Origin of the sequence: Nocardia sp. NPDC004568 (assembly GCF_040609955.1) — a bacterium.
In the GTDB taxonomy this organism is placed as follows: Bacteria; Actinomycetota; Actinomycetes; order Mycobacteriales; family Mycobacteriaceae; genus Nocardia.
Genome location: NZ_JBEXLL010000025.1, coordinates 1 through 57,671, shown reverse-complemented (window position 1 = coordinate 57,671; position 57,671 = coordinate 1). Strand labels below are relative to the sequence as shown.

The window sequence follows — 57,671 nt, the reverse complement described above, 5'->3', positions numbered from 1 at the left end:
GCCGGACCGGCAGCAGCGGCTGGACGCGGTGGTCCGGCAGCTGAAGTCCGCCGCGCAGCGGGTCGACCGCTTCTACCACGGCGACCGCGCCGCGCTCGAGGAAGCTGTCGCGGTACAGCGGGCGGTGCCGGAACTGGTCGAGCGGGTCACCGCCGACGCGGCGCGGGTGCGCAGCCGGGCGGCCGAATCGGAGTACGCCGCGTATCCCTCGGTGCGTGCGGGTGCCGCGGCGGTGGATGAGGCAATGGTCACACTGACCGCCGTGCCGCCGGACGACCGCGGCCGGGCCCGGACGGCGGCCAACCGGCTGGCTTCCGTTACGGCCGATTTGTCGGAATCGTTGGCCCAGGCCCCCTCTCGGGCCCCGGCCGCGCGGAACGCCGTCTCCTCGGTCACCACCCGGCTCGCCGCGGTCCGTACCCGGGCCGAGCGGATCGGGCCCGCGTATTCGGCGCTGCTGCGGGAGTTCAATGCTGCGAGTTCGGCGGATCTGGCAGACAATGAGCGAACCAGCGAGCGTCATATCGCCGCCGCGGCACAAGCCCTGGCCGGGGCTCGCGCCGCCGCGGCCGAGAACACCCCGGAGCAGGCCCTTGAACTGACCACCACCGCGCGCGGCCATCTCGCCGACGCCGAACAACTGGTCGACGCCGTGACCAAACGGCTGGCCGAGTTGCGGGCGGTTCGCGAGGATCCGAGCCAACGCGCCGAAGCTGTACGGTTCCGCCTCCGCGACGCCCAGATGCTGGCTGTGTCACGCGGACTGGTGGCCGAATGGGGCTCGGTACTGGACGCTCAGGTCGAACGCCTCGACCGGGTCACCGCATCCCTCACCGGACGGCACCCCGACTATTGGGCGTATGTAAACGAACTCGACACCATCACCGAATTCATTGCCGGGGTCGTCGAGCGAATGCGGAAACAACCACCACCGGGACAACGACAAGGATGAGACGGGGGCTCGATGACCGCAGGCACGGCCGTCCGGCAGGAAATTTCCCTGTACAAGCAGGTACCGCGCCGACACTTCAGGTATTTGCAGGGGCCGGACGCCAGAGCGCTGTTCCACCGCCAACCGGAGCCGTTCGACGACTGTGCCGATCGGGAGATACTGGCGATGGCACTGGGCGCCACCCTCTATGTACCGGCCACCCGGGCGGATCTGACGGCGACGATCGTGCGCCGGGCCGAACGCGGAGTGTGCTCGATGGTGATCGATCTCGAGGACGCCGTCGCCGACCACGAGGTCGAGTTCGCGAAACAGCAGACCGTGCGCACGCTCGACGAACTCGCCGCCCGCCCGGACCCGAATCCGATGCTGTTCGTCCGCGTCCGCGACGCCGATACCGTGCCCGAACTGATCGACCGCCTGGGTGCGGGCGCGCAGGTGCTGACGGGTTTCGTATTCCCCAAGTTCGACAGCTCCTCGGCACCGAAGTACCTCGCCGCGCTGACGGCCGCCGCCGCGCGGACGGAACGGCCGCTCTACGGAATGCCGGTACTGGAATCCGCGGCGCTGGTACACCGGCAGACCAGGGATTCCGAGCTCACCCAGATCGCGGCCTGCCTGGCCGAGGTCCGGGAACGGATCCTGGCCGTGCGGATCGGTGCCACCGATATGTGCGCGACCTTCGGTATCCGCCGCGATCGTGACCTGACCATCTACGATGTGCGGGTCATCGCGGACGTGATCGCCGATATCGTGAACTACCTGGGCCGGGCCGACGATACGGGTTTCGTGATCACCGGGCCGGTCTGGGAGTACTTCGCCGATCACGAGCGGATGTTCCGGCCGCTGCTGCGCACCGCGCCGTTCGAGGAATCCGACGCGGTGCCGTTCCGCAGCTATCTGGTGAGCCGGGATCTGGACGGTCTGCTGCGTGAGATCACACTGGACCGCGCCAACGGTATCCAGGGCAAAACCGTCATCCATCCCTCCCATGTGGCGGCCGTGCACGCGCTGTCGGTGGTCACACACGAGGAATACTCCGATGCCCTCGACATTCTCCAGGTCGAGGTCGGCGGGGTCGCCGCGTCCGGCTACCGCAACAAGATGAACGAGATGCGGCCCCACCGCAATTGGGCGCGCACCACCCTGACCCGGGCCCGGGTCTTCGGGGTGGCGAAGAAAGGGGTGTCCTTCGTGGATCTGTTATCGGCGCTGGTCACAGTATGAGCGACCGGTCCGGCGACGCGTATTGGGCGACCCGTGCCCTCGGTATCGAACTGCGGCACCGGGAAGCGTTCCGGCACGGGAACGCTCCCGATACCCTGGCGGCCGAACCGGAGATCGCCGATCTGGTGCAGCCGGGATTGCGCAAGAATCCGCGGCGCGCGCACCTGCTGGTCTCCACGGTGCTGGGCAAACACCTGCCGACCGACCCCGTCCGGGTCCGGGACGCGGGCGACCGCCTCGGTGATCTGGTGCGCGCGGTACTCGGTGAACAGGATGCGGTGGTGCTCGGGTTCGCCGAGACCGCGACCGGGCTGGGTCACTGTGTGGCCGCGCGGATCGACGCGGCCTGTTACCTGCATTCGACCCGCCGGGTGGTGCCGGGCGCGGTGACACTCACCGGGTTCGAGGAGGGGCATTCGCACGCGACTTCGCACCTGTTGCAACCGATGCCGGGCGACGTGTTCGTCGCCGGCCTGCCGCTGGTGCTGGTGGACGACGAGATCTCCACCGGCGCCACCGCGCTCGATGCCATCGAGGCGCTGCACGAGTTCGCGCCGCGGACCCACTATGTGCTGGCCACGCTGGTCGATATGCGCAGCGATGCCGACCGCGACAGGTTCGCCGCGGCGGCCGCGGCGCTGGGCGCGCGGATCGATACGGTCTGCCTGGCGTCGGGTGCCACGGTGCTGCCCGAGGGTTTGGTGGCCACCGTCGCAGAACTGCCTGCGGCGGAAGCGAATCCGGTGGGGGCTCGGCGCGGTGTGCCGGCGCGGCTGGACCTGCCTTGGCCGCGGGATGTGCCCGAGGGCGGCCGGCACGGGTTCCTGCGCGCCGACCGGGCCGGGTTCGAGCAGGCCACCGCCGTCGCGGGGAAGATGTTGCGGGACCTGCTGGTCACCGAGTATCCCGGTCGCCCGGTGATCGTGCTCGCCCACGAAGAACTGATGTATCTGCCGCTGTGCCTGGCCGTGGGAATCGCCGAGTCCGGGGTGCCGGTGCGGTACCAGACCACCACCCGTTCCCCGGCGTATGTCCTGGACGAACCCGGTTATCCGCTGCGCCGTGGTTTCCGGTTCCCGGCCCCGGAAGCGGGCGAGGAAAAACCGCGCTACCTCTACAACGCGTGCTGGCCCGACGATCCGGGCGCGAACCCGGTGCTGGTGTTCGTGGCCGATTCACCTGCCGACAGTGAGCGGCTGCACGCCCCGGGAGGGTTGGTCGATGTCCTCACCGCCGCCGGTTCCGATGTGGTGGTGGCGATCATCCGGGAGGCCGATCCGCGCATGCTCGCCGCCGCGCGCGGGGGCGGTTTCGCCGGGCCCGCACCGCTGTTCGGCCCCGAATTCGGTTCCTACGACCGGGCCGATGTGGCGTGGCTGCTGAAGGATCTGTCCGCCGCCGACCTGGAGTCCGATACCGCCTCCCGGGAACAGCGGATCCAGTCCGGCATCGCGCACTACGCCGAATCACTGCCCATCGAGTACCAGCCCGACGCCGCCTACCGAGAGCTGTTCGACCGGGTCCTGGCCGACAGCGCCGAGCGGTTGGCCCTGGCAGTGGGAACGGTGGCCGAACTCGTGGCCGCCGAACGCGGCACCGATATCGTGCTGGCCTCGCTGGCCCGGGCAGGCACCCCCGTCGGTATCCTGATCCGCCGCTGGCTGGCCACCGGGCACGGGCAGCGGCCCGCGCTGGATATCCCGCACTACGCGGTGTCGATCGTGCGCGATCGCGGGATCGACACCGTGGCCCTGGACTATCTGGCCCACCATCACGACCCCGCGTCCGTGGTGTTCGTGGACGGATGGACCGGTAAGGGCGCGATCACCCGGGAACTGACCGCGGCGCTCGACGCGTACCACGCGGCGGGCGGCGCCCGCTTCGACGACGACCTCGCCGTCCTCGCCGACCCCGGGCACTGCGTGCGCACCTACGGCACCCGCGACGATTTCCTGATCGCCTCGGCCTGCCTGAACTCCACTGTGTCCGGTCTCGTCTCGCGCACCGTGCTCAACCGCGACCTCATCGGCCCGGGTGATTTCCACGGCGCCAAGTTCTATGCCGACCTGGCCGCCGACGATGTCTCCGGCCGGCTGATCGATACCGTCACCGGGGCGTTCGAGACGATCCGGCCGCAGGTGAGCGCACAGGTCGCGGCGGTGAGTTCCGGCGACCGCGCACCCACCTGGGCCGGTTGGGCGTCGGTGGAACGGGTGCGCGCCGAGTACGGGATCGACAGTGTGAACTTCGTGAAACCGGGCGTCGGGGAGACCACCCGGGTCCTGCTGCGGCGGGTGCCGTGGCGGGTGCTGGTCCGGGAACCGGACGCCCCCGAGCATGCCCATATCCGGCTGCTGGCGCAGGCCCGGGCGGTGCCGGTGGAGGTCGTGCCGGACCTGGCGTATTCGTGCATGGGCCTGATCAAGGATGTGCAGCGGTAGATGATGTCTCCGAAACCACTACTGGTCGCCACGGATCTGGATCGCACCATGATCTACTCCGCCGCGGCTGCCGGCACCGCCGCCGCGGCGACAGTATGTGTGGAACATCTCGACGGCTCTCCGCTGTCGTATATGACCGCGGCCGCCGCGGACCGGCTGCGGGAACTGGCCGTCGCCGCGATGGTCCTACCCACCACCACCCGGACCATCGAGCAGTTCGGCCGGATCCGGCTGCCCGGGGCGCCGTGGCCGTACGCCGTCACCAGCAACGGCGGGAACATCCTGGTCGACGGGGTACCGGATACGCGGTGGCGCCGGGGGATCGAGGCGGCGGTCCGGGCCGGCGGGGCCGGTCTCGCCGAGGTCGAGACCGCGCTGCGGGCACGGATCGACGATTCGTGGGTGCTCAAGTTCCGCGAGGCCGACGGCCTGTTCTGCTATCTGGTGGTGGACCTGGCCGCGACTCCTCCGGATTTCCTCACCGGCTGGGACGCCTGGTGCCGGGAGCGCGGCTGGACGGCGTCGCGGCAGGGCCGGAAGATCTACACGATGCCGACGGCGGTGTGCAAGAGCAGCGCGGTGGCCGAGGTCCGGGCCCGGCTCGTGGAGTCCGGTGCGTTGGACGCGGCGGCGCCGACGCTCGCCGCCGGCGACGGCGCTCTGGACGCCGAAATGCTCGCCGCGGCCGAGCACGCCATCCGGCCCCGGCACGGTGAACTCGAGGAACTCGGCTGGACCCGGCCGGGCCTCACCGTCACCACCGCCACCGGAATCGAGGCAGGGGAGGAAATACTCGGCTGGTTCGCCGCCGCGCTCACCGGGCCGGTGGCCGCCGGGGCGGCGGGTTAGAGCATGCGCCGCCGCGCCCGCGCCTCGGCGCGCGAGCGCCGCAACGAGACCCGCGACCACACGGCGTCCTGCAACGCCAGCGTCGCCCAGCCCGCGATCGCCATCCCGGCCAGGTTCACCACCAGCTGCAACGTGCTACCCCAGATGGCCGAACCGGCGCCGAAGGCCAGACCGAGCGCGATATTGCCCGCGGCCGGAACGGTGGTCACCGAGATGAACACACCCACCAGCGCACCCGATTTGGACGAGGTCAGCGACAGCACCCCGGCGGCCGCCGCGATCAACGCGACGATGAACGACCACTTGTCCGGTGTGTAGATGAACGAGGTCTGCGGACGGTCCCCGGTGACGACATCGACGGTTATCCAGCCGAACAACCGGCCGAGCAGGACGAGCGCGAAAGTGACCGCGATGGCGGCGCCGAACCCCATCGCCAGCGTGGCGACGGCGCGACCGAACAGTGCGGCCCGGCGCCGGACCAGCGCCACACCCAGTGCGGCGATGGCACCGAACTCCGGACCGAGCACCATCGCGCCGATCACCAGGATCTGTGAATCGACCACGATGGCGATACTGGCCAGTGCCGTCGCCAGCGTCATGAAACTCACATAGGTCCAGTTGAGTTCGGTCTCCTCGTAGGAACGCTGGGTGACATCGGCCCAGACCACCGAATCGGCGCTGTATCCCGGAGTTCGCAGTTCGGCCAGATATCCGGACAGCGACATCCAGGTGGATATCTGCTCCACCTCGATACTGCCGCGATGATGCAGGCCGGTCGCGCGGAGACGTTCGAGCACATCGTTGGCGGCTTCGCGGGCCAGATCCGCGAACACCACATCACCCGCGGGGCGTAGCGAACTTCCGCGCAGAACCGCCAGCCCGCTCACTGCGTCGTCGGACTCCAGGATCGATACCACTTCGTCGGTCAATTCGGCCGGTGACAGTATCCGCACATGCAGCATGCGCCAAGTCTGCCCGGGCGGCGTGGCGCCGCGCAGCCGGACGGGCCGGTTGCGGCCGGCCGGTCAGTAACCCTGTTGGCCGGCGAGCTGCTGGGCGATGACCCCCTGCAGCCGCTGCAGTCCCGGCACGGTGATCCCGCTCTGCAACTGACCCTCGATGGTGCGGATGAGGGCGGCGTCGCTGAGCACCTTCTCGCTCGACTGGATGAGAACCGTGCCGGCACCGGTGAAATCGAACTGGCGCTCCTCGCCGGAGGTCACCCCGAAGGCGGCCGCCCCGGCGGCCAGGAACCCCGAGACCCACCGCTGGTCGTAGTGATGGCTGGGTGACGGGCAATCCGCCCAGCCCACCAGCGATTCCGGGTCCACCCGCAACGGCGGTTCGGCGAAGATCACCGGGCCGTTCGAGGACGCCAAGAACTTCCCGGTGCCGATCAGCGTCAGGAAGCCCGGGACGATCGACTGATTCAGCGACAGCCCCGGCTCGAAGGCCAGCAGGTTCGCCGCGCGGATGGTGAGGTTGCCGTCGTCGAGATCGTAGGAGTTGATGTCGTAGCCGCGGTCGCCGATCAGCAGTTTGCCCTGTCCCTCGGCGACCACGTAGTCGCCGGTGAACAGCGGCGCCGAGAACTGGTTCGCCACCATGTGCATGAGGTGACCCTGCAGGCCGTGGGTGAGCGCCTGGAATTGCATCTGCCCGTAGTAGGCGATCATCGCGCCCTTGCGCATGAACCACGGCTTGTTCAGATCGATGCAGTACGCGTAGCTGTTGCCGGGGACGTTGTCGCTTTCCCCGAGATTCATCGGGTTGAGGATCTCGCTCACAGTTTCTCCTCGGATGCCTGCACGTACACCAGTCCCTGGCCCGCGCACTGCAGTTGCATGGCCTCGCCGGATCCGCGGCCCACCGCGTCCCGCCAGCTCACCGCGGCCTTCAGCTCGGTGTGCACGTTCCCGTAGGAGGCGATGAACGCCTGTGGGTCGACCACCACCGGATTCGGCCCGCCCACCTGCAGTTCGAGGAAACCACCGTGGGCCAGCAGGACGGCGCTGCCCTGCCCGGACAGCTGGGTGGTGAACATGCCCTGCCCGGTGAGCGCGCCCGAGGCGGCGCCGCGCAGGGCGCCCATCAGTCCACCGCCCCCACCGCCGCCGGAGCTCGCGACCGACACCACCGAGGTCTGCAGACCGGCGGTGTAGGCGAGCAGCCGGGACGCCTCCACCTGTAGTACCGCCCCCGGCTGTACGTGGACCACCTGAACTTCCAGGCCGGCGAATCCGTAATGGACGCTGCCGCTGCCCTGCGCGAGCATGGTTCGCTGGTGTTCGCCCGCCATCATCTGCCCGGCCATCCGGAGCAGCCCGCCGCCACCCATCCCGGCGCCGCCCGGTATCTCGTGCGGCGCGAAGGAGACATCGCCGGTGTAGAAGAGCATGCCGCCGGCCCGGGCGACCACGCCGCCCGCCGTGGCGATATCGACCGCGACGACCTTGGAATTGATCTGCTCGAACATGACCTACCGTTCCGCCGGTTGGATCGAGACCACGCCCTGGCCGTCCCAGCGCAGCGAGAACGCCTCGCCGCCACCCTGTCCCATCGCCGCGCGCCAGGAGATATCGGTGACGAAGGACTGGTTGAGGTTGCCGTGCGCGGCGACGAACGCGTCCGGGTCCACCACCAGCGGGAACTGCGGTGAGACCTCCAGGTGGATGAGCGGCCCGCCCGCCGACAGCAGGGCGACCTGCCCCTGGCCGCTGACCGTGGTGGTGAACAACCCCTGGCCGCTGGACGCCCCGCGCACCCCGGCGAATCGCACATCGGTGCGCAGATTCCCGGCGAAGGCCAGCAACTGCTGCGATTCGACCTGCAGGGTCTCGTTGTTCAGGTTCACCACCGAGACGTACTGGCCGTTCACCGCCAGGAAGACCCGCCCCTGCCCGCCACATTCCATCAGCGACAGCTTCTCGCCGGTGGCGCGGCGTTTCATGCCCGCCAGAACCCCGTCCCCGCCGCCGAACCCGGCCGATTTGAACTGCACGGCGCCCTCGTAGGCGACCATCGAGCCGGAGATGGCGCGGATACTGGTGTTCGTCAGGTGTACCTCGATCACCTTCTTCGACTGTTCGAAGAGTTGTGCCATGGAGAGTCGCCTGTTCTCGCCGCCCCGGAGCCCGGCCCGCTGCCGGTGCTCATCCGTCGCCGTCACCCTAACCGCCGCGAGCAGACCCAGTCCATGCGCGGCCGCACACCATTGGCCTGCTCCGGATGGCCGGCCTCCGCGGGTCGGGGCCCGCCCCCGGTTCTGGAGCGGCAGAGCGAAGGAGCGCGGCGACCGAGCGTGTGCAGTCGACCGTCCAGAGAATGGCGACCATTGAGCGCTGACAGTGACGTAGTCTCCCCGGGCCGGTCGAGGTGCACGACAGCCTGCACCTTCTGTGTATTTCGGATGGTCTACCTCCGTGGTCGGGGCCCGCCCGCGATTCTGGACCGACAGAGCGAAGGAGCGCAGCGACTGAGCGGCGGAGGGAAGAATCGGGGTCACAGGGCCCCGGCCCGCCCCGCCGGAGGCGGGGCAGATGAACACAGCTCCGGGTGTCAACGGCGGTCGTGGTCGCCACCTATCTCGTACAGTGGCATCCATACGCACCGACAAGCGAAGGGTCTGACTTGTCCGCAACACTCGCCAAGGGCCAGAACGGTCCACTGGCCACGAACGACGTGGTGGTTTCCATCCAGTTGGCGGCTCCGGCCGATCTGTCCGCCTTATTGGTGACCGAGCAGGGCAAAGTCCGGTCCGACGCGGATTTCGTCTTCTACAACCAGCCCAGCGGCCCGGGTGTGAACCTGCGGCCGGGGCCGGCCGGGCAACCCGCCTCACTGGCGGTGGATCTCGGCGCGGTCCCCGCCGATATCGCACAGGTTCGCGCGGTCATCACCCTCGATGACCCGAACAGCAATTTCGGGCAGTTCGCGGCCCCGGTGGCCTACGTATCGGATCAGTCCGGCGCGCCCCTGTTCGAGTACCGGATCGACGGGCTGGCCACCGAATCCATCGTGATCGCGCTCGAGCTCTACCGGCGTCAGGGCGCGTGGAAGGTGCGCGCGGTCGGACAGGGCTACGCGGGCGGCTTCGCCGCGCTGGTCACCGATCACGGTGTCACGGTCGACGATTCCCCCGCCGAAACACAGACCGCGGCCCCGGCCGCCGCGCCGCCGCCTCCGCCGCCTGTGCAGCAGACCGCGCCGGTACCGCCGCCGCCCACCCAGCAGGCCGCCTATCCGACGCAGCAGCAACCGCCGGCTCCGCCCTATCCGCCACAGGGCGGCGGATATCCACCGCAGGGTGGCGGTTACCCGCCGCCGCCCGGTCCCGGTTACCCCCAGCAGCCCGCCCCGGCGGCGCCTACCCAGCAGCATCCCGGCGAGATCAGCCTGAGCAAGACCGGCCCGGTGAGCCTGCAGAAGGGGCAGCGGGTCAGCCTCCGGAAGGAAGACGGTGCCGCGCTCACCTTCGTCAAGATGGGGCTGGGCTGGGACCCGGTGCAGCAGCGTGGTCTCTTCGGCAGCCGGACGGTGGATATCGACCTCGACGCCTCGGTGGTGATGTTCGCGGATATGAACCCGGTGGATGTCGCCTACTACGGACAGCTGACGTCCAAGGACGGTTCGATCCGGCACCAGGGCGACAACCTCACCGGTGAGGGTGCGGGCGACGACGAGGTGATCCTGGTCGACCTGACCCGGCTTCCGGCCCACGTCAACAACCTGATCTTCGTCGTGACCTCGTACAAGGGCCACACCTTCGGCCAGGTGCAGAATGCCTTCTGCCGGCTGATCGACGGCGCCAACAACGCGGAGCTGGCACGCTACTCGCTCACCGGCGGCACGCCCACCACGGCAATGGCCATGGCGAAACTCTTCCGGGCCGGCAACGACTGGAAGATGCAGGCCATCGGTGAGGGCTTCAACGCCAAACACCCGGGTGAGGCGATTCCGCAGTTGGGCCGGTTCCTGGCGGTATGAACGGCGTCGGGGGACAGGCGATGAAGCAGTTGCAAGCGGGGCAGAACATCCCGCTGGGCGGCGGGGTGGCCCGCTTCCAGGTGAACGCGGCGGTGCCGCTGACGGTTTCGGCGCTGGTCGTGGCCGCGGATCTGCGGGTTGGTTCGGCGGCCGATGTGCTGGTGGCGGAGCGTCCGGCCGGCCCCGGAGTCCGGGTCGAGGAGGCGGCTGTCGTCGTCACGCCGGACGCGGTACGCGCCGATGCCCAGGCGGTGCTGCTGGTGGCCGCCGCGCAGAGCGGGCTCGGCGTGGTGACCGCGTCGCTGTCGGAGAACGATGCCGCGGTGGCCGAGTTCGTGATCGCCCCGCAGGCCGGCGAGACCGCACTGATCTGCTTCGAACTGTATCGGCGCGGTGCGGGCTGGAAGCTGCGCGCGGTGGGACAGGGGTACGCCGGCGGTCTCGGTGAACTGCTCCGCGCCCACGGCGCGGACGGTTTCGCCGCACCGGTAGCGGCGGCGGCCCCCACCGTGCTGGACGCGGCGCCGGGCGCCCCCACCGGAGCGGCCGCCGTACCGGGGCCGCAGGCCGAGGTCACGCCCCTGGAGGTCGGGCACGGGCTGGAACGCCTGTGGATGATCTTCGAGGACGCCGCGCGTTCGGCCGCTGCCCTGGAATCTGCGCGCGGTTACGCGACCGAACGGCTGGACCAGGAACTGTCGGCCGCGGTTTCCGATCCGGCCACCCGCAACACCCCCGCCGCCGACGCCGCGCGCGCGGCCGCCCAGCGGCGGCACGACGAACTCACGGCGACCGCCGAGCAGAATCACCGGCGCGACAGCGCCCAGTTGCAGCGTGAACTGCACGAGGCGGACGCGGTGCTGCCCGCGGCACTGGCCTCGTGGAAATCCCCCGCCTGGGATCGTCCGGCCGCTCCGGCGGACGGTATCCGGCTCGGTGAGCTCTACGCGCTCGACCGTGGCGCACTGCGGATTCCCTACTGTGTGCCGGTTCCGCTGAATCGCCCGCTGTGGGTGGACACCGAATCCTCGGCGGCCGTCGCACCGGTGATCGGTGCCCTGCTCGCCCGGCTGATGCGGGCCGCGCCGGGGCGCCGGACCCTGGTCGACATCATCGACCTCACCGGCGCGTTCACCGGTTTCACCGGGATGCTGGCACCGGTGCTGGTGGGTCCGCCGATCACCGACCACTCCGATATCTCGCCCCGGCTACAGCGACTCGTGGACGCCGCCGAACTGGCGGAGATGGCCTACAACTCCGGACAGGCGACCCCGCCGGCCGAGCACCGCATCCTGCTCGCGGCGGATTTCCCGCACGGATACCAGTCGGCGGACGCGCAGCGGCTGGTGGCGTTGCTGGCGCGTGGGGATCTCATCGGATTGTCGACCATCATCGTCGGCGCCGATGAGTCCGAGGCCGGGGACGGCACGGTGGCCACGCTGTCGCGTGCCTGCCGTCATCTGCCGACCGTCACCGGAACCCCGCTCTTCGATCCGTGGACCGGTAACGCCTGGCAGCTGGACCTGGATCTGCTACCGCACGAACCCGAGCAGCGGGCGCGGATCCTGCGGGCGGGCTGAGCCGGGCCGGTCGGGAGATCCGTGCGCCGGTCGCGTAGCCGCCCGCGGTGTCGCGGAAAAGCGCTGCCCCCCGCGGTGGTCGGCGACGAGCTCGCCGACCATCGCGGGTGATCAGCTGGTCAGGTCGATCACGCAGGCGTCCACGGCGAGAACGGTCGGATCGCCCGGTGAGATTCCGAGCTCGTCACTCGCGCGAGGGAAGCTCGTCTGGTTGCGGGCACCGCCCGTCGAGGAGTACACCGCGCCGTCACGTACGACCCACACGTCCGAACGGGCGTCCATGTCGCCCATGGCATCCAGGGTGGTCGCGCCGAAATAGGTCGTACCGTTCTCGTCGATCACCGTGCCGTTGGTGAGCTGGTGCCCGTCCGTGGTGAGGCCGCCGGCGACCAGGGCGACGAGTTCGGCGCTCGCCGGGGCGCACCGCGGGTCCGAGTAGGCGGGCACGACGGTGGGCGGTGGTGATGCGGTGATGGAGACCTCCGAAGGCGCCGCGGGACTGCTGTTCGTCTCGGTGAGCGTCGGCGCCGCCGCCGGCGGCGCCGACGGCGGCGCGACCGCGGCGGTGGTTCGAACGGGCGCAGTTTCGTCGGCTGCCGTGTCCTCGTCGCCGATCAGGTAGCCGATGATGCCGAGTAGCACGAACGCGACGAGGCCGAGCCCGGCCACGATCAGTATGTTCCGCGTCGTTCGTCTCCGCCGAGCGACATCATCGTGCTGCTGTTGGTCTTCCACCCATATCCCCTGACTGATTGCGGTGGCGCGAGAAGGCGCCTCCGGTGATCCTGCACAGGAATCGCCGGGTAGGCGTCGCGCGTTTCATGGAAGTGCGACGCCCGCCGGGATTCGACGTCCGCGACGATCGCCGGGCTTGCGGCGAGCCCGGCGAGTTGGCCCGGGTCAGCCCAGTCGCACGGGTGGACGGTTCTCCCGGGCCGCTCTCACCGGGGCCGCAGCGGTCGAGGAGTCCCGTTTACCCGTTCGGGTGGCGGCCTCCGCACCGATCCAGTGGGTGTCGAGGGATATCCGGGGACGCAACACCTCCGGCAGCCACGGCAGCAGCGGGTCGGGCGCGCGGTCGACCACCCCGCCCACCGGGTCGTCCAGATAGTCCCGGCGCACCAGATCCTGTTCGGGGCGGTAGATCTGCCGGACGATCAGCACACACAGTCCGATCACCGCGAGGTCGCGCAGCAGCACCGTGGCGGTGAACCACTGCTCCGGCAGGCCCTTGCGGTCCGCGCCGAGGTAGTAGAACATGCGCGGTACCCAGACCAGTGCGTCGATCGTCATCCACGCCAGCAGGAGCCGCCGATGCGGGAGGGCCAGTACCGCGATCGGCACCAGCCACAGTGAGTACTGCGGGCTCCACACCTTGTTGGTCAGCAGGAACGCGGCGATCACCAGGAAACACAGTTGGGCCAGCCGGGGCCGGCGCGGGGCGGTCAGACCGATATAGGCGATACCGAGACAGGCGGCCACGAACAGCAGTAGCGAGATCAGGTTGAGGGCGGTGGGTGGTTCCCCGTGCCGCAACACACCGTCGAAACCGGACCAGTCGGTGAACGACATCACCACGTTGTAGAGCGAATCGGGATCAGCGTGCCGGGTGGTGTTGAGCCGGAAGAATTCTCGCCAGCCGTCCGGGTAGAGCAGCGCGATCGGCAGATTGACCAGGACCCAGGTGGCCACCGCGCCGCCGCCGGTCAGCGCGGCCCCGCCGAGCGGACGGGTACCCAGCAGGTGGATACGCGCGGGGACCTCCGCGAGCCAGGTGCGCAGCGCCGCGGCGCCGTCGATATCGCGCAACCGGGTCGCCTGGTGCGCGCGGGGGGTGCGCTGCATCGGATCGGCGCGCAGGCACAGCACCACGATCGGGCCCAGCAGCAGCAGGGGGTACAGCTTCGCCGCGCCACCCAGCCCCAGCAGGATACCGGCCAGCAGTGGCCGCCGGCGGGCCCATGCCAGCAGGCCGAGTGCGGCGAACGCGGTCGCCAGGAAATCGAAATTGGTGAAGGCGTGCACGATGACCAACGGTGAACACGCCACCAGGGCCGCGTCCCAGACCCGGCGCCCGGACAGGAGCGCGGTCGCCCAGATGGTGACGAGCCAGGCCACCGAGAGGCCCAGGGCCACCACATTGAAGTACAGGACCACCTGCAGCGCCCCGGGTAGCGGACTGGCGTCCCAGCTCTTGGCCACGAGCATGGAGACGTACTGGTACATGCCCGACAGCACCGGATACTCCATATGCCGGACCTCGGTGCCGCCGCCGGGTGTCTCCTCCACCCAGGACTTCTTGTACGGGAACGCTCCCTCGTTGAGGCGTTCGGCGCCGTACAACGGCACCGTGTCCGAATAGCACATCGCCGTGTACTGGCGGCCGTTGTTCCAGTCGAGGGTGAGCAGTCCGCCGGTGGTGGTGGTCTGCTGGATGCAGCCGGCCTTGGCGAACCAGCCGAAGGCCAGGAAGATCACCGTGAACGCGAGCAGCACACGCATCGGGGTCCAGAACCGGGCCCGCCCGATCAGCGCGTGATCGCCGACCGGACCGCCCACGACCGTGCACAGCTGCGCGGTCATCGAATCGTTGCGACTCGGCTTGTCACGCGCGTCGGCAGAACGCAGATCTCGGGCCAGCGGGGCGGGTGAGTCGTAACCGGCTGCGGTGGTCCGACCGGTTCGCCCGTTTCCGGGATCCACACCGTCGTCCGGCCCACCCACCAGTCGCTGCTCGCTCACGGCACCCGAGGTTACCTGTTACCGGGGTCCCGGCCCGGACCGAGCCGGGACCTCCGGACAGTGTTGCGGGTTATCCGCCCGAGTCCGGGCGGCTGTCGCCACCGCTGTCACCGCTGTCACCGCTGTCGCCGCCGGTGTCGGTACCACCGCCGGCGCCCGGCGCCTGGGTGACCGTCGGGGCCGTACTGGTCTGCCCGGCAGTGGGCTGCCCGGGTAGCGGGCCTTCCCCGTTGTTGCCCTGCGGCTGGTTCCGCGGTTGCTGCTGGCTACGCGGGTTGGGCTGCACCCCGGGCACCGGGATGGTGATACCGGGCAGGATCTCGACCTGGCTCGGCTGGATCACCACCGGAGGCTCGAAGGTCGGCATCGTGGTGGAGGGCGCGGTGTACGGGGCCGTCCACTTCGGCACACCGGCCTGGCCCTTGATCGGCGCGGGTTTCGGGAACTTCTCGTTGGGTGTGCCCTCGAGGGCGCCGTCCATCGTGGCCTTCCAGATATCCGAGGGCAGGCTGGAACCGTAGATCATCGCGCCGCCGTAGTTGCGCAGCGGGGAGTTGTCGGTGGTACCGACCCAGACGGCGGTGGACAACGACGGGGTGTATCCCACCATCCACGCGTCCTTGTTCTCACCGGTGTCGCCCAGCTGCGCGGTACCGGTCTTGGCGGCCGAGGCGCGGCCGCCGGCGAGGCCGTGGTTACGGGAGTAGCCCGCGATCGGTTCCATGGCCGCGGTGACATTGTCGGCGACGGCCTCGGAGACGCGCCGCTCCCCGGCCACGTCACCGCGATCGAGCAGCACCGTGCCGTCCGCCGACACGACCTTGCTCACGAAATGCGGCTTGTGATACATGCCCGAGGCGGCCAGGGTCGCGTACGCGGAGGCCATGTCCAGCGGGCGCGCCTGGTACTGGCCGAGGACTATACCGTTGTTCGGCCCGGCGCCGTCCGGTTCGGTCAGCGTGGGGCCGAGACCCGGGAGTTCCTCCGGGATACCCAGTTTGTGCCCCATATCGGCGATCTTCTGCGGGCCGTTCTGCATTTCCAGCTGCATCCGGTAGAAGCTGGTGTTCAACGAACGCTTGAGCGCCTCGGCGATGGTGCAGACACCGCACTGCTCACCCTCGACGTTGGTGATCTCGATCCCGTTCACCGTGATCGGCGAGCTGTCGTACATCTGCGACAGCGGGACGCCGTTCTCCAGGTTCTGCGCCAGGCCGATCACCTTGAACGAGGAACCGGTCTGCAGTGCGGCATTGGCGAAGTCGTAGCCGTAGCCGTCCTCGCCGCCGTAGTAGGCGCGCACCGCACCGGTTTTCGGATCGATCGAGGCCACCGCGGTGCGCAACTTGTCGGGTTCCCCCTCGAGGTTCTTGCGTGCCGCGTCGACGGCGGCCTGCTGCGCTCTGGCATCGATGGTCGTGGTGATCTGCAGGCCGGAGGTGTTCAGCTGCTGTTCGCTGATACCCGCCTCGGAGAGCTCGCGCAGCACCTGCGCTTTGACATGGCCCTCCGGCCCGGCGGCCTCGGTCGTCTCCCCGGCCTTGGCCGACGACACCACCTGCGGATAGGTCAGGCCGGTACGTTCCCCGCGGTCGAGGTTGCCGCCGGCGACCATACCGTCGAGGACGTAGTTCCAGCGGGTCTTGGCACCCTCCGGGTTCGATTCGGGATCCAGCAGCGACGGCAGCTGAATGGTCGCGGCCAGTACCGCGCCCTCGGCCACACTCAGATCCTGCACCGGCTTGTCGAAATACGCCTTGGCCGCGGCATTGATGCCGTAGGCACCGCGCCCGAAGTAGATGGTGTTCAGGTAGGCGGTGAGGATTTCGTCCTTGCTCCACTGCCGGGCCATCTTCGCCGAGATCACCAGCTCGTGCAGCTTGCGGGTGAGGCTGTGTTCGTCACCGACCAGCGCGTTCTTCACGTACTGCTGGGTGATCGTCGAACCCCCACCGGCGCTTTCGCGTCCGAGGACGTTGTCGCGGGCGGCGCGGGCGAAACCGGAGATCGAGAAACCGGGGTTGCTGTAGAAATCCCGGTCCTCGGCGGCGATCACCGCGTTGCGCACATGCGGCGGAATCTGATCGATCGTCACATCGGTGCGGTTGCCCTCCGGCGGCACCACTCGGGTGATCTCGGTTTCGCCGTCGGCCGCGAGAATCGTTGCGACCTGGTTGGTCTTGAGATCACCGGGCTCGGGCACCGACACCGTGGAATAGGCGATCAGGAAGACCGTGCTCGGCACCACGATGGCCAGCGCGACCAGGACGTAGGCGATCCGCCGCGCGATCTTCCACCGGTTCTTGCGTTTCTGGGCCGGTCCGCGGCCGTCGGGGCCGCCGGGACCACCCGAACGGCCACCGGGCCGCCGCGGCGGCGGACCGCCCGCGGCTCCGGAACGGGCCGGCCGGCCCTCGGGCGCGTCCGCCCGGCGCTCACCGGTGTTCGGGCCGGGACGGCCCGTCACCGGGCGCGGGCCGGTCGTGGTGCGTTCCCGGCGGGTGGTTTCGGCGGGCGCGCCGGGTTGCGCCATCTTCGCGGTGCCCTGCTCACCGCGCGGCGCGCCCGGTTCTCCGGGGCGGCCCATGCGCTGGGTGGGCTGGTTCGGCGGCTGGCCCTGAGGCGGGCGGCCGGGCGGGGTCCCGGGGCGCTGCGGCGGCTGCGGGCCGCGCGCGGCCCCGGGCATGCCACCGGTGTTCGGTCCCGGCCGGCGGCCGTCGGGCCCGGGGCGGGGTCCGGGCGCCGGCGGCCGGCCCGTGCCGCCCGGCCCGGGCCGCGGCCCGTTCGGTGCCGGACGGGGTCCGCCGGCGGCGGGCCGGGGACCCGTCACCGGACCCGGTCGCGGTCCGCCGGGTCCGGGGCGCGGTCCACCCGGCGCGGGCGGTCGCCCGCCCGGTCCGGGGCGCGGCGCGTTCGCGTTCGGCGCGGGACCACGGTTGGGCGCACTCGGTCGCTGCTGCGGCTCCCGACCCGGAAGCGGTCCGCGCTGGGTGCGACCACCGCGCGGGTCATCGCCGGATGGGGGGTCGTAGGGCGAAGTCACTGACAAGGTCTCCAAAGCTCGTATCGGTCGGATGGGCTCGCTCCGCGGCGCCCCTGGGGGCTCGGCGCGGGCACCATCGTCGGGCCGGGCGGTCTCATTCCGCGGCGGTGCGCCGGTTCACCCGGGAACCGGAACGCCGGCCCTGCGGCGTCTTCCCGAGCACATAGGACTGCACCAGGTGATTCCAGCTGCATGTCCGGCACACCTCGACCACATGAACCGAGAATTCCTCTCGGGCCTCGGCCAGGCGTACCAGCTCTTCCGGGCTGCGCGCGGAACCCGCGACCGGCCCCAGGCCGTCGCCGTAGACCCAGGATACGAGGGTGAGTTGTTCCTTCCGGCAGATAGGGCATGTGACCTCGCTCCCCCGGCCGTGAAATTTGGCCGCACGCAGGAGGTAGGGATTGGCGTCACATACCTCGGCGACATCGACACGGCCCGCATAGACGTCAGCCAGCAGCGACTTGCGCCGGAGCGCATAGTCGACCACTTGCCGCTGTATTCGCACGCTCCCAGAGTAGCGGTGATGTATTGGCGCCGCCCACGGCCGCATTGGATTCGTACCTCCGCCGGACGGGCGCGGTTCGGATGTCCGCGAGCCGGCCCGGTGCTCCGCGGATTCCCGGAGTGCGCGTTCGTGGCGGGTCGACGGTGGCGGGTCGCGCGCCGGATGGGCGGGCGAGTTGGCGCATGTGTGCCATCTGTCCCGGCCGATGCCCTCCCGGTTACCGCCGTAGGAAGGGTGATCCGTGCGAACCCACGGGAAGCCGCTCTCACCGTACGATTCGGGGGTGTCCACGGTCATACCCGGTCGTCTGCGCGCGCGTGATATCGACCGCGCCGAAACCGCGACTGTGCTCGACGCCGCCTATGCCGAGGGGCAGCTCGGCGCCGGCGAGTACCACGACCGCCTCGCCGCGGCCCGGGCCGCGAAAACGCTGGGCGAACTGTCCGAGCTGGTCGCGGATCTGCAGACGCCGGCCGCCCGGCGCGTCCGCCGCGAGCGCGCCGCGGGTTCCGGGCCGGCCTCCGGGTACTCGCCCGGTACCCGCGCCCGCACCGCCGACCGCGATGCCGCCGGCGAGGTGCTGAGTCGGGCTTTCGGCGAGGGCCAGCTCGCGGAGGACGAGTACCGTGCCCGCGCCGAACTGCTCGCCGCCGCCGTCACTCTGGGGGATCTCGCCGAACTCACCGCCGATCTCCAAGGTGCGCGGCCCACCCCCGCCGCGCGCCCGCCGGCTCGCTCCGGTGGGCAGGGAAAGTACTTCGCGGTGCTGAGTGCGGCGGCGCTCGCGGTGGCGTTCGGCGCCTTTGCGCTCGTCCACCGCGAGGCCGAGCCGGCCCCCGCGCCACCTCCGGGGGCCGCCGCGCCCGCCGCGCCCGTGCCGTATGCCGCCCTGAACGATGTCGAACCGCTGGTCATCCCCACCCCGGACCTGGTGACCGGCGACGGCCTGGCGCATTTCATCGACCGCTACCGGACCGAATTCGGTGATACGGTCGCCGACGAGATCACGCTCTACCCGGCCCACGCCCGGGTGACCCGCGCGCTGCCGGGACAGCCGAACCGGAAGGTGACCTACACCTATCGCGGCGGTTTCCATCAGGACAGCGATCCGACCACCCGTCCGGCCGATACCCCCACCGTCGACCTGGCCGCGGTCGACACCGCCGCGATCGCCGCGGCCGCCGGTACCGCCGCGGTCACCACCCGGGTGCCCGACGGGGTCGTCTCGATGATCGAGTTGGAGGTCTTCTCCTTCGATCCGCTCGCGGGCCGCCCGGCGGTGAGCATCCATGTGAACAACACCTTCGACGAATCCGGGTGGTTCGTCCTCAGCCCCGCCGGTGAGGTGCTGAGGGTGTGGCCTTTCGATGGTTAGAGGAAGCGACCGTGGCGAGAAGAGAACAGGTCCGGGCACGTGACAGCGACCGGGTCGAGGTGTGCGCGCTGCTGGACGCGGCCGCGGCGGACGGGCAGCTCTCCTCCGGCGAGCACAGCGCGCGCACGCGGTCGGCGATGCGGGCGAAGTACACCGCCGAACTGGACGCCCTCATCGCGGACCTGCAGATCCCCGGTGAGCTGGCCGGTGCCGCGATCCTGAATCGGGACCGCCCGGCCCGCCCCTGGTGGTTGCCTGTCGCGCTGCTGACGGCGGCCGCGGCCCTCGGCGCGGTGGTGGGCCTGGCCCGGTCCGAGGATGCCGGGGGCGCGGAGGCCGCCGCCACCGAAGCGGCCGTGGAGGAGGCCGCCGCGGATCTGACCACCGGCAGCGGCCTGGCTCTTTTCGTCGACAGCTACCGGCGGGAGTTCGGTGACACGATCATCGACGCGGCGACGGTCTTCCCCGACCGGATCCTCTTCCAGCGCTTGGACCGGGGCGAGGAGAAGGCCTACGAGTTCGACGGCGCGGAGTTCACCCCCGAGACCTCGGGCCCGTCGAGCTATTCGGAGGGGCGCCCGATCGATCTCGCCGATATCGACCTGCCCGCCGTGGCCGCGGTCCTGGCCGGGGCGCCGGCGACGGTGAGGCTGCCCGACGGAAAGGTCGGCCATCTCGGTATCGGCTACGAGCTCATCGCACCCGAGGCGGCCGCGCCGGTGATCGATGTCTACGTCGGTGACGGGGGCGACCGCACCGGGACGGTGCAGCTCGCCCTGGACGGCACACCGCAGGAAGTCCACCCGGTCGACTGACCGCCCGCGCCGCGCCCCCGGCGAGCTCTGCTCTCACTCTGACCTGCGCTGATGCGTTCCTGCCCGCGCAGAACTATGCGTTGTTATATCGCTCCGATATAGTGGGTAATCGCATCCATTGGTTAGGTCTGTACGGAAGTCAGGGGGTGAAGCCCGTTGCTCGAACTGGCAATCCTCGGGCTGCTCCTGGAATCGCCCATGCACGGCTACGAGCTGAAGAAGCGGCTCACCGGTCTGCTCGGGGCGTTTCGGGCTTTTTCCTACGGGTCGCTGTATCCGACCTTGAAGCGCATGCGGGCGGATGGACTGATCGCGGAGGAAGTACCCGAGGGACTGTCCACGACCCGCCGGGCCCGGCGGGTCTACCAGCTGACCCCGGCGGGCCGGGAGCGTTTCAACGACCTCCTGGCCGATACGGGTCCGCAGAACTACACCGATGACGGCTTCGGCGTCCACCTCGCCTTCTTCAGCCGCACCCCCGCGGAAGCGCGGATGCGGATCCTGGAGGGCAGGCGGCGTCAGGTCGAGGAGCGCCGAGAGGGGCTGCGGGAAGCGATCAAGAGGGCGAGCGGATCGCTGGATCGCTACACCCGCCAACTCCATCAACTCGGACTCGAATCAAGCGAGCGCGAAGTGCGCTGGCTCAACGAGTTGATTGCGGCGGAGCAATCGACGAAGGCGGCACCACAGAAAGAGGGAAATACCGGCCATGAGTAGTGGAGACACCAACAAGTCCAGTGTTCGCGTCGCCATCGTAGGTGTGGGCAACTGCGCCTCTTCGCTCGTCCAGGGCGTGCAGTACTACCGGGATGCCGACGATTCCACAACGGTGCCCGGACTGATGCACGTGCGGTTCGGCGAGTACCACGTGCGGGACGTGCAGTTCGTGGCCGCCTTCGACGTGGACGCCAAGAAGGTCGGCTTCGACCTGTCCGAGGCGATCTTCGCCAGCGAGAACAACACCATCAAGATCTCCGATGTCCCGCCGCTGGGTGTCACGGTTCAGCGCGGCCCCACCCTCGACGGCATCGGCAAGTATTACGCCGAGACCATCGAACTCGCCGAGGCCGAGCCGGTCGACGTGGTCAAGGCGTTGAAGGACGCCGAGGCGGACGTCCTGGTCTCGTACCTGCCGGTCGGGTCCGAGGAAGCCGACAAGTTCTACGCCCAGTGCGCGATCGACGCCGGCGTGGCGTTCGTCAACGCGCTGCCGGTGTTCATCGCCTCGGATCCGGAATGGGCCGAGAAGTTCCGCGCCGCGGGCGTGCCGATCGTCGGTGACGACATCAAGAGCCAGGTCGGCGCCACCATCACCCACCGTGTGATGGCCAAACTGTTCGAGGACCGCGGAGTCCAGCTCGACCGCACCATGCAGCTGAACGTCGGCGGCAATATGGACTTCAAGAACATGCTCGAGCGCGAACGCCTGGAATCGAAGAAGATCTCCAAGACCCAGGCCGTCACCAGCAACTTGAAGAAGGAAATGGGCGCCGGCGATGTGCACATCGGCCCCTCCGATCACGTCGGCTGGCTCGACGACCGCAAATGGGCCTACGTCCGCCTCGAAGGCCGCGCCTTCGGTGATGTGCCGCTGAACCTGGAGTACAAGCTCGAGGTGTGGGACTCGCCCAACTCGGCCGGCATCATCATCGACGCGGTCCGTGCCGCGAAGATCGCCAAGGACCGTGGTATCGGCGGCCCGGTGATCCCGGCGTCGGCGTACCTGATGAAATCCCCGCCGAAGCAGCTGGCCGACGATATCGCCCGGGCGCAGCTCGAGGCGTTCATCATCGACGCGTAATCGGTTTCGGAGCAGCGGCCGCCGGACGCCCGACGGCCGCTGCTCTGTTCTCGCGGCTCGGTCGCCTTCCGGGGGCGGATCCCACACCGGCGGTGTGGCAGCCGCGGGAGGCCGATCCACCCGGCCGGGACCGACACCGCCGATACCGCTCGGAGATCGCCGGCCACGGTGTGCACGGACGCCGAAGCGGTCTACCGCCCGACCCGGATATCCCTTATATCGATCCCACCCCCGACCGGGCGCCCGGGCAGCCGCTGGGCAGCGATCGCTCCCCGCGGGTGGGTTCGCGCCGGTGGCGGAGGTGTGGGCCCGAGCCGTGATCCGGCGCCGCCGCGCCCGAAGAATTTCCGGGACCCGCGATGAATCCCGCGGCAATGCCCCGTCTTATCGGTTGAACGCGCCACCGACCCGGCGCGACCGACCCGAAGGACCGGACATGACCACCACCACCGCCGACTTCTCCGCCGCCGCTCCCCACCGCCCCGGCAAGATCCGCCATCGCGTGCTGTGGACCCTGCAGATTCTGCTCGGCCTGTTCTTCGTCATCGCCTCCGGCGGGCCGAAACTCGTGATACCGGGTGCCCTCACCGACAACGCACCCGAGAACCTGACCATCCCCTTCGCGTTGCTCATCTTTATCGGTGTCGCCGAGGTCGCGGGCGGTATCGGCCTGATGGTGCCACGCCTCACGGCCCTCGCCGCCGCGGGCCTGACCGTGCTCACCGTGCTCGCCGCCGGCACCCAGGCCTTCATCGCCGACAAGCCCGCGATGGCGATATTCCCGCTGGCGCTCGCCGCGATCTTCACCTGGATCGCCTACGAGCGCCGCGCCACCCTCACCGAACTGCGCGACACGCTCACGCGATGACGAAACGATGAGCACGACCGGCGATCGGTGGCCCGACCACCGATCGCCGTTCGCGCGCTCGCGGATCGATCGCCGGTCGGGTCGGCGGCGATCGATCGAACGGCCATTCGGTGCGGCATCCCGGCGCGGGTGCCGCGACGAATGGCCGTCGTCGTGTTCGGGTGCCGCGTCGAATCGCCATGGCCGGGTCCCGGGGGATCGCCACCCACCGCGGCCTGCGCCGGTCCCGCGCCTCCGGAGAGCCGGCCGGGCGGATTCAGTCCAGCGAGACGTAGACCTCTACGGAGGTCGGTCCGGTGTAGCGTTCCAGCTCGGCGGTGTGGGACCGGGTTATCGTGCCCGCCTTCTCGGCTTCCCGGACCCTCGCCCACGCCGTGCGGAGCAGGTCGTAGGGCTTCTCGGTGACCACGAATTTCGCGTAGCGGCCGGTCGGCACCCGAGTGAGGACATCGCCCGGATCCAGGTCGGCCATCGTCTCGATCTCGTAGCCGAGTACCGCCACCGCGTGATCCTCTTGGCCGATGTAAGCGGCGACCCGGGGAACGTTCTTCTCCCGGGACAGGTAGCGGTCCCAGGTGAAGTTCACCAGGTCGAGGTCGCGGGCGGTCACTTCCCGGCCGGCCAGCGGAATGGTGAGCCCGGCCACCAGGCTTTCGCCGAGTTCGACAATTTCGAAGTCCACTGCTGCTTCCTACCTGCTCGCCGCATCGTCTGCCGCCATTGCCACGAATACTTCCACGGTGTGCTCGTCGGGGTAGCGCTCGTAGTCACCGGTATAGGAACGGATCAACCGGCCGGCGGCCTCGGCGTCCCAGATCGCCCGCCACAGGGTCACGATCGTCTCGCCGAGATCGTCGCCGCTGAGGGTGAAGCGGGCGTAGCGGCCGGCGGGGATCCGGGCGAGGACATCGCCGGGAAGTAGATCGTCGAGGCTGTGGCAGCGATAGCCGATGATATGGGTGAGATAGGAATTGATCTCCGGGGCGTGATCGACGAAGGCGCTGGCGGGGTGGCCGGGTAAGGGTCGGCCCAGCGTACGTTTCCAGGCTTCTTCGACTCTGGTGCGGCGCGGTCCTTCCACGGCGAGTGCCGGGCTGCGTAGCACCATTCCCGCCACCAGCGTTTCCGGGCGGTCAACGACATTGAATTCCACCGGCGTAGCCCCTATGTCTCGTCATACGTCGTCGCTCCAGCGCATATCCTCCCGCACTCCCGTCCCGGCCCGGGCGTCGGCCCGTGCCGGTCGGTCGGATGGGCGACATCTCACTCTGGCCAACGATGCTGCCATGCCGACCGTTCCTTCGGTGGGATCACGACCGGAATCCGTCGATCACGGTACGGGGATCGTTACCCCGGGCAGGATTTCGACCACGCGCGGGGCCGGCGGCGGAGGTTGCGCCGGCGGGGCCGGCGCGGGCGCTTCGACGGGCGGGGGTGCGGGCGCCTCGAGTTCGTATTCGGGTTCGGGTTCGGGGACATACGGTTCGGAGGCCGGCGGTATGACGATGAAGGGTTGCTGCTGCGTGGGCTGCTGCTGTGGTTGCGGCTGCTGCGGGGGTGGCGGGTTGAGGATGTCGTAGGGGTTGCGTGCGGGCTGCTGTGGGGCGGCCGGTACGACCGGCGAAGAGTTCGGGGCCGGTGTCCCGATCTGCTCGGCCGGAGTGTCGACCAGGGCGCCGTCCATGGTCTGTTTCCAGATATCGGAGGGCAGCCCGGAACCGTAGATGCGGCCGCCGCCGGCGGTGACGATCGGAAGGTTCGCGTCGGTGCCGACCCAGACCGCGGTGGACAGCGACGGGGTGAAACCGACCATCCAGGCGTCCTTGTTCTGCCCGGTGTCCCCCAGCTGGGTGGTCCCCGTCTTCGCGGCGGAGGGGCGGCCGTTGAGCGCGTGGCCGTTGGAGTACGCGGCGATGGGCAGCATGGCCGTGGCTGTCTGCGCGGCGATGGTCTGCGGTATCCGCTGCTCCGACGGTGGCGGCTGGGCGCCGGTGCGTTGCCCCGGATCGCCGCCGCGGTCCAGCAGGACGCGGCCGTCCCCGCGCACCACGCGCTGCACGAAGTACGGCTGGTGGTAGCGGCCCTCACCGGCGATGGTGGCGTAGGCCGAGGCCATATCGATGGGCCGCACCAGATAGGTGCCGAGCACGATGGAGGGCATGGGCGGCGCGCCCAGTTCGGTGAGCGACTGTCCCGGGACACCCGGGATGTCCTGCGGGATCCCGGCCTGGTGGGCGGCGTCGGCGATCGCCTGGGGACCGTTGTTCATGGCGAGGGTGAGCCGGTAGAAACTGGTGTTGAGCGAGCGTTTGAAGGCCTCGCTCACACTGCAGACACCGCAGGATTCGTTCTCGACATTGCGCACCAGGACCCCGTTGACGTCCACGGGGGCGCTGTCGAAAGCCCGCGACAACGGGATGCCCTGCTGTAGCGCCGCGAGCACCGCGAAGGTCTTGAACGCCGATCCGGTCTGCAGCGGGGCCTGGGCGAAGTCGTATCCGATACCGTCGGCGCCGCCGTAGTACGCGCGGACCGCGCCGGACCGCGGATCGATGGAGGTCACCGCGGTCCGCAGCTCCGGCGGCCGGCCGTCGAGAGCCCCGGTCGCCGCGGCGGTCGCGGCCTGCTGGGCCTTCGCGTCGATGGTCGTGGTGATCCGCAGGGCGCCGGTGTTCAGCTCCTGATCGGAGATCCCGGCATCGGCCAGTTCACGCAGCACCTGGGTCTTGATATGACCTTCCGGGCCGCGGGTGGTGTTGACATCCTCGGGGGCGGGCGGCGGGATCGTCGGTGGGAAGACGATCGCGTCGCGCTCCCCCGGGGCGAGCGCGTCCATCTCGACCATTCCGTTGAGCACGTAGTTCCAGCGTTGCAGCAGCTGGGGCAGCCGGGTCTGCGGGTCCAGCCCGGACGGTGAGCGGATGAGCGCGGCCAGGACCGCCCCCTCGGCGACGGTCAGTTCGGGAACCGGTTTACCGAAGTAGGCCTGGGCGGCGGCGGCGATCCCGTAGGCGCCGCGACCGAAGTAGATGGTGTTCAGGTAGGCGCCGAGGATATCGTCCTTGCTCCACTCCTTGGCCATCTTCGAGGAGATGATGAGCTCGTGCACCTTGCGGCTGACCGTGCGCTCGGAGCCGAGGAAAGCGTTCTTCACGTACTGCTGGGTGATGGTGGAACCGCCGCCGGCGTTCGCCCGGCCCAGCACGTTGTCGCGGACCGCACGCAGCAGACCCGACGTCGAGAAACCAGGGTTGTCGTAGAAGTTGCGGTCCTCCGCGGAGAGGACCGCCTCACGGACGTGCCGGGGCACGTCCGACAGCGGTACGGGGGTGCGGTTGCCCTCGGGCGGCACGACCTTCGCCAGCACGGTGGAACCGTCGGAGGCCGTGATGGTGGCCGTCTGGTCGACCGGTACCGTCCCGGCGGCCGGGATCTCCGCGCTCCAGTACACCAGGCCGATCAGCAGCGTCGGGATGGCGACCAGGATGGTGAAGAGCCACAGCACCAGATGCCGGATCCGCTGCCCGCGGGTCCGGTGTGGGCGGATATATCTGGGCGGACGGGGCGGACGGGGACGCGGCCCGGAGTCGTCCGCGTCGAGTTCTTTCCAACCGGCTATCGAGGGGTACTGCGGTGGCTGGGGAGTGTTGCGGCCACGTCGAGAACGGAACGAGCTCACGATCATCTCCTCTCGGAGCGTCGGAAAAACTCAGGCGCACCACCGCCAGATCTCAGGATACCCAGAGATCAGCTTTTGACCCCGCCCGCCGTGAGCCCGGAAATGATCCGTCGCTGGAACACCAGTACCAGAATCACCAGCGGCACGGTCACCAGCGTGCCCGCCGCCATGATCGCGCCGTAGGGCGGGACCAGGGGATTGTTTCCGGAGAACCGGGCGATGGCCACCGTCACCGGCTCCGTCTCGCTGCCGGAGAGCACCCGGGCGAGCAGGTATTCGTTGACCGCCGCGATGAAGGCCAGGATCGCGGTGGTGAACACGGCCGGCGCGGCCAGCGGCAGCATCACCAGCCGGAACGCCTGCACCTTGGTGGCGCCGTCGATACGGGCGGCCTCCTCGAGCTCCCACGGCAGTTCGGCGAAGAACGAGGCCAGGATGTAGACGGTCAGCGGCAGCACGAAGGAAATATTCGGCAGGATCAGCGCCTGGTACTCGCCGATCCAGCCGATATCGGTGAACAGCTGGAACAGCGGGGTCACCAGCACGACCACCGGGAACATCGACGCGCTCAGGATCACTCCGGACACCAGGTAGCGGCCCTTGAAGGTGAGCCGGGCCAGCGCGTAGGCGGCCATGATCCCGATGACCAGGGCGATCGCGGTGCTGGCCGCGCCGATGATCACGCTGTTGAGCAGCGCGTGGGCGAAATTGTTACCCCGGCTGGTGTCGAACGCGTCCCGGAAGTTGTCCAGGGTGACGTGCGTGGGCCACGGCGTGGGATCGAAGGTGTGGTCGGGATCGCGGAAGGCGGTCACCGCCATCCAGTAGAACGGGCCCAGTCCCCACAGGAGCACGATCAGGGCGCCCACATAGATCCGGGCCGAGCCGAGCCTGCGCCGCCACGACGCCGCGGGTCGGGCGGTACCGAGTTGCTGAGTTGTCACCGCGGCCATCACGCCTTCCGCTGTTCTTCCTGCGTCCGCACCGCGTTCGCACCCAATACCTTCACCAGGACGAAGGCCGCCGCGAAGATCAACAGGAAGGTGATCGTCGACAGTGCGGCCGCGCTGTTGGGTCCCTGTCGTGTCTGTTCGACGACCAGGATCGACAGCGTCCGGGTGGCCGGGAGATTGTTGGTCATGATGGCGGGCAGGTCGTACATGCGCAGCGCGTCCATGGTGCGGAAGAGCACCGCGACCAGCAGCGCCGGTTTGAGCAGCGGCATGGTGATCTGGGTGAAGCGCTGCCAGGCCGAGGCGCCGTCCACCCGGGCCGCCTCGTAGACGTCGTCGGGGATGATCTGCAGGCCGGCCAGCAGCAGCAGCGCCACGAACGGCGCCGTCTTCCACACATCGGCGGCGATCACCGCGAAACGGGCCGGCCAGGCGTCGGAGGTCCACAGGATCTCGGTGCCGAACACGGTGTTGACCACACCGTCGTACTGGAACATGAACTCCCAGAGCCGGGCCGTCACCGCGGTCGGGATCGCCCACGGGATCAGCACCGCCGCGCGCAGCAGCGCCCGGCCCTTGAAGGTTTTGCCCATGACGATGGCCATACCGAGCCCGATCGCCACCTCCAGTGTCACCGTGACAACCGCGAAGAACAGCGTGACGCCGACGGCTCCCCAGAACTCGGCACCCAGATTCCCGGTGGGGCATTCGGTGACGCCGCCGGTGGTGACCTGGCATTGGCCGAGGATCCAGTGGAGGTAGTTGTAGAAGGTGCTCTCGCCGCTCTCGACGAAGCGGCCGGTCGTCTCGTCGAGCCGGTCGTCGTAGGTGAACGACATCCACAGCGCCCGCAGCACCGGATAACCGATCACCACGGTGAGCGCTATCAGCACCGGCGCGACGAACAGCCACGCCCGGCCCGACATACGGACTTCGTCGCGAAGCCTGCTGGACGTCCCGCGATCGTTGGTCGCGTTCGCGGGCTTTTCTGTACGGACCGCCGCCTGCGCGACCGTTCCGGAAGGATCCGACACCGTTACTCTCTCCTACGGGCTCGCCGGGTCCGGTTGAACAATTTCTACGATCCGGCCGTCTCGATGCCCTTCTGCATGCCGATGATCGCGTCGTTCACGGACTTGGTTCCGGTCAGGGCAGCATATGCGTTGTCCTGAATGGCTTTGGACACCGCCGGATAGAACGGTGTGACCGGTCGGGGGACCGCGCTGGCGATGGAATCCTTCAAGGCGGGCAGGTACGGCATCTTGGCGATGAGCGCCGGATCGTCGTAGATCGAGGCCCGCACCGACGGCAGCGCGCCGGAGGCGATGATGTGCTGGGCTTCCTCGCTGATCAGGAATTTCAGGAAATCCAGTGCCGTGGCCTTGTTCTCGGAATACGCGCTGATCGCGGCGTTGTAGCCACCGAGAGTGGAGGCACCGATCCCGGTGTCGCCGGGCAGCGGCGCGACCCCGAACTTGTCCTTGACCGCCGAGGCCTCCGAGGAGGCGTCACCGTAGGTGGAGGGCCAGCTGCGCAGGAACATGAGCTTGCCCTGGGTGAACGCGGCACCGCTCGTGGGTTCCTGGAAGGTGATGGCCTCACGGGGGATGTCGCCGACCCGGAAGGCGTCGACCAGCTGCTCGAGCCCGGCCCGCGACTCCGGGCTGTTGACGGTCGGGGTGCGGCCGTCGGTGCCGACGAAGGTTCCGCCGAACGCGTTGATCACCTCGGCGGTGTTCACCGTCAGGCCCTCGTAGGGCGCGAACTGGCCCGCGTAGCAGCCGATCTGGTTGTCCCGCGCCAGCGGGCAGCCGGCGCGCATCTCGGCCCAGGTGACCGGCGCGTTGGGCACCAGATCCTTGCGGTAGAACAGCAGGCCGCCGTTGGTGTTGCGGGGCGCGGCGTACAGGGTGCCGTTGTAGGTGGCGCTGGCCACCGGCGGCGAGAGCAGCGGCGAGGTGTCGATGGCGAACTGGTCCTCCAAGGGCTGGATCCAGCCCTTGGCGGCGAACTCCGCGGTCCACGGCACGTCCAGGGCGACCACGTCGTAGTCGGCCGATTTCGCGCGCATGTGCTCGACCAGATCGTCGTACTGGGCCGTGGCGTCGTTGGACTGTTCCTTGAAGGTCACCTGCTCGTCGGGGTGGGTGGCGTTCCAGCGGTCGATGACCTGCTTGACCGCACCGGTCTCGGTGGTGTCCTTACCCTCGACGTAGGTGATCGGGCCGCGCCCGTCCTGGTTCATGCCGAGCTGCTCGTCGGTGTCGCTGGTGTTGCAGGCGGTGGCAAAGGTCACGGTCAGCAGCGCGATCGGCCATAGGACGAGCGCGGCACGTAGAGACGGCGCCTTCTTGAAAGCCATCGCGGAACTCCAGGGTCGACACAGTGAGCGGCAGCACAACGCAACATACATGGTGTGCACGCTCGGTGTCGGATACTCCCGCATCGAAGTGAGCGGAAGCTCGCGCGCCCACGCCGCGCCCGGTCGCGATCCGCGCGGGCCCACGGGCCGCCCGGCCGACACGTTCGCGGACATAACGACTGGTGGGCGTACCGCGGCCGGTATTCGGGCCGTAGAGACGGGGGCGGTTGCGCCCGGCCGGCGGATCGGGGCGTACCGCACCGTTCGCGGCACCTGTGTGTGATCGGGGCGGGCGCGACCCGGCCGGCACCGGATCGGGCGCACCCTGGCCGGGGACGGGCTCCGGTCGGCCGGGCCCATTAAGCTGATGCCCGATGTCCTCCGCCAGCGCAGTCTCCGATCGCCTGCTCACCAGGATCGGCGGACTGCTGCGCAAAGCCGAGTCCACCGACAACGAGCACGAGGCGGAAGCGTTCCTGGCGGCGGCACAGCGGCTGGCCACCCGGTCCTCGATCGACCTGGCGGTGGCGCGGGCACACACCCGGGACCGGGAGCGGTCCACCGCGCTGATCCAGCGGATGATCCCCATAGGCGAACCCGGCCGCAAGGGCCTGCGCACCTATGTGCAGCTGTTCGTGGCCATCGCGGCCGCCAACGATGTGCGCTGCGATGTAACCCGTACCTCGACCCAGGTCTACGCCTACGGGTTCGCGGCGGATATCGCCGTCTGCGAAGCGCTCTACTCCAGCCTGCTGGTGCAGATGGTGCGGGCATCGGGCCGGTACCTCGAGTCCGGCGACCATCGGGCCGCGACCATGGAGAAGGTCGTCACCGAGCGCCGGGCCGGGCGCCGGGTCCGCCGAGTGGTGCGGGTCCCGGTGGCGGGTGTGACGGCCAGGCTGAATTTCCAGCTGGCGTTCGCCGAACGCATCGGGATCCGGCTCGCCGAGGCCAGAGCGGAGGTCGAACGGTCCGCGACCGGCCGCGATACCCGGACCGTCGAGCCGGGCGAGGCGGACCGGGCGGCGGAAACAGCGCTGGCCCTGCGCGGCAAGGAACTCGAACTCGCCGATTTCTACACCCGTAATTCGGACGCGCGCGGCACCTGGCGCGGGCCGCGCACCTCCACTGGTTACGCTCCGGACGCCCGGCGCGCGGGAGACCGGGCCGGGCGGGCGGCCCGGCTCGGACCGGCGCGGGAACTGGACGGGGCGCGCGGGCAGCTCCCGGGGTAACCGCCGTGCGGGATACACAGCGTGCCAGGGTGTACGACGCCGAGCAGTTGGTGCGCTCGGTCTTCGACCGGGCCGCGGAGTTCGGGCAGCGCACCGTCGAAGTGCACGGGTCGCGGCTGACCTTGCCGGTGGAGCGGAAATTCGCCTCGGTGGAATCGGTGCAGCAGTACTGCGACCGAGTACTCGCCCTCGGCTGGGTCGTGGCCGCCTGGGAGCGGGCGGGTGTGCCGATCCGGGTGCGTGCTCGCGCCGGAAATGACTCCGCGCATTACGAATCCGGGAACGCCCTGCTGGCGGTACCTCTCCGGGCGGAGAACTCGGCGCGAGGCCGGACCGCGTGGGCAATGCGAGAGCTGGTCGTACTGCACGAATTGGCACACCACCTCGAAGCACGGCCGGAGGCGGTGGCCGCGCACGGGCCCGAATTCTGTACGCGCTATGTGGAATTGGCCGACGGGGTGATCGGTCCGGAGGCGGGGCTGCTGTTGCGCCTCACCTTTCACGACTCGGGCGTGCGGTTGGGCTGAGCCGCGTCGCGACGACCCGGACGTCCCTCCCGAGCTTCGGGTTCGGCGGGTGGGCTCCGGAGGTAGGGGACCATCGCGCGACAAATGCTCGCATCCTCGTACGGTCGTGTGGCCGGCGCCCACGATCCGGCGCCGCCGACCGGTGGCGAGGTATCCGGTGCCCCGGTCGATGCACCTCGCGACCGCCCACGAGCGGGGGCCGGTCTGTCGGCCCGGTCGGTGAGTGGATGGTCGACTCGGACCGACCGCGGCCCGCAGTTCCATACCGGATTCAGCGCTCCGCGTCCGGACCGGCCCGGAGGCCGGTGAGGAAGAAGGCCCGGATGTCCGCGGCGAGCAGTTCGGGGACTTCCATGGCGGCGAAGTGGCCGCCGCGGTCGAACTCCGACCAGTGCCTGATGTCGTAGAGCCGTTCGGCCAGTGGTCGCACCGACTGGGTGATGTCGTGGGCGAACACCGCCACCCCGAGCGGCACCGGGCACGGCGTCGCCCCCCGGGTGGTCTCGCGGGTCAGGCGGGCCGAGGACGCCGCGGTGGCGGTCAACCAGTACAGCGAGACATCGGTGAGCATCCGTTCATCGGCGACCGGTGTGCGGGGGTCGGTCCACTGGGCGAAGCGCTCCGCGATCCAGGCCAGCTGACCGACCGGTGAGTCGGTCAGCGCGTACCCGATGGTCTGCGGGGCGGTGGCCTGCAGTGCCTGGTACGGGGGCCGATTCGCCATCAGGTGCTGCACCTTGGCGAGCCGGGCTCGATCCGATTCGGACAGCTCCAGGTCGGCGGCGGGATCGGGCCGCGTCGGTAGATAGTTGACATGCACTCCGACGACGTGTTCGGGCGCGAGCGCGCCGAGCGCCTGGGAGATGCCGGAACCGAAATCGCCGCCCTGCGCACCGTAGCGTTCGTACCCGAGGCGGCGCATCAGTTCGGCCCAGGCGCCCGCCACCCGGGTGGCGTCCCAGCCGCGCTCGTGGGTGGGCCCGGAGAAACCGAAGCCCGGAATGGACGGGATCACGAGATGGAAATCGCGGGAGAGCGGTTCGATCACGTCGAGGAATTCCAGGAACGAACCGGGCCAGCCGTGGGTGAGGATCAGCGGTAGCGCCTCCGGTCGCGCCGACCGGACATGGACGAAGTGGATGTTCTGTCCCTCGATTTCGGTGGTGAAGTGCGGGAGTTCGTTGAGTTCGGCCTCGTGGGCGCGCCAGTCGTATTCGGTGCGCCAGTACTCGGCGAGCTCCCGCAGCCGGGCCAGCGGGAAGCCGTAATCCGTTCCGGCACCGGTGATCTCGTTGGGCCAGCGGGTGCGGGCGAGCCGATCGGCCAGGTCGTCGAGGTCGGCCCGGGGAATATCGATGGTGAACGGGGCGATGGCGGTCGGTTGCACGGTGGTCTCCTGAGCGGCGGTGGGTCGATGGCCGACGGGTGAGAGGGCGCACCCGGCCGCGGTGGGGGCGATAGCGGCCGGCGAGCTGCGCCGAGATCGGCCACCACGATTTGTTGGTATGGCCAACGATATCAGACGTTGGTAGCTCCAACAAGTGCGGCGGGGGGCCGCTGCGGAGAACGCGCCGAAAGCGGTGAAAAGGCCGGGGACCAGATCGGTCGGCCTGGTCGAAGAAGCTCGGGAACGGTGGACGGCAGTGGGTCCGACCGATCCCCCGGGGTCATGGCCCGAGGGCGGGAGCCGGTCGCGCGCCGCGCCGTGGCCGACCGTAACGTCTGACCCGCCGCTGTCGGATCGGCGGCCACGGCGGGGCGAGCCACCGCGGGCCGCGCGGGTTTCGTTGTAGATGAGGTCGCAATCGAATCCGTTCGCGGCGGTGACGGAGAGCGTGTCAACGGTCGGGACCCGGTGACCAAGTGTGCAAACAGTCGGGCCGCCGAGGCGGCGGCGTTCAAGCCGGCCGCCGCCGATCGCGGTGCCGCTCGCGGCGACGGCCGAGTTTCGCGGAATGGCGGCACGCAGGGTCGCGGTAACCGACCACCGCCGGGCACGGGTTCGATCAGTCCCGGTAGATCGTGACGTGAGCGTTCGTGGTGGTCCCGATACTCATGGGGCCCAGGCACGATGCCGAGCCCTGACCGGAAGGAGCGAAGGACCCACTCCACGACCCCTGGTAGGGGCCGATGGCCATGAGCGGGAAGGCATTGGGGATCCCGTGCAGGCCGAAACACTCGACGATCAACGCGTACTCCCGCCCGGCGGGGGCGTCGCCGTCATGGCACGTCGCTGTCGCGCCGACGAGGTCCCGCGTGACGACACAGTCCTGCGGTGCGGCGTGGGCCGCACCGGCGCCGAGTACCGCCGTGAAGCCCGAGACCAGGGCGGCGGCCGCGGCGATCCGTGCGGTGATGGTCATCGTCCTTCTCATTCAGGAACCCCTTCGTAGAGCAAGTTTACTGTTGCTTGACCATCGATCGCCCCTCGTGCGCCGTTACGAGAAGAGGGGCCGCACGGCACCAACGCGCACCCAAGCTCCGAGGTCGAAGGACGCGGCCCTCGGCGCCCTGCTGTCCGGAATCGTAGGCGATCCCGGACACGTCACATCGAACCCACCGACCGGCCCTGTCGCTGTCGGCGCACCCCTCCCGGCCCCGGTGTGTCGCAGCCCGCACAGCTGGAAGCGACCGGTACGGGTGTCGCCGGCGTTGTGCCAGGGCGGCGGTCGTGTCGGCGGTACCCGGCGCCCGGCCGGTTTCCGGGCGCCGAGACTGCCGGGTGGCGCCGGCCTCACTCTTCGGTGTAGCGCGATTCCAGCAGCCGGCGCAGACGGGCGATCCACCATTCGGTGCGTTCCGGATCCGGGTGGCGGTATTTCTCCAGCAGGTCGGGGTCCGGTTCGGGGGCGGTGCGGGGGACCGGTAGGAAACCATCCACCGGACGCAGGGATTCGGCGACGATATCGCCTTCGAACAGGTTCACCGTGCCGAGGCCGCACGCGTGGTCGAGCTCCGGAAGGGCGCCGGCCAGGGCCAGTTGCGCGGCCAGCCCGACGCTGGTCTCCAGCGCCGAGGAGATCACACACGGCAGCCCCGCGGCCTCGGCGACCCGCAGGGCCCGGCGCACACCGCCGAGCGGAGTGCATTTGAGGACCGCGATATCGGCGGCACCGGCCACCGCCACCCGTAGCGGGTCCTCGGCGCGGCGGATGGATTCGTCGGCGGCGACGGGGACCTCGACCCGGCGGCGTACGGCGGCGAGTTCCTCGACTGTGCGGCACGGTTGCTCGATGTACTCCAGACCGCCCGCGGCCCGGTCGATCTCACGGATGTGCCGGACGGCGGTGGCGACATCCCAGACGGCGTTGGCATCGACGCGGATCGCGCCGCCGGGGCCCAGCGCCGACCGCACGGCCTCCACCCGGGCCAGATCCTCCGGCAGCGATCCGGGATGGTCGGCGACCTTCACCTTCGCCGTGTGGCACCCGGATCCGGCGACGAGATCGAATGCCCGCTCCGGTCCGACGGCGGGAACCGTGCAGTTGACCGGGATCCGGTCCCGTAGGGGTTCCGGCCAGCCGACGGTCACCTGCTCGAGCGCGGTGTCCAGCCAGTGCCCGGCTTCGTGGTCGGCGTATTCGGTGAACGGGCAGAATTCGCCCCAGCCCCGGGGGCCGCGCAACAGCACCCCTTCGCGCACGGTGATCCCGCGGAACTTGGACCGCAGCGGGATCGCGTAGACGTGCACCTCGTCGATCCGGGGCAGTTCGCTCACCGGAACCACACTAGGCCAGGTTCGTACAGGTGTCCCGGGCCGAGCCGGCGAAGGCCGGGCGGCGGCGGGGCCGCCTCCCGGTTCGTACGCCGGTGATCAGAGTCGTTCGAGGATCGTGGCGTTGGCCAGGCCGCCCGCCTCGCACATCGTCTGCAGTCCGTAGCGGGCGCCGCGGTCGTGCATGGCGTGAACGAGGGTGGTCGTCAGCCGGGCCCCGGAGGCGCCGAGCGGATGGCCGAGGGCGATCGCGCCGCCGTTGACATTGACCCGCTCGGGGTCGGCACCGGTGTCGTGTTCCCAGGCCGTCACCACGGACGCGAACGCTTCGTTGATCTCGATGAGGTCGATATCGGCGAGGGTGAGCCCGGCCCGATCCAGGACCTTGCGGGTGGCCGGGATGACCGCGGTCAGCATGAGCAGCGGATCGTCTCCGGCCACCGCGAAACTGTGCAGCCGGGCCAGCGGGCGCAGGCCGAGTGCACGGGCCCGTTCGCTGGTGGTGATGAGCACGGCGGCGCTGCCGTCGCTGATCTGGCTCGCTGTCGCCGCGGTGATGTTCCAGCCGATCTGCGGGAACCGTTCGGCCATGGCCGGGTCGTAGTAGGCGGGTTTCAGGCCGGCCAGAGTGTCGAGGGTGGAGCCGGTGCGGATGCCCTCGTCGGTGTCGAGCCCCGCCAGTGGGGCGAGTTCGGCGGTGAATTGCCCGTTCTTGGTGGCCCGTGCCGCCTTTTCGTGGCTGGTCAGCGCGAATTCGTCGAGCTGCGCCCGGCTCAGCCCCCATTTCGCGGCGATGAGTTCGGCGCTGATGCCCTGCGGGACCAGTCCGTCCGGGTACCGCCGGGTGAAACCCACTCCGGAGATGTCGTCGGCGCCGCGGGCGCTCGCGCCCATCGGGACCCGGCTCATGGATTCGACTCCGGTGGCCACCACCATGTCGTAGGCGCCGGCGAGCACGCCCTGCGCGGCGAAGTGGACGGCCTGCTGGCTGCTGCCGCACTGGCGGTCGACCGTGGTGGCCGGGACCGATTCCGGGAAACCGGCCGCCAGCGCCGCTCGCCGGGTCATGTTCACGCCCTGTTCGCCGACCTGGCTCACCACGCCGCCGATCACATCGTCGATGAGGGCCGGGTCCACCCCGGTCCGGGTGACCAGCGCGCTGAGGCTGTGGGCCATGAGGTCCACCGGGTGGATGCCGTGCAGGGCGCCGTTGGGCTTGCCGCGTCCGATGGGGGTCCGTACCGCATCGACGATGACCGCGTCTCGCATATCGATTCCTTCCGCCGCCGGGGCGAAACCCTGGCTAAAGTTATCTAAAGCCAGATTAGGCGCTGGCATCACTGGAGGCAACCCAGGGTCGATATGATGGGCGCATGGCAGCGGTGATGGAAGGCCCCCTGGCCGATCTCGACTCGTGGAAACCCGACCACTGCTCGATCGCGATGGCACTCGAGGTGGTCGGCACCCGCTCGGCGATCCTGATCCTGCGGGAGGCCTACTACGGCACCACCCGGTTCGACGGTTTCGCGGCCCGGGTGGGAATCACCGACGCCGCGGTCGCCGGCCAATTGCGCAAGCTCACGCAGGCCGGGCTGTTCACCAGGCAGCCGTATCGGGAAGAGGGAAAACGCACCCGCCACGAATACGTGCTGACCGCGAAAGGCCGCGATCTGTTACCCGTGGTGCTGGCGCTCATGCAGTGGGGCAATACCCACCTGCAACCCGGACCACCCCCGCTGGACCTGGTCGAGGCGGCCACCGGGGACCCGGTCCGGGTACAGGTGCGCAGCGAATCCGGCCGCGAGATCGGCGTGGACGATCTCCGCGTCCGGCTCAACGAGCAGTGGCGCGCGGCCCGGCGGGGGGTCGGGAGTGCGGCGGCGGGCAACACATAGCGGCGACCCGGACCACCCCGGTCGTCCGCGGCGCCCCGGGCACTCGATCGACTTCCGCGCACGCCTCGACGGCCGCCCCGAGCGGGCCCGCCGCACCGGTCCTCGTCGTCCGTCGGCGTGTACGGATCGCCGGCGCTACGCGCCTCAGTTCAGGCGGCGGCCGTCGTCGGGCGCGAAGAAGTAGACGTGCTCGGGGGCCGTCGCCAGACGCACCCGGCTGCCCTTCGCCGGCGGGTTGCGCCAATCGGTACGTGCCACGATCGTGTCCGCGCCCTGGGTGTCCTCGGTGGGCCGGCCGTAGATGAAGGCGTCGGAGCCGAGCTCCTCGACCACATCCACCTCGATCTCGATCCCGGAGTCACCGGCTTCCAGATGCTCGGGGCGGATACCCACCGTCACCGTCGCGCCCGTCGCATCGGCCACCGATCGTGGCAGTGGCAGCGAGAACCCACCGATCCGTACCGCCCCGTCGGCGACCGGGAGCGTGAACAGGTTCATCGCCGGAGATCCCATGAACCCGGCGACGAACACATTCGCCGGATCCCGGTAGAGGTCGCGCGGGGCGGCGCACTGCTGCAGCAGCCCGTCCCGCATCACCGCGACCCGGTCGCCCATGGTCATGGCCTCGACCTGGTCGTGGGTGACGTAGACGGTCGTCGTCGCCAGTCGGCGTTGCAGCTGCGCGATCTGGGTGCGGGTCTGCACCCGTAGTTTCGCGTCCAGATTGGACAGCGGTTCGTCCATCAGGAAGACCTGCGGGTCGCGCACGATGGCCCGGCCCATGGCCACGCGCTGTCGCTGACCACCCGACAGCGCTTTGGGCAGGCGATCCAGCAGCGGTTCCAGATCGAGCAGACGAGCCGCCTCGAGCACCCGGCGCTGCTTCTCGTCCTTGCCGACCTTGGCCAGTTTCAGTGCGAAACCCATGTTCTCGGCCACCGTCATATGCGGGTAGAGCGCATAGTTCTGGAAGACCATCGCGATATCGCGATCCTTGGGGTCGCTGTGGGTGACATCGCGGTCGCCGATCAGGATGCGGCCGCCCGAGACCTCCTCGAGCCCGGCGAGCATGCGCAGCGAAGTCGACTTTCCGCATCCGGAGGGGCCGACCAGCACCAGGAACTCACCATCGGTGATCTCGAGTTGCAACTGATCGACAGCGGGCGTCTTGGCCCCCGGGTACTGCCGGGTGGCGTGATCGAAGGTCACCGTGGCCACGGCTTGTTCACTTCCCTTCACCGGTTGGAACACGCGAAGTGGAGCGAATTCGCAACATGTGCGTGGTCATGGCGTCAGAGGCTACCGCTGGTGTTCTCGAGCTCCGCATGGTCTGTACGTTTTCGGTGCGTATCGTGCCAGTGAACGCACCGACTGTCCACCCCCGCCGACACCCTCCGGGGCCCCGGCGCGGGTCGTGCATCGACGGCCACCGGCGAAGCCGGGTACGCATCGGATCGCACCCGACGAGACCGCGAGGCGTCGCACCGCCGCGCGGGAAGTACGCCGGTCGCGGTCGTCGGCGTGAACGGAAGAACCGCGGGCACGACCCCGCCGGTGCCGTGCCCGGGTCGAGGCGCGGCGGCTGCGCTCGGCGGCGTCGGCCGGAGCACATCTCACAACTGCCGCGGATGACGGCCGCTCGCCGCCGAACTCCTCGGCCCGGCCCGTGAGCCGAACGCCGAAGCCGAAGGCGGGCCGGTTCCTCCCGCGCGTACCCGAAAGGTCGCCGCGATTCGGCGCGGTGGGTTCGAGGCCGCGGCGAACGAACGTGAGGGCGCTTGACTGTGCCGCTGCGGCACGGTTCAGGCTGGGTATCGCGCCGGCGCGGTCGTGGCGGCGGAACAGTAGCGGAGGAGTCGGATATGACGTGGAGTACCCGTCAGCTCGCGGAACTCGCCGGCACGAGCGTGCGGGCGGTACGCCACTACCACGACATCGGCCTGCTCGCGGAGCCCGAACGCGCCTCCAACGGTTACAAGCGTTACGGCGTAGCGCATCTGCTGCGGGTGCTGCGCATCAAACGACTCGCCGACCTCGGCATACCGTTGTCGCAGATCGCCGAAATGGGCGACGGGGACGATTTCCCCCGCGACGCGCTCCAGACGCTGGATGCCGAACTGGCCACGACAATCGAACGGTTGCAGCGCATCCGGGTGGAACTGGCCCTGATCCTGCGGCAGGGCAGCTCCACCGACCTGCCACCCGATATCGGTCCGGCGGCCTCCGTACTGACCGACGCCGACCGCGCCTTCACCGTCATTCTCACTCGGGTGCTGGGCCCATCCGGTCTGGGCGCGCTGCGAGGGCTGTTGAACGACCGGCGCGACGTCCCGGCGATGACCGAGTTCGACAATCTGCCCGCCGACGCCGATGAACCCACCCGTGCGGATCTGGCCGAACGACTGGCCCCGTACGTGGACGAGGTGACCTCCGAGTACCCCGAGATCACTGCCCCGCCCACCGATTCGCCAGTGGGAGAGAAACGCGCGACCGAAGCGGTCGGCAAGGCGCTGCTGGATCTGTACAACCGGGCGCAGATCGACGTCCTGGTCAAGGTGAACCGGCTGCTCTACGGACCGGACGGGCAGCCGTCGGTGAAGGATCGGCGGTCCGGCCCGGCGTGAGCCGCCGGGGTGGCGGCCGGCTCCGGTGAAGCGCGGATTCCCGTGTCAGTGGGCGTATCAGCTCGGCGTCAGTCCAGTATCAGCCGGACCGGTGAAAGTGGCACTGTCACCGGCCGCACGGGCCGGTAGCCCACAACTCCCGGAGGAGAAACACCATGTCCGTCACCTTCACCGACCAGGACAAAGCCACCCTGCGCACCGCCGCCTACGGCGCCGTCTCGCTGATCTCCGCCACCAGTATCGCCGGCGGCTCGCCGCACAAGGCCGCCACCGACGGCTCCATCGCCCTGAGCTCGGCGACCGGCCCGGTCGGGCACGTGCTCGCCGATGTGAAAGCGAAGGAGATCACGCTGAAGGGAAAGAATGTCGCCGAACTCGCCGATCAGGTACTGCCGGCCCTGACCGCGGCCATGAGTCTGCTGAAGCAGCGGGACCCGGCCGAGGCGGACAACTTTCGCAGCACCGTCCTCGTCGCCGTCGAGTCGGCCACCCGTCCGCACAAGGCCGCGCCGTCCCCGACCCTCGTGGATATGACCCGCAAGATCACCGCGGCCCTCGACGCCGCGTGAAGAGCCTCCGGCCGGGAAGGCCCGGCCGGAGCCGTGGTGCGGCAGATCGCCGTGATACGCGACCGCACCGCGTAACCCCCTCATCGGGTTACACGGTGCGTCGCAGGCATACTCCGGACGAATCCGGCGGATGCTAACTCGCGGTAGTGAGTTCGCCCTCCGGTTCGCCCGGACGGACCCGCGGGTTCGCCGGCCGCTCCGGTTCCTTGGTGAAGAACAACATCGCCGCCGCGCCGATGAGGCACAGGACCGTCATGACGATGAAGCCACCGTCGTAGGTGCCGGTCTCGGAGACGATGAAGCCCATCACCGACGGGGCCACGATCCCGGAGAGAGCGAAGCACGCGTCGGCGAAACCGGCCGCGGTACCGGGCTGGGTCGGGGCCGCGTCGATCGAGGCCACCCACCAGATGCCACCGGTGATGAAACCGAAGCCGACACCCGCGGAGATACAGATCAGGGCGACGGTGAGGTTGCCGGGGAAGAACAGGATCGGGGCGATCGAGGCACCGGCGAGCAGCAGTGCCACGCCGATGATGAGGAAGCGCGACCGGATGCTCTCGGTGCGTTTGTACACGCGGTCCACCAGGATGCCGCCGGCGAGCGCGCCGACCACACCGGCCGCCCACGGTGCCACCGAGAAGCCGCCGACCTCCTTGATGGAGAGCCCGAATTCGTGTTCCAGATACTGGGGGAGCCAGTACATGAAGGCCCAGAACATGAATCCCCAGGCGAAGTAGCCGAGTCCGACGAGCCACAGGTTGCGGTTGCGCAGGATCTCGCCCCAGTCGACCTTCTCCTCGTGGCCGCTGTCCTCACCGTCGGCCTGACCCGCCTTGATATAGGCCAGTTCCTCTTTCGAGACGAAGGAGGCTTCGCTCGGGGAGTTCTTCAGGAACGGGTACGCCACGACCACCCAGACGATTCCGGCGACCGCCAGCACGAAGAACATGCCCTTCCAGCTGACCAGCTCGATCAACTGGGTGAGGATCGGGCCGCCGACCAGCAGGCTGCCCGAAACCGCGACGCCGCCGATGAGGGCGAGCGCCTTACCGCGTTCCTGTACCGGCAACCACCGGCTGGCGATCCGGGTCGCGGCCGGGAAGCAGGGCGCTTCACCGGCCCCGAGGATGATCCGCAACAGGATCAGGCCGATGAACCCGCCCGCGAACGGGGTCAGCGCGGTGGCCGTGGCCCAGATGAACATCCCCGCGATGAGGACGCGGCGCGAACCGAACCGGTCGACCAGCGGCCCCGAGAGCAGGGCGAAAAGCATATAGCCGATCGAGAATGCGGAACTGATGATGCCGTACTGGCCGGTCGTGATTCCGAACTCGTCCCGCAGATGGCTTGCTGCGAACGAGATGGCGCTGCGATCGACATAATTCACCACCACCAGGCCCAAGATGATGGTGATTGTCCACCAACGCGATTTCATAGCGAACTCCTCGGATAAAGCTGCCGCGGGTCAGATGACCCCGCGTGCCCGCAGGTCGTCGATGTCCTCGGGACTGCGCCCGAGATGGGTGAGGACCTTGTCGGTGTCGGCACCGGCGGGTCGTCCGGTGTGCCGGATCGCTCCGGGCGATCGAGTCATGCGCCACATCACGTTCTGCATGCGCATGGGGCCGAGCTCGCTGTCCTCCACGGTGGTGACCATGTCGGTGGCGACGACCTGCGGATCGGTGAGCAGGTCGCTCGGACGGTAGACCGGCGCGACGGCCGCGCCGGCTTCTTCGAAAGCACTCGTGACCTCGTCACGGGTTCGTTCGGCGATCCAGCCGCCGACGTATGTGTCGAGCAGGTCGGCATGCTGGGCGCGGGTTCGCCCGGTCGCGAACCATACCTCGTCGATCACCTCGGCATGCCCCACCAGCCGCATCACCCGTTCGGCGATGGCCTGGGCGCTGGTGGAGATCGCGACCCAGTGGTCGTCCTTGGTGCGGTACAGGTTCCGGGGCGCGTTGTTCTGCGACCGGTTACCGGTCCGCTCCTGGTCGATCCCGAGCTGATCGGCGTAGATCACCCCAGGGCCGACCGCGGTCATGATCGGGGTGAGCAGGTCGAGGTCGACCTCCTGCCCGGTGCCGCCGTTGCGTTCGCGTTCGAACAGCGCCATCGAGACGGCCGAGGAACCGGCGACCCCGGCGATGGAATCGGCGAGCCCGAAGGCCGGCAGCGTAGGCGGCCCGTCGGGCTGCCCGGTCAGGTGGGCGAATCCGCTCATCGATTCGACCAGCGTGCCGAAAGCGGGACGTTTCGCGTAGGGACCGTGCTGCCCGAAACCGGTGACACGCAGCATGATCAGCCCCGGATTACGGGACGAGAGTTCGGCGTAGGACAGCCCCCAGCGTTCGAAGGTGCCCGGCCGGAAGTTCTCGATCACCACATCCGCTTCGGCGGCCAGATCCCGGAAGATCCGCTGACCGTCGGGAGTGCCGAGGTTCAGTGTGATCGTCTGCTTGTTGCGGGCGACCATCTTCCACCACAGTGGGATCCCGTCCTTGTCGAGGCCGTGGCCGCGCATCCCGTCCGGTTTCTGCGGGTGTTCGATCTTGATGACCTCGGCGCCGAAATCACCCAGGATCTGCGCGGCGAACGGTCCGGCCAGGATGGTGGACGCGTCCAGTACCTTGATTCCGCGCAGCGGTCCGGTCGGCTGCTTCTCGTCGTTCAACTACCGACTCCTCAGTACGGGCGTGAGATGTAGCGGCCCGCGGGCTCGCCGGTCACCACGCCGTCGGCCAGCACCCGGTGACCGCGCACGAAGGTGTCGGTGACCGCCGCGGTCAGCTCGAAGCCCTCGAACGGCGTGTACTCCTGGGTGGATTCGGAATCCGCGGCGCGCACGGTCCAGGTGCGGTTCGGGTCGACGATCGCGATATCGGCGTCGACGCCCTCGGTCAGGCGGCCCTTGCCGGGCAGGCCGTAGCGGTCGGCCGGGTTGGACGCGGTGAGCTGGGCGATCCGGCGCAGCGACAGTCCGCGCTTGCGGCCCTCGGTGAGCAGGCCGGGCAGCAGGTACTCGGTGCCGCCGAAACCGGACTTGGCGGCGAAGACATCGTCGCGGTCCTCGCCGAACTTCACCTCGTCCTTGCAGCAGGCGTGATCGGAGACGACCCAGTCGATATTGCCGGCGAGCAGGTGCTCCCACAGCGCTTCGACATCCTCGCGCGGGCGGATCGGCGGATTCACCTTGGCGCCCAGGCCGTTCGCGTTATCGATATCGGTGAGCAGGTGACCGATGGTGACCTCGCGGCGGAAGTTCACATGCGGGAACGCCTCGGCCATCTTCATGGCGGCCTTCAGCGCCTTGGCCGAGCTCAGGTGCAGCAGGTTGATATTCGGCAGTCCGGTCTCGTCGGCCAGGAAGGACGCGATGGTCACGGCCAGGCCCTCGGAGTGCTGCGGACGCGAGGCGCTGTAGGCGGCGAGCCCGCTGAGCGTGCCCTCCTGCTCGACGATCTTGGTGTAAGCGCTCATGATCTCGGCGGTCTCACAGTGCAATGACAGCGAGATGTGATCGGCGAGTTCGGGGAACTGCTCCCGCGCCTTCTGCACTCCGCGCATCACGAACTCGAAATGCGCGATGTCGTAGCGCTCGTCCTCGGGGATCATGAGGAATTCGCTCTGCGAGGTGGACCGCCCGTGCAGGCCGTGGCTGCCGTAGAACATGAAGATCTTGAACGAGGTCACGCCCTGATCGGCGGCCAGGTTAGGGATCTCGCCGATGTGCTCCTTGGACATGGGCGCCAGGTGGAAGGCGTAATCGATGTAGCTGCGACCGGCCGAGGCGTCCAGCACCTCCGGGAAGAAGTCGGCGTAGGCGCCGCCCTTGTTCAGGTAGTACTGCCCGGTCCGCATATAGGTCAGCGCGGTGGTGACGCCGCCCTGGGCGCTCGCGCGGGATTCGGTCCGCGTGTCCTCGGCCAGCGGGTTGTAGATGCCCCAGTGCTGGTGGGCGTCCACCACGCCCGGGAAGATCAGCTTGCCGGACGCGTCGACGACCTCGGCATCCGCGGACTCCAGGTTCGCGCCGATGGCGGCGATCTTGCCGTCGACGATCAGGATGTCCGCGGCCTCGCCCTCCTCGGGGGCCGAGTTGTCGGTGCGCACCACGGTGCCGTTCTTGATCAGGTACGAGGTCATTTCTTCTCCTGGCGAATATCCGAAAGGTGAAATCTGGAGGTCAGGCGGCGACCGGGCTGTGCACGTGCTCGGCGGCGAGGAAGGCCAGGCCGAGTGCGGTGATGAGGCCGTTGCCCGCGAGGTAGCCACCGGCGCCGTGACCCGAGATGCCGATGGCCGCGCCGCCCGAGGCGTACAGGCCGGGGACCGGCACACCGCCGGCCAGTACCCGCGCGTGTTCGTCCACGACCAGACCGCCCTGGGTGTGGAACAGGGCGGGGGTCACGGCGATGGCGACATAGGGCGCGGTGAGAGGGTGGCGGTCGTCGGTGCGACCCTGCCGGTCCGGTTCGGTGCCCGCCGCGGCCCGGCGCGCGGCACCGAGTTCGTCGTCCAGCGCGGCGGCCGGTACGCCGATTCGTCCGGCCAGTTCGGCGGCCGTCGCGGCGCGGACCAGCGAACCGCTCTCGGCGACCGCGCGGAAATCGTCGAACACCGAGCACAGCGCCTCGATGTGCTCGTCGATGACGATCCATCCGGCACTGCCGGGCTGGGCCGCGAGGATGGCGGCGAACTCCGAATAACCCGTGGTCTCGGGTGCGAACCGGCGGCCCGCGCTGTTCACGATGACGCCGCCGTGGACGACGGTGGCCCAGCCGATGAGGGTCTGGCTGCGCGAAGAGAGCGCGGCGTGCCCCTGGTAGGCGTCGAGGAAACCGGTGTCGGCGCCCAGGCCCTGCCCGATTCGCAGCGCGTCGCCCCGGCTGAACTGGCCGCCGTGGTAGTGGGCGTCGGCGATCTCCGGGATCCACCGGCGCACCAGCTCGCTGTCGGCGCCGAAGCCGTTGGTCGCGAGCAGGACGGCGGGCGTGGTCAGCTGTTCGGCGTTCCCGTCCGGGGTGGCGATCTCGGCCCCGGTGACCCGGCCGTCGGTGGTGAGCACCTCCCGCAGGCTCATCGGCGCGATGAGTTCGATCCGCGGGTGGGCGCGGGCCCGCTCGACCAGGTGGCGCAGCAGCTTGGCGCCGTGCCGGCCGGGAATGGTGTGGCAGCGGTCGGCGCGGTGGCCGGGATAGCGGAAGTCGGTGACCAGTTCGAGGTCGAGGTCCTGGGCGTCGGCCAGCCAGGTGACCAGCCGCGCGCTCGATTCGGCCAGGGCCCGGGCCAGGCGGTGATCGGCCGTACCGCCGGTTTTGCGGTCGATATCGGCGAGGAACCGGTCCGGGCTGTCCACGACGCCCGCGGCCTGCTGCCAGCGGGTGCCGGCGGCCGGGATCATCGCGGTGCACATGGAGGTGTTGTTACCGCGCTGGAAGTACTCGTCGGCGTCGACCACGAGCACATTCGCGCCGAGTTCGGCGGCGCGCAGCGCAGCGACCAGGCCGCCGCCCGCACCGGCGACGACGAGATCGAAATCCGGACCGTCCACGCTTCCTCCTAGTCTGTTCCGCTGAACGGAACGCAAGAATGTGGTCCCCTGCACTATGCACGTTCGACAATCTGGACACAAGTGCCTGTATAAACGATTAACGCGGACGAAACTCATGCATGAGCCGGTCGAGCGGCCTGGACAATCGTTTCGCTAAGCGGTACAACTTTGTTCAGATGTACGTCGGTCGCGCCGGTAGCGTCGCCGTCGGAACAACGAAAACCCCGCAGAAACGGAGCCACGATGGAGTCCTCCAGTGGAGGCACCACGTCTGCCGCCCGGGCCGCCGATGTGCTGCTCGAGTTCGGCCGCCGGTCGAGCGCGCTCGGCGTCTCGGAGATCGCCCGCTCGACCGGTATGTCGAAGGCGGTCGCCCACCGCATCCTCACGACCTTCGTCGAATGCGGTCTGCTGCTCTACGAGCCCTCGACCCGCCGGTACCTGCTCGGACCGGCGGCGGCGACGCTCGGCGCGCGCGCACTGGACGTATCCCCGCTGCGGCGGATGGCCCGCGAGGCCCTGGTGGACCTACAGCGCGCCACGGGCGAGACGGCGACCGTCACCGGCCGGTTACCGGGAGGTCGCGTCTACCTCGATCAGGTCGAGAGTACTCAGGAAATCAAGATGACCGTCGAGCTGGGTCGCCGGTTCGACCTGCACAGCGGCTCGTCGGGGCGCATCATCCTGGCCTATCTCTCCGAGGAGGAGCAGGACGATCTGCTGTCGCGACCGCTGCCCCGGCTGACCGGCACCACCATCGTCGACCCCGCGTCGCTGCGCGCGGCGCTGCGTGAGGCGCGGGAACGGGGAGTGTGCCGGTCGACCGGGGAGCGCCAGGAGGGCGCCGGGTCGATCGCCGCCCCGGTGTTCGGGGCCGACGGCGCGGTGATCGGATCGGTCTCGGTCTGTGGACCGAGCTACCGGATGACCGCGCAAGCGTGCGACCGCTACGAGAGCGCGCTGGTCGAGGCGGCGCAGCGGGTTTCGCGGGCGCTGGGGTACCGGTCGCCGAGTCCCGTTGCGGTGGAGGCGAAATGACCCCGCGCAGCTGGCTCTACGTGCCCGGGCACCGCGACGACCGGATCGGCAAGGCGATCGACAGCGCCGCCGACGCCGTGGTGATCGACCTGGAGGACGCCGTACCGGTCCACGCGAAAGAGCGCGCGCTGGCCAATGCCCTCGCCGCCCTGCGCACGGCACCGCCGGAGCGCCGGATCTGGTTGCGGCTCAACGCTGTCGGGTCGTCCTGGCTGGACAACGAGCTCGCCGAACTGGCCGCCGCGCCGACCCCGCCCGCCGGGGTGCGCCTCCCCAAGGCCGAAACACCCGAATCGGTGGCGGCCACGACCGACCGGCTCACCTGCCAGGTGCACGCCATCATCGAATCCGCCGCGGGCCTGCTCGCGGCGCCCGCCATCGCGAAATGTCATCCGCGGGTCACCGGAATCGCACTGGGCGAAGCCGATCTGGCCGCCGATCTGCGCACCGAGGCCGACGGCCTGGCGTGGGCGCGCGGCTGGATCGTCACCGCGGCGCGTGCCGCCGGATTGTCCTCACCGGTCCAGAGCGTCTGGACCGCGGTCGAGGATGCGGCGGGATTGGCGGAGACCTCGCGCACCGGTCGCGCCCAGGGTTTCTTCGGGCGTTCGGTCATCCATCCCAACCAGATCGGCATCGTCAACCAGGCCTTTACACCGTCGCCGGAGGAACAGAGCCGAGCCCGGCGAATCGTGGAGTGCGCGGCCGCGTCCCTGGCGGCGGGGGAGTCCGCGGTTCTCGACGAGAACGGCAGATTCATCGACCCCGCCGTCGTCGCGAACGCCCGCGTGGTGCTCGACCGGGCAGAGGCCACCGCAGTACGAGGAGTGAGAGCATGACCGAACACACCGTGTCCGCCGCGCCGGACGCGCTGTTGCACGCCGTGGTGAACAGCGATGTCGACGTCGTCGAGCTCGGGCATCCGTATACGACGGGTATGCCCTGCTCGCCCAACCATCCCGGCTTCCGGATGACCCTGATCCGCCGGCACGGCGATATGGTCCGCCCGGACGGCGGCTCGGCGTCCAACGAGATCATCGTGACCGGTGGGCACGTCGGCACCCATGTGGACGCCCTGTCCCACGTCAGCCACTGCGGCAAACTGCACGGCGATATCGACGCCGAGGAAGCCCAGCGCGGCGGGCGGTTCTCCCGGCTCGGCGCGGAGACGATCCCCTTCATGCTCCGGCGCGGACTGCTGCTGGACGTGCCGCGGGTGCGCGGGGTGGACGCGCTCGAAGCCGGACAGGCCGTCACCGAGCAGGACCTCCGTGATGCCGCCGACGCGGCCGGGGTCACCCCGCGGCGCGGGGACGTCGTGCTCATCCGTACCGGCTGGGCCCGGCATTTCGACGATGCCCAGCGCTACCTCGGTCAGCAGGACGGGGTCCCGGGCGCCGATGTGGGTGCGGCGCAGTGGCTGGCCGCCGCCGGGATCGTCGCCGCGGGCGCGGATACCACCGCCTTCGAACACATTCCGCCCGGTAAAGGTCACAGTGTGCTGCCGGTACACCGAGTGCTGCTGGTGGAGAACGGCATCCACATCATCGAGCACCTGAACCTGGAGTACGCGAGCGCGCGCGGCCTGACCGAGTTCACCTTCGTGATGGCGCCGCTGCGCATCACCGGCGGTACCGGTTCGCCGGTGCGCCCGGTCGCGGTGGTGGCCTCGTGACCGCCGCCGCCCCCACCGCCCGCCACGACCTCACCGGTACCGTGGTCGGCCGGCTCGCCGCGCTCGCCACGGAGACCCGCGCCGCCGGGCTCACCACCGAACTCCGCAAGGATGTGGCCCGCCGCGTCCTCGACGTACTCGGCAACTCCCTGGCCGCGCAGGGACAGCCGTCGGCCCGGGCCGTCACGGCCGTGGCGCGCGGCTGGGCCGGTGCGGCCGCGGCCACCGGTATCGGCACCGGGGAATGTTTCCCCGCCGCCACCGCCGCGCTGGTGAACGGCACCCTCGCGCATTCGATGGACTCCGACGACACCCATCTGCCGTCGGTACTGCATCCGTCGGCTTCCGTGGTGCCGGCCGCTCTCGCGGTCGGGGAGGCCACCGGCGCGTCCGGCGCGGCGGTCCTGGACGCGGCGGGCGTGGGTATCGAGATCGCGGTGCGCCTGGGCATGGGCGGCTACGACGAGGAACTGGGTAATTCCGAATTCTTCGAACGCGGCCAGCACGCGACATCCATCTGCGGCGCCGTGGGCTCCGCCGCCGCGGTGGCCATGCTCTACGACCTCGACGCCGAGGGTATCGCGGACGCGATGGGTATCGCCGCCAGCTTCGGCGCCGGACTGCTGGAGGCCAACCGGACCGGCGGCACGGTGAAGCGCGCGCACTGCGGCTGGGCCGCGCATTCGGGGGTCACCGCGGCGGAATTCGCCCGGCACGGGCTCACCGGCCCGCCCACCGTGATAGAGGGCCGGTTCGGCTTCCTGCACGCCTTCTGCGGGGACCGGGCCGATACGGCCAAGGTCGTGGACCGGCTGGGTGAGCACTGGGAACTGCCCGGGATCTTCTTCAAGCCGTACCCGTGCAACCACTTCACCCACGCCGGTATCGATGCCGCCCGCGCGCTGCGAGCGGACGGCCTCGATCCGGACGCGATCGTGGAAATCGACCTCGGCGTGCCCACACCGGTGCTGCGCACCATCGCCGAACCGCCCGCCGCCAAGGCGGCGCCGGAGTCGGGCTATCACGCGGCCTTCTCCGGGCCGTTCACCGTGGCACGGGCGCTGCTGGGCGGTTCCGGACTGGGTGTGGGTCATGCCGACTTCACCGACGAAGCCGCACGCGATCCGCGCACGCTGGAGCTGGCGGCGCTCGTGGTCGCCCACGCCGACGCCCGGTGCGACGAGATCTATCCGCACCAGTTCCCGGCCGTGCTGCGGGTGCGCGCCCGCGACGGGCAGTGGCACGAGGCGCGCGTCGACCACAATCGCGGCGGCCCGGCGAACCCGCTCTCCGACGACGAACTCACGCTGAAGTTCGACCTGAATGTGGAAGGCCACCTCTCCGCGGTGCAGGCCGGGACGGTCGCCGAGCGCGCGCTCGCCCTGCCCTCGGCCGGATCACTGGACGGACTCATGTCGCTCGTCCGGGGCTGATCCTCCGGTCACCCGGTCCGGTGGCGGCGGCGAACCCGCCGCTCCCGGACTCGGCCGGCAACAGCGGAAGAGCCCCGCGGTCCCCGATGACCCGGGCCCCGCGGGGCTCTTCCGTCTCCGCGACGACGGCGCCACGGGTCCGCACTGCACAGCCGGTCTCGCCCCGATCCCGTCCTGGGGGCCGGGCCCGGCGACCCCGGTGAGCGCGATTCCCCAGTCGGCGCCGCAGAGGGGTGCCGTACCTACCGGGCCTGGTACCGTCAGCGGTCCAGGAATTCCAGTAGGTCGGCGTTGAACTTCTCTTTGTCCCCCGGGACGAGTGCGATGCCGTGCGAACCGCCCTCGTACACCTTCAGGGTCGAATCCTGGATCAGCTCGGCCGATTTGCGGCCGGTCGCATCGATCGGCACCACCTGGTCGTCGTCTCCGTGCACGATCAGAGTGGGAATATCGAACTTCTTCAGATCCTCGGTGAAATCTGTGTACGCAAACGCGTCGACGCATTTCACGGCGGCCTGGATGCTTTCCTGCATACCCATGAACCAGAATGCGTCGCGATTTCCCTGGGTAACCTTGTTCCCCGGGCGGTTCGCGCTGAAGAACCCTTCCGATGTGTCCTTCCAGAATTGCGAACGCTCGGTGAGGATTCCGGACTTGATTTGGTCGAAAACCTCGTCCGGCACACCTTCCGGGTTGCTCTCGGTCCTGCTCATCAGCGGTGGAATGGCCGAGAGCAGTACCGCGGAGTGCACCCGCGCGGTCCCGTGCCGGCCGATATAGCGGGCGAGCTCACCGCCACCCATGCTGTGGGCCACGAGCGTCGCATCCTGGACATCGAGACTCGTCAGCAGATCGTTCAGGTCGTCGGCGAAGGTATCGAAATCGTAACCGTCCCACGGCTGATCCGAACGGCCGTGACCGCGCCGATCGTGGGCGATACCGCGATAACCGTTGTCCGCCACGAATTTCATCTGGTCTTCCCAGGCATCGGCGTTCAACGGCCAGCCGTGAATGAAAACGACCGGGCGGCCACTACCCCAATCCTTGTAATAGATGTTCACCTTGTCGCGTGTCGTGCACACAGGCATGGGCGGAGCCTCCTTCTGTGCGTGATTCGCCGACCGGTAGCGGGTCGTGACAACGAGACGCCGCCCGAAATGCTACCCACGGAACAGCCCGGAAAAGACGCTGTATTCATCCGTTACGCAATCCATGCGCGACCGGAACGGTCGCCGGTATCGACGGGCGTCGATGGCCGCCCCGCGCCACCGTTTCCGCACGGCCCGGTCTTCCCGCCCCCGGTAGCCTCGGGACCGGGAGATCACCCGACGACGAGGAGTCAAACAAGATGAGCCGACCAGTTCGGATCGGAGTCCAACTCCAGCCCCAGCACGCGCCCGATTACGGACTCATCCGCGACGCCGTATTGCGGGCCGAGGACGCGGGTGTGGACATCGTCTTCAACTGGGATCACTTCTTTCCGCTGTACGGGGACCCCGACGGCGCGCATTACGAATGCTGGACCATGCTCGGCGCGTTCGCCGAACAGACCGAACGGGTGGAGATCGGCGCGCTGGTCACCGGCGGGGGCTACCGGAATCCGGATCTGCTCGCCGATATGGCTCGCACCGTGGACCGGATCAGTGGCGGCCGGCTCATCCTCGGCATCGGTTCGGGCTGGTTCGAGCGCGACTACGACGAGTACGGGTACGACTTCGGTACCGCGGGCAGCCGCCTGAACCTCCTCGAGGAATACCTGCCCCGTATCACCGGCCGGTTGGCGAAGCTCAACCCGCAGCCGGTGCGCGAGATCCCGGTTCTCATCGGCGGCGGCGGGGAGAAGAAGACGCTGCGACTGGTGGCCGAGTACGCCCACATCTGGCACAGCTTCGGCGAGCTGGACGTGTTCACCCACAAGAGCCAGGTGCTCGACGAGCACTGCGCGCGGGTGGGCACCGAAGCCGGCCGGATCGAGCGCTCGGTGGCCTGGCCGGGCACGGAGCAGGCGCCGGACTACCTGAAGGCCGGGGCCACCCTGTTCACGGTCGGCATCACCGGCCCGGACTACGACCTCACCCAGGTTCGCGAGGCGATTGCCTGGCGCGACGAGATCAACCCGGAACCGGTCAGCGGAATCGCCTGACCACCGGTACAGCAATCGGGCCCGGTCTGCCATGGCAGACCGGGCCCGAGAGGTTTCGTAGGCCGAGCGGATCGGGTCACCGACCCGTGTTCACCGATCCGTTCACCGATGGACTCAGTTCACTGTCGGGAGCGGCGGCTCCGGCGTCCACCGTGTGGTTCCCGGGGCGGCGGCCAGCGTGTTGACCAGGTCGACGCCGGCGATGATCAGCGTCGGTCCACCCACGACGAGCGTGCCGATGACGCCACCGAGAGCGGCACCGGTGATCACACCGGCTGGAATGCCGACGCCGGTCGGCAGAGTGGCGACCAACCCGATAACCGCGCCGAGTCCGGTGCCGATCAAGCCGCCGATGGCGGTGGCGACACCCAATTGCGAGGTGAAGTTGTCCTGGGCCGCTAGGTTCTCCTGCGGTGATGCCACCGGCTGCGCGGCGGGCCGGGCCGCGGCGACATCCTTCACCGCCGTCAGCTCGAGTACCCGGCTCTCGTCCCGCACCGCGTGCGGGAGCGGGTACTCGGTGGCTCCCTCGCGCACCGCGAGCGGCAACGCCACCACGGTGGCGCCGGAATTGTCCAGGATCTCGACCGTTTCGCCGTCGATCTCGAAGGTGCCGTTGGTGAGAGTGGTGACCACTCTGTTACCGATGAGCTCGGCGCGGTAACCGATCTCGGGGGTCGCGGGTTCCGCGTGCACGACTGCTGCGCCCACGGTGGTAGTGGCGAGCAGCGGCACTACCGCCGCAACGATCTTGCGGATCATCATGAGGTCTCGTGTCCGATCTTCATCACGGTGTTGCCAGTGGAATAACCAGCCAGAACTGTCGCGCAGCTGTTCGCCGCCGGGCATGAACACTGCCGCCCGGCGGTTTCGAACTGCTTCGACGTTACGCGGCTGGTACCCGAAAGACATAAAAACCGTACGAAAAATTCCCCAAACCGGTTTGAATATAGGATGATTCGGGTATTTATAAAGTTTTGCTATAGCAGGGGAAGTGGGGGCGCCCTCGCGAATCGCCGTCTCGTCGGGGCCCGGCACATCGGCAGCTACCTGCATTGATGCGCACTTGGTAATGTATTTCAGTGCGTAGTTACAGGTGACCGTTTCGTGCAGAGCAATCGCTTCGAGAAAAGAGGGAACACCGATGACAACGGCACACGATCAGCATACCGACCACACGCATGTGCACGGGCCGGACTGCGGTCATGTCGCGGTCCCGCACGGTGATCACGTCGACTATGTCCACGACGGACACCTGCACCGGGCCCACGAGGGGCACTTCGACGAGTGTGAAACCCACGGGCACACCGAGGTCGCCGCGCACGACCATGTCCACGGTGAGGGCTGCGGTCATGTCGCGGTTCCGCACGGTGATCACATCGACTACATCCACGACGGGCACCGGCACGCCGCCCACGACGGACACTACGACGAGCACTGACCGCCACGTTCGCGGCCGGGTGTCGGCGGGAGCGAGTGCGCGCCCGCCGGTCCCGGACCGTCGAGTTGCCGGAGGGTCTCGCCCCGCACACCCGGGATCGCGATCGACGGAGTCCGGTCCATCGGCACCTGAATCGAATTCGCGGGCGGCCTTTTCGGTTCACCCGGGCGCAGCCGGCCACGGCCGGCCCGGCCATGAGCGAACGGCGGTTTCGCCGATCTACCGCGGTTCTATCCCTGTCCCCATGACACCGACAGCGCCGACGCACAGCCGCGTCCGCACCGGGAAATAGCGGTGCGCCGGCCGCCTCGACCGATCCGCGTCGCCCGTCACGAGGGTGACAGCAACGCCACCACGTATTCGATCGATCGGTTGTCCTGCACGCAGGCATGACGCCCCGACTCCAGAAATCCCAGGGCGCGGAGCAGCCGCAGGCTGCGGGCGTTCCACGACTGGACCACCGCGCGCACCGCGGCCCCGGGGTGGTCCCGGCGAAGATCGGCGAGCACCGTCCGCCCGAAACCGGTCCCGTGGCCCCTGCCCACCCAGAGGGGATCCATCCCCACGCCGAGGTCGACCACACCGAACTCCGCGGCCAGACCGGGCACTCGCGCCTCGGCACCGGTGCAGTAGAAGCCCACCAGCCGACCATCCGCGGCGCCGGCCACTGCCAGATAGCCGCCGGTAGCGCCGGGGAGTTCGGTGCCGGGGAGGTCGTAGACCCGCCACGGTCCGTCGTAACGCCACGCGGCGACACGACGCGCGTCGTCCGGGGTCCAGGGGCGTACGACCAGGCGGTCCGGCCAGTGTGCGGCTGCGGTCACCAGGGGCGCAGCACGATCTCGGTGGGATGGGCGTCGCGCGGGGTGTCGATCGCGGACCGGATGGCGCGCGCGACCGTCTCCGGGCGCAGGAACTGATCGGGTTTGTAGGCCCGGCCCTCTGCGGCGATGATCGCGCGCTGCATATCGGTATCGATCCGGCCCGGATGAACCGAGGTCACCCGCAGTGCCGGTTCCTCGAGCCGCAGCGCGTCGCCGAACGCCCGCAGCCCGAACTTGCTGGCCGCGTACGACGCCCAGCCGGCGTTGGCACGCAGACCCGCCCCCGAATTGACGAGCACCACATGGCCGTTCGCCGCCCGCAGGGCCGGCAGCAGCAGGCGGGTCAGTTCCGCGACGGCGATCAGGTTCGCCTCGAGCGTTTCGCGCCACTGCCGCACCGAGGATTCCGCGATGGTGCCCAGATCGGCGATCCCCGCATTGTGGACCAGTACGTCCAGCCGGTCGATCGACTCCGTCGCGGCCGCCACTGCCGCGTAATCGGTGAGCTCCACCGGCCACCCCTCGGCTCCGGGGAGTGCGGCCAGGATCGATTCCAGCCCGGCCGGGGTGCGCGCGCCCAGCAGCAGTCGGTGGTCCGGCGCCAGCTCCCGGGCGACCGCCGCCCCCAGTCCACGTCCGGCGCCGGTGATCAGTGCCACTCGCCGCTCGCCGGGTGCGCGGTCGGCTTCCTGCTGCATATCGCCACTCCTCGTCTCGTCGCCCCGCCGGTCCGCTGCGCGCCGGGCGGTCCGCCGGACAGCGTGCCACACCCCAGCGCGGCCGCGGGCGCGGCGCGAGGACCGGCAAGTTCGTGTAGCGCGGACGAAATATGGCGCACACTGGACCGAAACCGTGACTCGGTAGATATTGCGAGCACACGTACCGATGAAGCGTGTGACCGGTCCGAACCAGCAAGATATAGAGATGGCACACCCAGGTTTCACTCCCACGCAGCTCGCCGCCCGCGCGGCCTATCTGCTGCGCGGCAACGATTTGGGAACCATGACCAGCGCCGCGCCCCGCCTGTATCCGCACATGTGGAGCTGGGACGCGGCCTTCGTGGCGGTGGGACTGGCGCCGTTGAGCGTGGAACGCGCGGTGATCGAACTCGACACCCTGCTCTCGGCGCAGTGGAAGAACGGCATGATCCCCCATATCGTCTTCGCCAACGGGGTGGACGGCTACTTCCCCGGCCCGGCCCGCTGGGAATGCCGGCTGCTGGCCGCCAACGCGCCCGCCGGCCCGGACACCTCCGGGATCACCCAGCCGCCGGTCCATGCCATCGCTGTACAGCGGATCCTGGACCACTCGCGCCGGCACGGCCGAAGCACGCGCGCGGTGGCCGAAGAATTCCTCAACCGGCGCTGGGTCGATCTGGTGCGCTGGCATCGCTGGCTGGCCTACGCCCGCGACCCGCTGGGCAGCGGGCGCATCACGCTCTACCACGGGTGGGAATCGGGAATGGACAACTCCCCGCGCTGGGACCGGGCCTATGCGCACGTGGTGCCCGGTGACCTGCCGCCCTATCGGCGCGAGGACGTCCTCGTCGTCGCCGACCCCACCCAGCGGCCCACCGACCGTGAGTACGACCGCTATCTGTGGCTGGTGGAGCAGATGCGCCGCGCCCGCTACGACGACGACGCCCTCAGTTCGACGATGGACTTCGCGGTCGAGGATGTGTTCGTGACCGCGATCTTCGCTCTGGCCTGCGAGGTCCTCGGCCAGATCGGCGAGGAGTACCACCAGGCCAAGTCGGATGTCCGGGAGCTCTTCGGCTGGGCCGACCGGTTCCGTGCCGGGGTGATCGCGACCACCGACGCCCGTACCGGTGCGGCCCGGGACTACGACACCCGCCTGCAGCGCTGGATCGCCACCGAGACGCTGGCCATGTTCGCGCCGCTGATCAGCGGCGGCCTGCCCCGGGCCACCGAACGCAACCTGCTGCGACTGTTCGAGGGGCCGCGCTTCTGCGGCCACCCCGACCTGCGCTATGCGCTACCGCCCTCCACTTCACCGGTCTCGAAGGATTTCCGGCCCCGCGAATACTGGCGCGGGCCGGTCTGGCCGGTGATGAGCTGGCTGTTCTCCTGGGTGTTCGCCCACCGCGGCTGGGCGGAACGTTCCTTCATGCTGCGGGCCGAAGCCCTGCGCCAGGCCAGCGACGGCAGCTTCGCCGAGTACTACGAGCCGTTCACCGGGAAACCGCTGGGCAGTATGCAGCAGTCGTGGACGGCCGCGTCGGTACTGGACTGGCTGGGTTGACCGGTTCAGACCGCCTGCGAGCCGGCCGCCGGTTCGCACAGGTCCTTGAGCGAGCAACCGCCACAGGACCCACCGCAACCCCCGGCAGGTTCGGGCGGCGGCGCGACGGCCTCGGCCGCCCGGGCGCCCGCGGTCGCCCCCGCACCCAGGGTGAACAGCGCGATGACCAGGACACCCACCGCCACCAGCACCCCGGTGAATCCGCCGGCGGCCATGACCACCAGGCCGCCCGCGGACAGCAGCGCGGCAGAGATGATCAATGTGGGCGCGGCCACCCGGTTGGCGGCCCGGAAGGCGGTCTCGTCACGCAGCGCGGCCTCGGTGTGAACCCCGATATACCGGTTGCCGGGCAGACGGCCGATGAGGCCGAGCACACCCGTCGCCAGGGCCACCACGGCCAGGACGAACAGGAGAATCGCGACAACGAACACCCCGTGAGCCTAGCTGTGTTAATTGGCCCCGCCTGCGGCGGGGCGGGGTTGCGGCCCCCTGGTGTCTCGCCGTTTCGGCCTCGAGACTTGGGCTTCGCGCGGGCGCTTTCGAGGCCGAAACGGC

51 protein-coding genes (1 of these 51 running past the window's edge) are annotated in these 57,671 nt (G+C 69.3%); 23 read left to right on the top strand and 28 right to left on the bottom strand.

Annotation, left to right across the window (positions count from 1 at the left end; genetic code table 11):
• The 4 genes in view from ABZV91_RS14340 to ABZV91_RS14325 are tightly spaced (at most 48 nt apart) and all read left to right on the top strand, a layout consistent with a single transcriptional unit that may run on beyond the window.
• Positions 1–952: the 3' portion of a hypothetical protein gene (locus ABZV91_RS14340; RefSeq protein WP_355240573.1), read on the top strand. It extends 266 nt beyond the left edge of the window; the window shows 952 of its 1,218 coding nt (coding positions 267–1,218); its start codon lies off the left edge, out of view; its stop codon occupies positions 950–952.
• 12 nt (positions 953–964) lie between these two features.
• On the top strand, positions 965–2,176 hold the full coding sequence (locus ABZV91_RS14335) for an HpcH/HpaI aldolase/citrate lyase family protein (protein ID WP_355240570.1): 1,212 nt from the start codon (positions 965–967) through the stop codon (positions 2,174–2,176).
• Complete coding sequence (locus ABZV91_RS14330) at positions 2,173–4,617, top strand: phosphoribosyltransferase (protein ID WP_355240567.1); 2,445 nt, start codon at positions 2,173–2,175, stop codon at positions 4,615–4,617. The genes ABZV91_RS14335 and ABZV91_RS14330 overlap by 4 nt, the downstream gene beginning before the upstream one ends.
• 48 nt (positions 4,618–4,665) lie before the next feature.
• The gene (locus ABZV91_RS14325) at positions 4,666–5,466 is read left to right on the top strand and encodes an HAD family hydrolase (RefSeq protein WP_355240615.1); all 801 of its coding nucleotides are present in this window, start codon (positions 4,666–4,668) and stop codon (positions 5,464–5,466) included.
• On the opposite strand, the gene ABZV91_RS14320 is transcribed toward ABZV91_RS14325, so the two are convergent.
• The 4 genes from ABZV91_RS14320 to ABZV91_RS14305 all read right to left on the bottom strand — a co-directional run bounded on the left by ABZV91_RS14320 (position 5,463) and on the right by ABZV91_RS14305 (position 8,569).
• Complete coding sequence (locus ABZV91_RS14320; protein WP_355240564.1) at positions 5,463–6,428, bottom strand: DUF389 domain-containing protein; 966 nt, start codon at positions 6,426–6,428, stop codon at positions 5,463–5,465. The genes ABZV91_RS14325 and ABZV91_RS14320 overlap by 4 nt on opposite strands.
• 63 nt (positions 6,429–6,491) lie before the next feature.
• Entirely contained in the window at positions 6,492–7,253 is a 762-nt protein-coding gene (locus tag ABZV91_RS14315) for an AIM24 family protein (RefSeq protein WP_355240561.1), read from the bottom strand.
• A complete protein-coding gene (locus tag ABZV91_RS14310) occupies positions 7,250–7,942 on the bottom strand; it encodes an AIM24 family protein (RefSeq protein ID WP_355240558.1) in 693 nt (230 codons plus the stop codon). The genes ABZV91_RS14315 and ABZV91_RS14310 overlap by 4 nt, the downstream gene beginning before the upstream one ends.
• A 3-nt stretch (positions 7,943–7,945) precedes the next feature.
• Positions 7,946–8,569, bottom strand: coding sequence for an AIM24 family protein (locus ABZV91_RS14305; RefSeq protein ID WP_355240555.1), 624 nt, complete (start codon positions 8,567–8,569; stop codon positions 7,946–7,948).
• A gap of 527 nt (positions 8,570–9,096) precedes the next feature.
• Here ABZV91_RS14305 and ABZV91_RS14300 point away from each other — a divergent pair.
• Positions 9,097–10,452 carry a TerD family protein gene (locus tag ABZV91_RS14300; RefSeq protein ID WP_355240552.1) on the top strand — a complete coding sequence of 452 codons (1,356 nt, stop codon included), beginning with the start codon at positions 9,097–9,099 and terminating at the stop codon, positions 10,450–10,452.
• A 20-nt stretch (positions 10,453–10,472) separates the two neighbouring features.
• Positions 10,473–12,032 carry a TerD family protein gene (locus ABZV91_RS14295; protein WP_355240549.1) on the top strand — a complete coding sequence of 520 codons (1,560 nt, stop codon included), beginning with the start codon at positions 10,473–10,475 and terminating at the stop codon, positions 12,030–12,032.
• A 111-nt stretch (positions 12,033–12,143) separates the two neighbouring features.
• Here the strand turns inward: ABZV91_RS14295 and ABZV91_RS14290 are convergent, their stop codons facing one another.
• The 4 genes from ABZV91_RS14290 to ABZV91_RS14275 form a co-directional block, all read right to left on the bottom strand.
• Entirely contained in the window at positions 12,144–12,701 is a 558-nt protein-coding gene (locus tag ABZV91_RS14290; protein WP_355240546.1) for a DUF2510 domain-containing protein, read from the bottom strand.
• Between the two features lie 231 nt (positions 12,702–12,932).
• Positions 12,933–14,735: a glycosyltransferase 87 family protein gene (locus ABZV91_RS14285; RefSeq protein WP_355240612.1), complete on the bottom strand. Its 1,803-nt coding sequence runs from the start codon at positions 14,733–14,735 to the stop codon at positions 12,933–12,935.
• A gap of 109 nt (positions 14,736–14,844) precedes the next feature.
• Complete coding sequence (locus ABZV91_RS14280; RefSeq protein WP_355240543.1) at positions 14,845–17,460, bottom strand: transglycosylase domain-containing protein; 2,616 nt, start codon at positions 17,458–17,460, stop codon at positions 14,845–14,847.
• A 451-nt stretch (positions 17,461–17,911) separates the two neighbouring features.
• Complete coding sequence (locus tag ABZV91_RS14275) at positions 17,912–18,370, bottom strand: DUF5318 family protein (RefSeq protein ID WP_355240540.1); 459 nt, start codon at positions 18,368–18,370, stop codon at positions 17,912–17,914.
• Between the two features lie 238 nt (positions 18,371–18,608).
• Between ABZV91_RS14275 and ABZV91_RS14270 the strand changes: the two genes are divergently transcribed.
• From ABZV91_RS14270 to ABZV91_RS14250, 5 genes are all read left to right on the top strand, one after another.
• A complete protein-coding gene (locus ABZV91_RS14270) occupies positions 18,609–19,700 on the top strand; it encodes a DUF1707 domain-containing protein (RefSeq protein ID WP_355240537.1) in 1,092 nt (363 codons plus the stop codon).
• An 11-nt stretch (positions 19,701–19,711) separates the two neighbouring features.
• Positions 19,712–20,515, top strand: a complete 804-nt coding sequence (locus ABZV91_RS14265; RefSeq protein ID WP_355240534.1) for a DUF1707 domain-containing protein — start codon at positions 19,712–19,714, stop codon at positions 20,513–20,515.
• A gap of 156 nt (positions 20,516–20,671) precedes the next feature.
• On the top strand, positions 20,672–21,232 hold the full coding sequence (locus ABZV91_RS14260; protein WP_039827380.1) for a PadR family transcriptional regulator: 561 nt from the start codon (positions 20,672–20,674) through the stop codon (positions 21,230–21,232).
• Positions 21,225–22,316, top strand: a complete 1,092-nt coding sequence (locus tag ABZV91_RS14255) for an inositol-3-phosphate synthase (RefSeq protein ID WP_355240530.1) — start codon at positions 21,225–21,227, stop codon at positions 22,314–22,316. Before ABZV91_RS14260 ends, ABZV91_RS14255 begins: the two co-directional genes overlap by 8 nt.
• Positions 22,317–22,752: 436 nt before the next feature.
• The gene (locus ABZV91_RS14250) at positions 22,753–23,184 is read left to right on the top strand and encodes a DoxX family protein (RefSeq protein WP_355240527.1); all 432 of its coding nucleotides are present in this window, start codon (positions 22,753–22,755) and stop codon (positions 23,182–23,184) included.
• A 256-nt stretch (positions 23,185–23,440) separates the two neighbouring features.
• On the opposite strand, the gene ABZV91_RS14245 is transcribed toward ABZV91_RS14250, so the two are convergent.
• From ABZV91_RS14245 to ABZV91_RS14220, 6 genes are all read right to left on the bottom strand, one after another.
• Entirely contained in the window at positions 23,441–23,866 is a 426-nt protein-coding gene (locus ABZV91_RS14245) for a GyrI-like domain-containing protein (RefSeq protein WP_355240524.1), read from the bottom strand.
• Positions 23,867–23,875: 9 nt separating this feature from the next.
• A complete protein-coding gene (locus ABZV91_RS14240) occupies positions 23,876–24,337 on the bottom strand; it encodes an effector binding domain-containing protein (protein WP_355240521.1) in 462 nt (153 codons plus the stop codon).
• 177 nt (positions 24,338–24,514) lie between these two features.
• Positions 24,515–26,869, bottom strand: a complete 2,355-nt coding sequence (locus ABZV91_RS14235; RefSeq protein WP_355240518.1) for a transglycosylase domain-containing protein — start codon at positions 26,867–26,869, stop codon at positions 24,515–24,517.
• Positions 26,870–26,931: 62 nt separating this feature from the next.
• Entirely contained in the window at positions 26,932–27,816 is an 885-nt protein-coding gene (locus tag ABZV91_RS14230) for a carbohydrate ABC transporter permease (RefSeq protein WP_355240515.1), read from the bottom strand.
• The gene (locus ABZV91_RS14225) at positions 27,816–28,742 is read right to left on the bottom strand and encodes a sugar ABC transporter permease (protein ID WP_355240609.1); all 927 of its coding nucleotides are present in this window, start codon (positions 28,740–28,742) and stop codon (positions 27,816–27,818) included. Before ABZV91_RS14225 ends, ABZV91_RS14230 begins: the two co-directional genes overlap by 1 nt.
• Before the next feature lie 152 nt (positions 28,743–28,894).
• Positions 28,895–30,178: an ABC transporter substrate-binding protein gene (locus ABZV91_RS14220; RefSeq protein WP_355240512.1), complete on the bottom strand. Its 1,284-nt coding sequence runs from the start codon at positions 30,176–30,178 to the stop codon at positions 28,895–28,897.
• A gap of 374 nt (positions 30,179–30,552) precedes the next feature.
• Here ABZV91_RS14220 and ABZV91_RS14215 point away from each other — a divergent pair, with 374 nt between their 5' ends.
• Positions 30,553–31,413 carry a DUF2786 domain-containing protein gene (locus ABZV91_RS14215; protein ID WP_355240509.1) on the top strand — a complete coding sequence of 287 codons (861 nt, stop codon included), beginning with the start codon at positions 30,553–30,555 and terminating at the stop codon, positions 31,411–31,413.
• 5 nt (positions 31,414–31,418) lie between these two features.
• Positions 31,419–31,940 carry a TIGR04338 family metallohydrolase gene (locus ABZV91_RS14210; RefSeq protein WP_355240506.1) on the top strand — a complete coding sequence of 174 codons (522 nt, stop codon included), beginning with the start codon at positions 31,419–31,421 and terminating at the stop codon, positions 31,938–31,940.
• A gap of 271 nt (positions 31,941–32,211) precedes the next feature.
• Here ABZV91_RS14210 and ABZV91_RS14205 read toward each other — a convergent pair whose 3' ends face one another.
• The 4 genes from ABZV91_RS14205 to ABZV91_RS14190 form a co-directional block, all read right to left on the bottom strand.
• Positions 32,212–33,327, bottom strand: a complete 1,116-nt coding sequence (locus ABZV91_RS14205; RefSeq protein WP_355240503.1) for an epoxide hydrolase family protein — start codon at positions 33,325–33,327, stop codon at positions 32,212–32,214.
• Between the two features lie 619 nt (positions 33,328–33,946).
• The gene (locus ABZV91_RS14200; RefSeq protein ID WP_355240500.1) at positions 33,947–34,303 is read right to left on the bottom strand and encodes a hypothetical protein; all 357 of its coding nucleotides are present in this window, start codon (positions 34,301–34,303) and stop codon (positions 33,947–33,949) included.
• A 371-nt stretch (positions 34,304–34,674) separates the two neighbouring features.
• Entirely contained in the window at positions 34,675–35,649 is a 975-nt protein-coding gene (locus tag ABZV91_RS14195; protein WP_355240606.1) for an o-succinylbenzoate synthase, read from the bottom strand.
• A 105-nt stretch (positions 35,650–35,754) separates the two neighbouring features.
• Positions 35,755–36,924, bottom strand: coding sequence for an acetyl-CoA C-acyltransferase (locus tag ABZV91_RS14190; protein WP_355240497.1), 1,170 nt, complete (start codon positions 36,922–36,924; stop codon positions 35,755–35,757).
• A gap of 104 nt (positions 36,925–37,028) precedes the next feature.
• On the opposite strand from ABZV91_RS14190, the gene ABZV91_RS14185 reads away from it, so the two are divergent.
• The gene (locus tag ABZV91_RS14185) at positions 37,029–37,550 is read left to right on the top strand and encodes a helix-turn-helix domain-containing protein (protein WP_355240494.1); all 522 of its coding nucleotides are present in this window, start codon (positions 37,029–37,031) and stop codon (positions 37,548–37,550) included.
• Between the two features lie 144 nt (positions 37,551–37,694).
• Here the strand turns inward: ABZV91_RS14185 and ugpC are convergent, their stop codons facing one another.
• The gene (gene ugpC / locus ABZV91_RS14180) at positions 37,695–38,768 is read right to left on the bottom strand and encodes a sn-glycerol-3-phosphate ABC transporter ATP-binding protein UgpC (RefSeq protein WP_355240491.1); all 1,074 of its coding nucleotides are present in this window, start codon (positions 38,766–38,768) and stop codon (positions 37,695–37,697) included.
• Positions 38,769–39,412: 644 nt separating this feature from the next.
• On the opposite strand from ugpC, the gene ABZV91_RS14175 reads away from it, so the two are divergent.
• Together ABZV91_RS14175 and ABZV91_RS14170 are read left to right on the top strand one after the other, a co-directional pair.
• Positions 39,413–40,174, top strand: a complete 762-nt coding sequence (locus tag ABZV91_RS14175; protein WP_355240488.1) for a MerR family transcriptional regulator — start codon at positions 39,413–39,415, stop codon at positions 40,172–40,174.
• Positions 40,175–40,329: 155 nt separating this feature from the next.
• On the top strand, positions 40,330–40,743 hold the full coding sequence (locus ABZV91_RS14170; RefSeq protein WP_355240485.1) for a hypothetical protein: 414 nt from the start codon (positions 40,330–40,332) through the stop codon (positions 40,741–40,743).
• Positions 40,744–40,876: 133 nt separating this feature from the next.
• On the opposite strand, the gene ABZV91_RS14165 is transcribed toward ABZV91_RS14170, so the two are convergent.
• The 4 genes from ABZV91_RS14165 to ABZV91_RS14150 are packed head-to-tail and all read right to left on the bottom strand — an operon-like array spanning position 40,877 to position 46,300.
• Entirely contained in the window at positions 40,877–42,181 is a 1,305-nt protein-coding gene (locus ABZV91_RS14165) for an MFS transporter (RefSeq protein ID WP_355240482.1), read from the bottom strand.
• Between the two features lie 30 nt (positions 42,182–42,211).
• Positions 42,212–43,420: a CoA transferase gene (locus tag ABZV91_RS14160; RefSeq protein WP_355240480.1), complete on the bottom strand. Its 1,209-nt coding sequence runs from the start codon at positions 43,418–43,420 to the stop codon at positions 42,212–42,214.
• An 11-nt stretch (positions 43,421–43,431) separates the two neighbouring features.
• Positions 43,432–44,892 (bottom strand): dihydroorotase family protein, encoded by a 1,461-nt coding sequence (locus ABZV91_RS14155; RefSeq protein WP_355240477.1) that lies wholly within the window; start codon positions 44,890–44,892, stop codon positions 43,432–43,434.
• A gap of 40 nt (positions 44,893–44,932) precedes the next feature.
• On the bottom strand, positions 44,933–46,300 hold the full coding sequence (locus ABZV91_RS14150; protein WP_355240474.1) for an FAD-binding protein: 1,368 nt from the start codon (positions 46,298–46,300) through the stop codon (positions 44,933–44,935).
• Between the two features lie 243 nt (positions 46,301–46,543).
• Between ABZV91_RS14150 and ABZV91_RS14145 the strand changes: the two genes are divergently transcribed.
• The 4 genes from ABZV91_RS14145 to ABZV91_RS14130 are packed head-to-tail and all read left to right on the top strand — an operon-like array spanning position 46,544 to position 50,446.
• Positions 46,544–47,338: an IclR family transcriptional regulator gene (locus ABZV91_RS14145; RefSeq protein ID WP_355240471.1), complete on the top strand. Its 795-nt coding sequence runs from the start codon at positions 46,544–46,546 to the stop codon at positions 47,336–47,338.
• Positions 47,335–48,177 carry a CoA ester lyase gene (locus ABZV91_RS14140; RefSeq protein ID WP_355240468.1) on the top strand — a complete coding sequence of 281 codons (843 nt, stop codon included), beginning with the start codon at positions 47,335–47,337 and terminating at the stop codon, positions 48,175–48,177. Before ABZV91_RS14145 ends, ABZV91_RS14140 begins: the two co-directional genes overlap by 4 nt.
• Positions 48,174–49,013 carry a cyclase family protein gene (locus tag ABZV91_RS14135; protein ID WP_355240465.1) on the top strand — a complete coding sequence of 280 codons (840 nt, stop codon included), beginning with the start codon at positions 48,174–48,176 and terminating at the stop codon, positions 49,011–49,013. The genes ABZV91_RS14140 and ABZV91_RS14135 overlap by 4 nt, the downstream gene beginning before the upstream one ends.
• Positions 49,010–50,446, top strand: coding sequence for an MmgE/PrpD family protein (locus ABZV91_RS14130; protein ID WP_355240462.1), 1,437 nt, complete (start codon positions 49,010–49,012; stop codon positions 50,444–50,446). The genes ABZV91_RS14135 and ABZV91_RS14130 overlap by 4 nt, the downstream gene beginning before the upstream one ends.
• Positions 50,447–50,706: 260 nt before the next feature.
• Here the strand turns inward: ABZV91_RS14130 and ABZV91_RS14125 are convergent, their stop codons facing one another.
• Positions 50,707–51,534, bottom strand: a complete 828-nt coding sequence (locus ABZV91_RS14125) for an alpha/beta hydrolase (protein WP_355240459.1) — start codon at positions 51,532–51,534, stop codon at positions 50,707–50,709.
• A 260-nt stretch (positions 51,535–51,794) separates the two neighbouring features.
• Here ABZV91_RS14125 and ABZV91_RS14120 point away from each other — a divergent pair, with 260 nt between their 5' ends.
• A complete protein-coding gene (locus ABZV91_RS14120) occupies positions 51,795–52,589 on the top strand; it encodes an LLM class F420-dependent oxidoreductase (protein WP_355240456.1) in 795 nt (264 codons plus the stop codon).
• A gap of 114 nt (positions 52,590–52,703) precedes the next feature.
• Here the strand turns inward: ABZV91_RS14120 and ABZV91_RS14115 are convergent, their stop codons facing one another.
• A complete protein-coding gene (locus tag ABZV91_RS14115) occupies positions 52,704–53,354 on the bottom strand; it encodes an ammonium transporter (protein WP_355240453.1) in 651 nt (216 codons plus the stop codon).
• A 379-nt stretch (positions 53,355–53,733) separates the two neighbouring features.
• Between ABZV91_RS14115 and ABZV91_RS14110 the strand changes: the two genes are divergently transcribed.
• Entirely contained in the window at positions 53,734–54,030 is a 297-nt protein-coding gene (locus tag ABZV91_RS14110; protein ID WP_355240450.1) for a hypothetical protein, read from the top strand.
• 329 nt (positions 54,031–54,359) lie between these two features.
• On the opposite strand, the gene ABZV91_RS14105 is transcribed toward ABZV91_RS14110, so the two are convergent.
• Together ABZV91_RS14105 and ABZV91_RS14100 are read right to left on the bottom strand one after the other, a co-directional pair.
• Positions 54,360–54,854, bottom strand: coding sequence for a GNAT family N-acetyltransferase (locus tag ABZV91_RS14105; protein ID WP_355240447.1), 495 nt, complete (start codon positions 54,852–54,854; stop codon positions 54,360–54,362).
• On the bottom strand, positions 54,851–55,552 hold the full coding sequence (locus ABZV91_RS14100; RefSeq protein ID WP_355240444.1) for an SDR family oxidoreductase: 702 nt from the start codon (positions 55,550–55,552) through the stop codon (positions 54,851–54,853). Before ABZV91_RS14100 ends, ABZV91_RS14105 begins: the two co-directional genes overlap by 4 nt.
• A 226-nt stretch (positions 55,553–55,778) precedes the next feature.
• Between ABZV91_RS14100 and ABZV91_RS14095 the strand changes: the two genes are divergently transcribed.
• On the top strand, positions 55,779–57,116 hold the full coding sequence (locus ABZV91_RS14095) for a glycogen debranching protein (RefSeq protein ID WP_355240442.1): 1,338 nt from the start codon (positions 55,779–55,781) through the stop codon (positions 57,114–57,116).
• Between the two features lie 5 nt (positions 57,117–57,121).
• Here ABZV91_RS14095 and ABZV91_RS14090 read toward each other — a convergent pair whose 3' ends face one another.
• A complete protein-coding gene (locus tag ABZV91_RS14090) occupies positions 57,122–57,547 on the bottom strand; it encodes an SdpI family protein (protein ID WP_355240439.1) in 426 nt (141 codons plus the stop codon).
• Between the last annotated feature and the right edge of the window lie 124 nt (positions 57,548–57,671).

What these genes read in the sequence shown, in the direction of transcription:
- ABZV91_RS14325 (WP_355240615.1), top strand. Translation starts at nt 4,666, where the DNA reads ATGATCTACTCCGCCGCGGCTGCCGGCACCGCCGCCGCGGCGACAGTA.
- ABZV91_RS14220 (WP_355240512.1), bottom strand. Translation starts at nt 30,178, where the DNA reads ATGGCTTTCAAGAAGGCGCCGTCTCTACGTGCCGCGCTCGTCCTATGG.
- ABZV91_RS14320 (WP_355240564.1), bottom strand. Translation starts at nt 6,428, where the DNA reads ATGCTGCATGTGCGGATACTGTCACCGGCCGAATTGACCGACGAAGTG.
- ABZV91_RS14110 (WP_355240450.1), top strand. Translation starts at nt 53,734, where the DNA reads ATGACAACGGCACACGATCAGCATACCGACCACACGCATGTGCACGGG.
- ABZV91_RS14165 (WP_355240482.1), bottom strand. Translation starts at nt 42,181, where the DNA reads ATGAAATCGCGTTGGTGGACAATCACCATCATCTTGGGCCTGGTGGTG.
- ABZV91_RS14200 (WP_355240500.1), bottom strand. Translation starts at nt 34,303, where the DNA reads ATGACCATCACCGCACGGATCGCCGCGGCCGCCGCCCTGGTCTCGGGC.
- ABZV91_RS14310 (WP_355240558.1), bottom strand. Translation starts at nt 7,942, where the DNA reads ATGTTCGAGCAGATCAATTCCAAGGTCGTCGCGGTCGATATCGCCACG.
- ABZV91_RS14115 (WP_355240453.1), bottom strand. Translation starts at nt 53,354, where the DNA reads ATGATGATCCGCAAGATCGTTGCGGCGGTAGTGCCGCTGCTCGCCACT.
- ABZV91_RS14330 (WP_355240567.1), top strand. Translation starts at nt 2,173, where the DNA reads ATGAGCGACCGGTCCGGCGACGCGTATTGGGCGACCCGTGCCCTCGGT.
- ABZV91_RS14190 (WP_355240497.1), bottom strand. Translation starts at nt 36,924, where the DNA reads ATGCGAGACGCGGTCATCGTCGATGCGGTACGGACCCCCATCGGACGC.
- ABZV91_RS14155 (WP_355240477.1), bottom strand. Translation starts at nt 44,892, where the DNA reads ATGACCTCGTACCTGATCAAGAACGGCACCGTGGTGCGCACCGACAAC.
- ABZV91_RS14335 (WP_355240570.1), top strand. Translation starts at nt 965, where the DNA reads ATGACCGCAGGCACGGCCGTCCGGCAGGAAATTTCCCTGTACAAGCAG.
- ABZV91_RS14305 (WP_355240555.1), bottom strand. Translation starts at nt 8,569, where the DNA reads ATGGCACAACTCTTCGAACAGTCGAAGAAGGTGATCGAGGTACACCTG.
- ABZV91_RS14235 (WP_355240518.1), bottom strand. Translation starts at nt 26,869, where the DNA reads ATGATCGTGAGCTCGTTCCGTTCTCGACGTGGCCGCAACACTCCCCAG.
- ABZV91_RS14120 (WP_355240456.1), top strand. Translation starts at nt 51,795, where the DNA reads ATGAGCCGACCAGTTCGGATCGGAGTCCAACTCCAGCCCCAGCACGCG.
- ABZV91_RS14125 (WP_355240459.1), bottom strand. Translation starts at nt 51,534, where the DNA reads ATGCCTGTGTGCACGACACGCGACAAGGTGAACATCTATTACAAGGAT.
- ABZV91_RS14175 (WP_355240488.1), top strand. Translation starts at nt 39,413, where the DNA reads ATGACGTGGAGTACCCGTCAGCTCGCGGAACTCGCCGGCACGAGCGTG.
- ABZV91_RS14140 (WP_355240468.1), top strand. Translation starts at nt 47,335, where the DNA reads ATGACCCCGCGCAGCTGGCTCTACGTGCCCGGGCACCGCGACGACCGG.
- ABZV91_RS14255 (WP_355240530.1), top strand. Translation starts at nt 21,225, where the DNA reads ATGAGTAGTGGAGACACCAACAAGTCCAGTGTTCGCGTCGCCATCGTA.
- ABZV91_RS14135 (WP_355240465.1), top strand. Translation starts at nt 48,174, where the DNA reads ATGACCGAACACACCGTGTCCGCCGCGCCGGACGCGCTGTTGCACGCC.
- ABZV91_RS14185 (WP_355240494.1), top strand. Translation starts at nt 37,029, where the DNA reads ATGGCAGCGGTGATGGAAGGCCCCCTGGCCGATCTCGACTCGTGGAAA.
- ABZV91_RS14215 (WP_355240509.1), top strand. Translation starts at nt 30,553, where the DNA reads ATGTCCTCCGCCAGCGCAGTCTCCGATCGCCTGCTCACCAGGATCGGC.
- ABZV91_RS14250 (WP_355240527.1), top strand. Translation starts at nt 22,753, where the DNA reads ATGACCACCACCACCGCCGACTTCTCCGCCGCCGCTCCCCACCGCCCC.
- ABZV91_RS14295 (WP_355240549.1), top strand. Translation starts at nt 10,473, where the DNA reads ATGAAGCAGTTGCAAGCGGGGCAGAACATCCCGCTGGGCGGCGGGGTG.
- ABZV91_RS14095 (WP_355240442.1), top strand. Translation starts at nt 55,779, where the DNA reads ATGGCACACCCAGGTTTCACTCCCACGCAGCTCGCCGCCCGCGCGGCC.
- ABZV91_RS14100 (WP_355240444.1), bottom strand. Translation starts at nt 55,552, where the DNA reads ATGCAGCAGGAAGCCGACCGCGCACCCGGCGAGCGGCGAGTGGCACTG.
- ABZV91_RS14275 (WP_355240540.1), bottom strand. Translation starts at nt 18,370, where the DNA reads ATGCGGCCGTGGGCGGCGCCAATACATCACCGCTACTCTGGGAGCGTG.
- ABZV91_RS14280 (WP_355240543.1), bottom strand. Translation starts at nt 17,460, where the DNA reads ATGCCCGGGGCCGCGCGCGGCCCGCAGCCGCCGCAGCGCCCCGGGACC.
- ABZV91_RS14225 (WP_355240609.1), bottom strand. Translation starts at nt 28,742, where the DNA reads ATGTCGGGCCGGGCGTGGCTGTTCGTCGCGCCGGTGCTGATAGCGCTC.
- ABZV91_RS14145 (WP_355240471.1), top strand. Translation starts at nt 46,544, where the DNA reads ATGGAGTCCTCCAGTGGAGGCACCACGTCTGCCGCCCGGGCCGCCGAT.
- ABZV91_RS14230 (WP_355240515.1), bottom strand. Translation starts at nt 27,816, where the DNA reads ATGGCCGCGGTGACAACTCAGCAACTCGGTACCGCCCGACCCGCGGCG.
- ABZV91_RS14170 (WP_355240485.1), top strand. Translation starts at nt 40,330, where the DNA reads ATGTCCGTCACCTTCACCGACCAGGACAAAGCCACCCTGCGCACCGCC.